The organism is Pseudomonas sp. Ga0074129 (genome assembly GCA_001465025.1).
Classification (GTDB): domain Bacteria; phylum Pseudomonadota; class Gammaproteobacteria; order Pseudomonadales; family Pseudomonadaceae; genus Aquipseudomonas.
In genome coordinates, this window is sequence record LNDO01000083.1 from 57,672 (window position 1) to 104,300 (window position 46,629).

Sequence of the window (46,629 nt, forward strand, 5' to 3'; positions counted from 1 at the left end):
ACGACCGGCCAGGTCATAGCGCGAGCCGTGACAGGCACAGAAATAACCGCCTACCCAGTCGGCACCGAGGTCGGCAGGTGCAACTTCCGGGCGGAAGCCTGGCGAGCAACCCAGGTGAGTACACAGGCCGACAAGCAAAAGGACTTCTGGCTTGATCGAGCGAGTCTTGGGATCAACATAACTCGGCTGCACAGATGCTTTTGAATCAAAGTCAGCCAGTTGCGACTCGATCTTGCCCAGATTACTGAGGATTTCCTCGGTACGGCGGACAATAAACACCGGTTGCCCGCGCCACTCAGCAACCATTTGCTGACCTGGCTCAACTTTGCTGACGTTCACCTTAACGGGTGCCCCGGCAGCTTTAGCCTTGGCGCTAGGGAACCAGGACCCCACAAAAGGGACCGCGGCACCCACCGCTCCTGCAGCACCCACCACCGAGGTGGCTGCTACCAGAAAGCGACGCCGGCCTGCATTCACGCCGTCATTGCTCATTCAGTCGTCTCCCATCAGCTTTATGGCCTGTTGGTCAGGCCTATACTAGGTAAATTTCGAGTCGCACAAAATTTTTCAAATGGTAAAGAAAAGCCCCTTTACTGACAAGGTAATTACCCACTGCCAGCAGACGCAAACCCTTGCAATTCGAGGGATAGGCCCGTGCGGCATGATGCCGCACAACCAATGACGACCCATAAAAAACGCCCAACTCCGCGAGGAAGCTGGGCGTTTTTTGGAACGCAGACTGCGAATTAACGCTTGGAGTACTGCGGACGCTTACGCGCTTTACGCAGACCAACCTTCTTACGCTCAACTTCACGAGCATCGCGAGTCACGAAGCCTGCCTTACGCAGTGCCGGACGCAGGGACTCGTCGTAGTCCATCAGGGCGCGGGTGATACCGTGACGGATCGCACCGGCCTGACCACTTACACCACCGCCAACAACGGTAACGTAAATATCAAACTTCTCAACCATCTCAACCAGCTCCAGCGGCTGACGAACTACCATGCGGGCAGTTTCGCGACCGAAGAAAGTGTCGAGTTCACGGTTGTTGATGGAGATTTTGCCAGTACCAGCGCGCAGGAAGACGCGAGCGGTTGCGGTCTTGCGACGGCCAGTGCCGTAATTTTGAGTCGCCGACATAATGAACTATTCCGTTAAAACTTCAGTTCTTGGGGCTGCTGAGCAGTGTGAGGGTGAGCAGCGCCCGCATACACTTTCAGCTTACGATACATGTCGCGACCCAGCGGGTTCTTCGGCAGCATGCCTTTAACCGCGGTCTCGATCACGCGCTCAGGGGCTTTAGCGATCAACTTCTCGAAGTTGATCGACTTGATGCCGCCCGGGAAACCTGAGTGGGAGTAGTACATCTTGTCAGTGGTCTTGGCACCGGTAACGCGAATCTGCTCAGCGTTGATGATGACGATGTAGTCGCCGGTATCAACGTGCGGAGTGTATTCAGGCTTGTGCTTGCCACGCAGACGGCTTGCAACTTCGGTAGCCAGACGACCCAGGGTCTGACCTGCAGCGTCGACGACAAACCAGTCGCGCTTAACTGTTTCCGGTTTAGCAGTAAAAGTTTTCATTCTTTATAGCCTCAGGGGCCGCCCTGATAAATAAGACGGCGGATCTTACTGAATAGTGCGTACTTTGACAAGTCAAAGGCAGCCGAAAACAGGCGCTATCGGGGGCTCGGGTCAGCGCGTCCGTAATACGGCAAGATTCTTCGGCAGGCGGCGCATCACTTCCACTGCAGAAAGAGGTGCGCAATTATGCAGATTGCGCGGAGAATTTCAACACGATTTACACCGACCCACCATTTTTGAGGAGCTTGCAATGGATTACCGCCAACTCGGCCGCAGCGACATCAAGGTCAGCAGCCTGTGCCTGGGCACCATGACCTGGGGCGAGCAAAATACGGCCAGCGAGGGCATGGCACAGATTGCACGTGCTAAAGCGTATGGCGTCAACTTCATCGACACCGCTGAAATGTACCCTGTGCCGCCGCGCGCTGAGACTTACAGCAAGACTGAGCAGATCATCGGCGACTACTTCAAACAGCGCGGTGATCGCGCCGACTGGGTGCTAGCCAGCAAAATTGCCGGCCCTGGTAATGGCATTGGCTACATTCGTGACGGCCAACTCAAGCATAACCGTGCACACATTGTTGCGGCCCTAGATGCCAGCCTCAAACGCCTGCAAACCGACTGGATCGATCTGTATCAGCTGCACTGGCCAGAGCGACCGACCAACTACTTCGGTCAACTGGGCTATCAACATCATGACAGCGACTTCACGCCCCTTGAGGAAACGCTCGAAGCACTGGATGAGCAAGTCAAGGCCGGCAAGATCCGCCACATCGGCCTGTCCAATGAAACGCCTTGGGGCACCATGAAATTTCTACAACTGGCCGAACAGCGCGGCTGGGCGCGCAGCGTTTCCATCCAAAACCCCTACAACCTGCTCAACCGCACATTTGAAGTGGGCCTCGCAGAAATTGCCATGCGCGAGCAATGTGGCCTTTTGGCCTACTCGCCCCTCGCATTCGGCATGCTCAGCGGCAAGTACGAAAACGGCGCACGGCCTAGCAATGCGCGTATTAGCTTGTTTAGCCGCTTTACCCGCTATACCAATCCGCAGTCGGAGGCGGCTTGCGCACGCTATGTCGCGCTGGCCCGCGAACATGGCCTTGATCCGGCGCAGATGGCGCTGGCCTTTGTCACCGCGCAGCCGTTTGTGACCAGCAACATCATCGGTGCCACCAGCCTGGCGCAATTAGACAGCAACCTGGCCAGCAGCGACCTGAAGCTATCAGCCGAGGTGCTGGCGGGCATTGAAGCCATCCACAAGGCGCAGCCCAACCCCGCCCCCTGACCAGCTCATTGATATAAAAAAGCCCGGCAATCGCCGGGCTTTTTTAATTCAGAAATGATTACAACGAACGCGCAATGATCTCTTTCATGATCTCGTTGGTACCCGCATAGATGCGCTGCACACGCGCATCTGCCCAGGCACGCGCCACCGGGTATTCCCACATGTAGCCGTAACCACCATGCAACTGCACGCACTCATCCAGCACTTTGCACTGCAGGTCCGTGCCCCAGTATTTGATCATCGCCGCTGTCGGCACATCCAATTTGCCCTGCAGGTGCAGTTCAAGGCAACGATCAACAAAGACCCGGCCAATCTGAATCTCCGTGGCCATTTCTGCCAACTTAAAGCGCGTGTTCTGGAAGTCCGCCACCGCCTTGCCAAAGGCTTTGCGCTCACGGGTGTAATCGAGCGTCCACTTCAGCGCCGCCTCGGCCGAAGACAACGCGCCGATGCCGACAGTCAGCCGTTCCTGCGGCAGTTCCTGCATCAGGTAGGCAAAGCCCATACCGGCCTGACCCAGCAAGTTCTCCTTGGGTACACGCACGTCCTGGAAGAACAGCTCGGAGGTGTCCTGCGCCTTCATGCCGACTTTTTCCAAACGCTTGCCTTTGGAGAAGCCCGGCGTGCCCGCCTCAACCAGAAACAGGCTGGTGCCCTTGGCCCCGGCCTTCGGATCGGTCTTGGCCACGACGATCACGAGGTCGGCAAGAAAACCATTGGTGATAAAGGTCTTCGAGCCGTTGATCACATACTCGTCGCCGTCCAGCACCGCCGACGTTTTCACGCCCTGCAGGTCGGAGCCTGCACCCGGTTCAGTCATGGCGATGGCGGTGACCATTTCACCGGACACCAGTTTGGGCAGGTATTTCTGCTTCTGCGCCTCGGTGCCGTAATGCAGGATATAGGGCGCGACGATGTCCGAGTGCAGAGAGAAACCAATGCCGGTCAAACCCAAACGTCCGACCTCCTCGATCACCACTGTGCTGTAGAGAAAATCAGCGGCCATGCCGCCGTACTCCTCAGGGATGTGCGAGCAGAGCATGCCGGCCTCGCCCGCCTTGTTCCACAACGCGCGGTCGATATGGCCATCCTTTTCCCATTGGTGATGAAACGGCACAGCTTCCTGCTCAAGAAACTTGCGCACTGTGTCGCGAAACTGTTCGTGCTCGGAGCTGAAGATCGTTCTTGGGATCATGACTACACCTGTTCGTGGGCGTGATTAAACGTGGCTCGACTTTAGCCAAGCAAACGCTTGGTTACACTGGACACAAGCGCCAATAAATAAGACGATCCAGCCAGCTCATGACCACTTAGCCTTAATAAGAATACTAAATATGCCAAACACGTCATCCGCACTGCTGCGCCGCGTCAGCATCCTGGCCACCGAGGGTGTATTCGCCTCCACGCTGATGCAGGCCAAGGATTTCTTTCATATGGCCAGCCTGCGTTTCGGCAAACAGCAGGGGCTGGGCCTGACACCGACCTTTGAAATTCACCTGGTCAGCCCTGACGGCCAACCGGTGCGCAGTTTCAGCGACGTGCTGATTCCGGTCGATGGCGCGCTGGCAGATGCCGATGTGATCATCCTGCCGGCGTTCTGGGATGATTTTGATGCCTTATGCCAGCGCCACCCGCAGGTGCTCAGCTGGCTCAAGCAACGTCACGCTGCGGGCACGGCCATCTGCGGGGAAGCCACCGGCGTATTCTGGATGGCGCAAGCTGGTTTACTCGATGGCAAGGAAGCGACTACTTACTGGCGGTTCTTTAACGAGTTTGCCGAGCGCTTTCCCAAGGTGCTGCTCAACCAGGAAAAGCACCTGTCCGACGCCGACAACCTGTATTGCGCAGGCGGTGTTACCTCGGCATGCGACTTGTATATTTACCTGATCGAACGCTATTGCGGTGCCAGCGTGGCGCAAGGCGTGGCGCGCGACATCCTGTATGAAGTGCAGCGCAACTATGCCCCCGGCCGCATCGGCTTTGGCGGGCAAAAACTGCACCACGACGTGACCATTCTGCAGATCCAGCAGTGGCTAGAAGACCACTTCGCCGACAAGTTCCGCTTCGAGGATGTTGCGCGCGAGCACGGCATGAGCATCCGCAACTTTATGCGCCGCTTCCAGACGGCCACCGGCGATAAACCGCTGCATTACCTGCAAAGGCTGCGCATCGAGACCGCCAAGGGCTTGCTCAGCGCCACCCGCAAAAGCATCAAAACCATCAGTTACGAAGTGGGGTACGACGACGCCAGCTTTTTTGCCCGGCTGTTTCGTCAGCACACGGAATTGTCGCCCAACCAATACCGCCGTCAGTTCCAACACAAAGACAGCCATGCTTAAGATCGGGCGGTAACACATCTGACCTGACAATCACCCGCGCAACTCATCCTTGGATGGGTGGGTTACGCCGTGCGGCGCTCTATGATCGGCGCATCCATAACTACAACAATCAGGTCATCGCCATGCGCCGCACTCTTATCGCCCTGCTTGCAGCCTGCAGCTTTAACGCTGTAGCCGCCGATAACTGGAAACCCTTCCCTCACGACCAGAGCGCCTTTGATTACTCAGGCGATAAGTTGCGCCAAGCTTGGCCGCAACTGACACGCGGTTTTGGCAACGACTATCCCTTCCCGGATGCCGACTGGGTCATCACCATGGCGACCCGACATCCACAAGTGCTGGAAAAAACCGTAGAAGCAAACATCGGCTTCAGCGGCAAACCCGAAGAGGCCGAAATTTACGCGGCCAAGTTGCAAGACGTTTGGCGCTTGATGTTCCGGGGCGATTTTGCCGAAGCCAAGGAGCAAGGCCTGGCGCTGGGTGTGGGCGGACAAATCCCGGCCATGTTCGCTCAAGTGGTCTATGCCCTTTTTCTGGTGCCTGATCAGGCCGAAAAACACAAACTGCTTGAGGAAGTGATCAGCTACACCGATCAGGCCGGCGAACTGGTGCAAGCCGACACCGCGGCCCAGTTTGGTCGCGTGTATGCCAAGGCGCGTCTGGGTGAAGAACTCTCCGTGCCGGTGGTGCTTCAGCGCGGCTACACCACGCAAATCCCTAACGAACTTAAAGCCCTACTCGCCAAGCACCCGCAACAGCCTTTTGCGCTGGCACTGTATGGCGGCTATGAAGCCGGGGTGATCCGTAAGGTCGGGAAAATGGTCGGGCGCATGACCTATGGCGTCAGTACCGACAACATGGAGCAGTACTTCAGCCGCAGCTTCAAGGCGCAGGACAATCTGCCCATCGGTCATTACGAGTACGCCAACGCCTTGATGTACGTTTACGGCGATGACGAGCAAGAAAAAGCCCTTGCACACCTCAAACGCGCGGCGTCGATCAAACCGATCAACGCCATGGAAGCGCTGGAAGTGGCGCACGCCAAACGCCTGCTGGCCCAGTTCGAACAAACCCTGGCGCAAAACTAACCCCGCCTAAACGAAAGAAGGCTGCCAATCGGCAGCCTTCTTCGTTTGGGGTTAACGCAATTACTGCTTGGCCCGCTCCAGCGGCTCCAATTGTGCCCACAGGGCCTGCGCCTCTTCCGTGAGCATGGAGTAACTGCGGATATCACCGTTGCGTTGCGCCTGCATCGCCTCTTCCAGCTTGGCACTGTATTGCTTGCGTAATTTCTTCGCAGGGTCGCTCTTGAACAAACCGAACATACTCAATGCCTCTGTCGAGAAGGATTACCCGGTCAGGTAGAACAACAGCTTAATCCAGCTAAACAGCCAGCAGACGGCTCAGATGTAACAAGCTGATAACACCTTGGTTTAACTCACGCTCTGCTCGCGTAGCGTCTGCAAGGCCTGCGACATTTTTGCCGCAGGCACACGCTGCAAGCTGCACAGCAGATCGTGGGAAATCTCGGCAATGCCATGCCGCTCGTGCAATAAGGCCGCCATAAAGCAGGTGAGGTTGGCCGCCATCTCGGCGTCGGCCAGTGCGCGGTGCGCCTTGCCGGTGTCCGGCAGCCCCACCCAACGATTCAGGTTGCCCAGCTTGTGACTGGGGGCCATCGGCAGCAGTCGGCGCGACAGTAACAACGAGCAGGCAAACGGCTGCACGCGCTTACGACGAATAAGCGCCAGCTCGGCATCCCAAAACTTCTGATCAAAACTGGCGTTGTGCGCCAGCAGCGGTCGCTCGCCGACAAACTCAGCGACCTCCTGCATCACCTGCGCAGCAGGCGGCGCGCTGCGCACCATGGCATTAGTGATGCCGGTGAGCTGCTCAATAAAGGGCGGCACCCAGGCACCGCTGTTCATCAGGCTCTGGTAACGCGCCACAATCTGCCCGCCCTCGACGATCACCACGCCTATTTCCGTCGCGCGCGCCTGCTGAGCAGGCGACATGCCGGTGGTTTCAAAGTCGAGTACAGCAATGGAATCAGCCAGCATTAATCAGTTTCTCAGCAACAGACTGCCTTCAATCGGCACATAACGACTGGCCGCGCGCACCAACGATTGCGCCGTCAGCCCCGGCACACCGTACGCGACGGCCTCAACGCCATAACTGCCACGAATCTTGTCCAGCAACAGGTCGAAATCACCGTCACCGGAAGCCAGCACCACCTCATCCACACGCGGCGCGGCGTCCATGATGTCGATGGTGATGCCCACATCCCAATCGCCTTTGGCCGAACCATCGCTGCGCTGGATAAACGGCTTGAGCTTCACGCTAAAGCCGAGGTTGCGCAGGATCTGCTGAAACTGCTGCTGCTTGTGATCGCCACGGTCGATGGCGTAGGCATAGGCCTCAACAATCTGCCCGTGCTGACTGATGTCCGCCCACAACGCGGCGTAATTGAAGTGGCAGCCATAGGCCTGGCGCACGGTGTAGTAGAGGTTTTGTACATCGGCGAAAACGGCGATTTTCTTCACCGGTAATCCTCATAGCAGGGCAATAAGCGCCAGGCAGTATGCCAGAAGGCAACCTACAACGACCGAAGCAACGGCCAAACGCGCATCACAGAAAAACCTGGCCACGTTTGTGCGCCTGAAGAAATTGGAGCACCCGCAGCAATCGGCTAGAGTGCGCTGGCTCCTTCCTACGCATGCGACCACGATGAACATACTCACTGCCCTGCGCGACGCCTGGTACTTCTTTACCCATAACCTGACGGCCATTGCCTGCCTTTGCTTGCCGTTGATCGTTTTGGAAGGTTTGCTGCTGCAGCAGGTCGACCAGCTGACGGATTCGGCGTCGACGTTGCAGTGGCGCTTGCTGGCGGGGCTGCTGTTTTATCCGATCTACAGCGCGGCGCTGATCCTGTTTTTGGATGCGCGCAGCCGGGGCGCATCGCCACGCCTGCTCGACTTGCTGGCAGCCGGCCTGCGCCTGTGGCCAAGCTTTGCCCTGCTGGCGGGCATCAGCACCTTTGCGATTGTGCTGGGGGCTTACCTGTTTGTGCTGCCGGGGCTGTGGCTGATGGTCAAGCTGGCCTTTGCCGAATACCTGTTGGTACTGCGCGGGCTCAGCCCACTCAAAGCGCTACAGGAAAGCTTCACCCTCACTACCGGCTATTTCTGGCCCATGCTCGGCTGCATCCTGGGCATCATGTTGCCGCTGTGGCTACTGGATGGCTGGAGCCAAAGCAACCCGGCCTTCGAAAGTAATGCACTGGCGAGTTTGGCGCTCGATTGCCTGAGCCGCTTTGCGCAACTGTTCTCGACCGTGGTGCTGTTCCGTTTGTTTATGCTGCGCAGCCTCAAAGCCAACAGCGAATGACCGCGACGCGCTCAGCGCGGTGGCTTTAGACCGGACAAACGCGGCAGCAAGATACGCTCAAAAACCCGCGGGAAGAAACGCGCCAGAAGCCGGGCTCGCCAGTCGACATTGGACAGTACCAGCAGCCGACGCCGTTTCAGCGCGCCCTGAAAAATGGCTTCGGCCACATCCTGTGGCGATGCCACCTGCCCCATCGCCAGCGGCGGCTGCGCGGCCACCGAGCCATCGCCCACCAGCGCATTCTTGCGCAGGTCGGTGGCGGTAAAACCGGGGCACACCAGCATCACATTGACGCCCGAGCCTTTGAGCTCAAAGCGCAGCGTTTCAAACAACCCATGCAAGGCATGTTTGCTGGCGTTATAAGCGCTGCGGTAGAGCAATGGGGCAAAGCCGGAGAGCGAGCTGAGCACGATGATCTGCCCACCACGCGCGATCAGGCTGGGCAAGGCGGCCTTGGTACAGTGCAACGCGCCGAAATAGTTGACGGCCATGATGCGCTGGAAAACAGCCAATTCCGTGTCGGCAAAGCTGCTGCGGTGGGTGATGCCGGCATTGTTGACCAGCACATCAATGCCGCCAAAACGCTCAACCGTCAGCGCCATGGCTTGAGCCACGGCGGCGGCATCGGCCACATCGCACAGCACGCCCAACGCTTCGACGTTGTGGTGATCGGCCAGGTGCTGCACCAGGCTGTCGAGCGCCTGCTGCTGCAGGTCAAAAATCACCACGCGTGCACCGGCTTGCGCCAGACGCATGGCCAGTGCGCGGCCGATCCCGGCACAGCCGCCAGTAATCACCACCACCTTGCGGTCAAACACCTTATTGGCGAACACCTTGCGGTACATATATGGCCCCTGTGTCTGCTTCGCGGTGCATTTACTACACCTTGTTGGCGACGCCTCTGCAACCACCTGCGACCGTTTGAAGGCGCAAGCCCGCGCACAACATGCCGTGCGAAAACCCGCTGGTCAGATCGGCATACGCACGCATCTCCGGTATGCTCGTTCGCTCAGCATAGTCCAGCCATAAGCGATTCCGTCCATGTCACTGCCCCGCCCTCTGCGCCTGTTTTTACTCAGTGTGGCCAGCCTGGTCTGCGGCACAGCAGCCTTGATTTACAGCCTGACCTGGCACCCCGCTGCGCGCGAACGCGCCGACGTAAACTGCCCGGCCAGCGCACCGATCTTGCAACCTGGCCAGGCCTTGAAAGTCATGAGCTGGAATGTGCAGTACCTGGCGGGCAAGGGCTATGTCTTCTGGTACGACCTGGCTGACGGCAGCGGACCCGACCGGCGCCCCAGCGCTGCCGATCTAGCCATCACGCTGGATGAAGTGACCCGCGTATTACGCGATGCGCAGCCCGATATTATTCTGCTGCAAGAACTGCACAACGGCGCCAAAGCCACGGACTACCAAAACCAACTTGCCCTGCTGCAAGAGCGCCTGAGCGACCTCTACCCTTGCAGCACACAGGCTTTTTACTGGAAGGCGGCCTTCGTCCCGCACCCGAAAATTCTGGGCAGCGTCGGCATGCAACTGGGTACTCTCAGCCGCTTTCAGATCAACCGCAGCGAACGCCTGCAGTTGCCCAAGATGCCCGCCGACCCCATCAGTCGGCAGTTCAATCTCAAACGCGCCTTGCTGGTGAGTCATTTGCCAATTCGCGGAGGTGGCGAACTGGCGGCCATCAACACCCACCTGGATGCCTTCGCACAAGGCAACGACACCATGCAGCGTCAGGTGGCGATGACCCGCAGCCTGCTTGACCAACTTCAGGCCGAGGGCACGCCCTGGGTACTGGGTGGCGATTTCAACCTATTGCCACCCGGCCAATATGCCAGCCTGCCCCCCAGCCAACGCAGTTGGTACAGCCCCGACAGCGAATTGCAGAGCCTGGCCGAACGCTTTGCCATGGTGCCGGCGCTGCACGATGCCAACGGCGATGAGCAAGCCCGCTGGTACACCCACATTCCTAACGACCCGGCGATCAAGACCGCGGACCGCACCCTCGATTACCTGTTTTACAGCCCGCAACTGACCTTGCTCGACGCCCATGTGCGCCAGCAGGACACGCTGCGCATCTCCGACCATTTGCCCGTGGTCGCGCGGTTTTTATTACCCACTCAAGACTGAGTTTTACTGCAAGGTTCTGGACAAAGCCCGGCGCGCCTGGCCATATTCAAACTGTCACATTACCCACATAAAAGACGGCTTTAGCCGCGGTGCCTAACCCCCAATGCCACAGTTACTCTGCCTTATGCTGCTTGCCGCGCTGTACAGCGGGAACTGCATCGCTACTGACGCCAATGACCCACGCCCAGTGGTGCAGGTTGGTTTTTACGAGTTTCCGCCTTACTCCTACAGCGACAGCCAGGGCCGCCCTCAGGGAGCCATCCTCAAACTCAGCGAACGCCTGCTGGAACATGCCGGCTACCGCGCGCAAGTGCGCTCCTATCCCAGCGCGCGGCTGTATAACGGTCTGGAAGAGGGCACCGTGCATGTCTGGCCCGGCGCGGCGGGAAAAGTCGCGCTGCGCGAACACACCCTGGAAAGCCGCACCACGCTCGGCGAGATCGTCCTTAATCTGTACTTTCGCCGCGACACGCTAATGCCGCGCCTACCAGAGGACCTCAAAGGCCGTGGCGTCATCGTGATCAACGGCTACACCTACTGGCAAGGCATCAACCAGATCCTGGCAGACCCCGCACTGGCCATCCAGCAACACCGCACCGGCACGCATACCGCCGCTTTGGAAATGCTGCAACGACGCCGCGGCGACTTTCTGCTCGATTACCAAACCCCGGTGGATCAGGCGCGCACGCGTTTGGGCATGTCCGAGTTGCCGTATATCGAGCTGCAACGTATCCCCACGAAATGGATCGTCTCGCGCCACGCTCCCGGCGCCGAAGCGCTGCGTGACGCACTGGACCGGGCCTATGCCGAACTGCAGGCGGCCGGCGAAGACCTGCGCCTGCCCTAAAACGCGCTGATCCATTAGCCGCAACGCTTACTTGCGCGGCTTAGCCCGCGCGGTGGGCTCGGCGATCAGCGGGTCATCGGGCCAGTAATGTTTGGGGTAGCGCCCTTTTAAATCTTTCTTCACCTCGGCATAGGTGCTGCGCCAGAAGTTGGCCAGGTCTTGCGTGACCTGCACCGGCCGGCGCGCCGGCGACAGCAGATGCAATTTCACCACCTGCCGGCCGCCGGCGATGCGCGGTGTATCCGCCAGGCCGAATAACTCCTGCAAACGCACCGCCAACACCGGCGGCTGCTCGCTGTAGTCAAGACTGATACGCGAGCCGGACGGTACGTTCAGGCTGCGCGGGGCCAGCTCATCAAGGCGCTGCGGCAAGGGCCAGGGCAGTAGGTTGTGCAAGATGCCGGACAGGTCCAGGTTGGCGAAATGACTGAGCCGGGTGACGTTATCCAGATAGGGTTGCAACCACTGCTCCAGGTTGGCCAGCAACACCGCATCACTGACATCCGGCCACTCGCTGGTCTGCGCCGCGCCAAGGTCCAAGGCGCGTAACAACGCCACTCGCGCTTGCCACTGGCGCAACTCGGGCGTCCACGGCAGCAGCGCCAATCCCTTGCGCCGCACCAGGCCGAGCATGGCCCGGCTACGCTGCTGCGCATCCAGCCCGGTCAGCGCTTCACGCGCCAGCACCAGCTCGCCGACTTTGCGCTGGCGCTCGGCCAACAGCGCGCCTTCGCGCTCATCCCAGTCGAGTACCTCCAGGGTGCTCACCTGCTCCGCCAGCACGTTGTCAAACAACTGCGGTTGCAGTTCCGCCGCCAGGTAGATGCGCTCCTCGCGCTGCCCCAGCCGACTGCCGAGATCCGCCACCACCAGCCAGCGGTGTTTCATCAGCCCATCGGCTTCGGCAAACAGCGCTGCGCGGCCATTGGCCAGGCGGTATTCAGCGCCACCGTCACGGCGTTGCTGGGCGATCCGATCGGGATAAGCAAAGGCCAACAACGCGCCCAACCAACGCGGATGCTCAGGGTCACTGACGGTCTGCCGACTCGGCAGTTTTTTCAGGTAGCCCTGAAACTGCCGCGCCAGTTGCCGCGCGCGCTGCACCGCCCCCTGAGCGCCACGGGCCGCACGCGCCTCCCCCGCCAACAGGGCCAGACGGCTGTGCAGGTCTGCCCCCACACCCCGCAGCAGGTCACGCTCGCCGAGCAAGGCGGCGAGGTCACAGGCCAACGCGCCCAAACCCAACGCCTGACCGCGCAGCAACAAATGCGCAATACGCGGATGCGTCGGCAGTTCGGCCATGGCCTGGCCGTGCGCCGTAATCCGGCCTTGGGCATCCACCGCACCGAGGCGCACCAGCAGGTCCAGGGCCTGGGCATAGGCGGCCGCAGGCGGCGGATCAAGCCAGATCAGCTCAGCCGGGGTAACGCCCCAACGCACCAGTTGCAGCGCCAATCCGGCCAGATCAGCCTGGAGGATTTCGGCGCTGCTGTAGGCCGCCAACTGCTCATGCTGGGCCTGCGACCACAAGCGATAACACACGCCGGACTGCAAACGACCGGCGCGGCCGCTGCGTTGAGTGGCCGAAGCCCGCGAGATGCGTTGCGTGTCCAGGCGGGTCATGCCGCTGTTGGGGTCAAAACGCGGCACCCGCGCCAACCCGGCATCGACCACCACGCGCACGCCGTCGATGGTCAGGCTGGTTTCGGCGATATTGGTCGCCAGCACCACTTTGCGCATGCCGGGCGGTGCTGGATCGATGGCGGCGCGCTGAGCGTTTAAATCCAACTCGCCGTGCAAGGGACAGAGCAGAATATCGGGCCGCCCCTCCAGGGATTGCGCCAACTGCTCAGCCACCCGGCGAATCTCAGCCTGACCGGGCAGAAACACCAAGAGGCTGCCCGGCTCGTCTGCCAGCGCCTGCAACACGGTTTGCAGCACTTTCGGCTCGACCCATTCGCCCACCTGCCACGGTGCGCCCCAGCGAATATCGACCGGGAACATGCGCCCTTCGCTGCGCAGCACCGGCGCATCGCCCAGCAAAGCGGCCAGACGTTCGCCTTCTAGGGTGGCGGACATCAGCAGCACTTTCAGTGGCAGCTCGCCGGATTCAGGCCCGCGCAGCATGGCCCGCCCGTTAAGGGTCAGCGCTAGGGCCAGATCAGCATCCAGACTGCGCTCGTGGTACTCATCGAAAATAACCAGCCCAACGCCGTCCAGCGCCGGATCGTCCTGCAGCCGCCGGGCCAGAATGCCCTCGGTCACCACTTCAATGCGGGTACGCGGGCCGACCTTGCTGTCCAAGCGAATGCGATAACCGACGGTTTCGCCAACCGTTTCCCCCAGCTCACTGGCCAGCCGCTCCGCCGCTGCCCGCGCGGCCAAACGGCGCGGTTCCAGCATGATGATGCGCTGCCCTGCCAGCCAAGGCTGATCCAGCATGGCCAGCGGCACGCGGGTGGTTTTACCGGCACCGGGCGGTGCTTCCAGCACGGCTTCATCACGCAGCGACAAGGCCTGGCACAACGCAGGCAGCAGCACATCAATAGGCAGGGAATTCATGCAGGCTCCAGTTAAGGTCGGCGATTATAACGGCGAACCTGTTGGCCATTGCTGCTGTCTGAACTGCAGGCAATGTTGACGGCAGGCAAGCGCAGTCGCCGAGCAACGCCCGACGCAGCAGCATTGCCACGCTGGCATTGATATAGTTGCGCCACTTTTTCCAAGGAGATGTTCAATGCGCACCCAAACCCGCGTTATCGGTGGCCTTCTCGTCGCCACCCTGTTCACCCAACTGACCGCCTGCGGCACGCTGTTTTACCCGGAACGTCGTGGCCAGATTGAAGGCCGTATCGACCCGGCCGTGGCGGGGCTCAATGCCATCGGCATCCTGTTTTATGTCCTGCCGGGGCTGATTGCCTTTGGCATCGACTTTGCGACCGGAGCCATCTACCTGCCTGGCGGACTGACCTCACACGTCGATCCGCAAAAGCTGGAGAACCTGGTCGATGCCAACGGCCAGATTGATCGGGCCAAGCTTAAGGCGCTGATTGAGCAGCAAACTGGCCACAGCCTGCCCCTTGACCAACCCAACCTGATGCAACACCACGGCAGCGCTGAGCAATTGGCCCTGTACGGGCTGCGCCCAGCCGCCTGATGCACCTTAAGCCCGCCTTCACGGCGGGCTTTTTCGCGCTAGCATTGCTCAAAACTGCCTTGCCTTCGGAAACCCTGTGAACACACCCCCGCAACACGCACGCCTAATGCGCTTGGCCACTTATGCGGCATTAACTGCTGCCCTCAGCCTCGCGCTGGCCAAGGCGGTCGCTTGGTGGCTGAGCGGTTCAGTCAGTTTGCTCGCCGGGCTGACCGACTCACTGCTCGACGGTGCCGCGTCGCTGCTTAACCTGATCGCCGTGCACTATGCCCTGCGCCCGGCTGATGACGACCACCGCTACGGCCACGGCAAGGCAGAAGCACTGGCCGGGCTGGGCCAGGCCTTGTTTATCGGGGCCAGTGCGCTCTTGGTGGGCAGCCATGCCATTGATCGCCTGCTCAACCCTGAGCCATTGGGCGCTCCTGCGCTGGGCATTGCGGTGATGCTGTTATCGATTGCGGTCACGGTCGCCCTGTTGCTGTTTCAAGGACATGTGGTGCGCGTCACCGGCTCCACGGCGATTCGTGCCGACTCGTTGCATTACCGCTCCGACCTGCTGCTTAACAGCAGCATCCTGCTCGCACTGATACTCGCCAGCTACGGCTGGGCGCAGATGGACGCGCTGTTCGGCATCGCCATTGCGCTGTACATCTTCTGGAGCGCCATCAGCATTGCCCGTGAAGCCGCCACCGTATTGATGGATCAGGAGCTGGACCCGCAGATCAGCGCCGAGATGCATGAACTGGCCTGCGCCGTACCGGGCGTGCTGGGAGTGCATGACCTGCGCACACGGCTTTCCGGCACACGCTGGTTCGTCCAACTGCACCTTGAGTTACCCGATACCCTGAGCTTGCAAGAGGCGCACGAGCTTTGCGAGCAGGTCGAAGAAGCCATTCGTGAGCAGTTCCCGCGCGCTGAAGTGCTGGTGCACCCCGACCCCAGCAGCGTGGTCAAACACGCCTCCTCACCTGCCGTCGCCGACTAGAGCAAATACTCTAAAAGACCTAAACTGCTTTCGCCCCATCCCACACCACAATAAGAAGGAGCGAAACCATGACACTCACCGCCACTGCAATGGCCCTGCTTGGGCTGGTCGCCTGGCCTTTGCTGTTGATGTTTCTGATGATCAACCAGCGCGGCTTGCTGGTACTGAGCGGCAAGATGGCCGTGAATGCCTTCAACCCCGACGGCAGCAACACGCCCGGTGAGTTGGCCAAACGGCTGGTGCGGGTACACGCCAATTGCCTGGAAAACCTGCCGTTGCAGGCAGCCCTGCTGCTCTACGCCATTGCCAGCGCACAAACAGCCGTCACCGAGCCACTGGCGCTGGCCCTGCTCGGCGCACGCCTGGCGCAAGGCGTGGTGCACTTAATCAGCACCCGCCCGCTGTTTGTCTGGCTGCGCTTTGCCGCGTTCTTTGTGCAACTGGCGATTCTGGCCTGGTGGCTGCTGCAGTTCGCGGGCCTGGCCGGTTGAGTTTCAGCCGCGCACAAAAAAGGGAGGCCGCTGGCCTCCCTTTTTCGTGTCCGTCATTGTGGCGTTGATAACACCTTTTCGTCGCCCGCCTGGTTGGGCAGTGCGGACCCGGTTGCCGTGACGATCCGGTGGGATCGGCGGCGACCGCTCGCCTGATTGGGCGATGCGGCTGGACCTGTTGTCCGGGCCTTGAAGCTGGGTAAAGCTTACGCCTGCCAGCGCAGCAAAAGATTGCGAATATTGCTGATATGCGTATAACTTGCGCAACCAACAGCCAATTAACAAACATATTCAGCAATTTAAATAATATGCGTGGCAAATATGAACAAACTTGACCGCTACGACCTGAACATCCTCGCCGAATTACAGCGCGACGCCACCTTGTCGAACCAAGACCTGGCCGAACGCATCGGCTTATCACCCTCGCCCTGCTCCAGGCGGGTCAAACAACTGCAAGATGACGGTTTTATTCTCGGCCAGGTTGCCCTGCTCGACCGCAAACTGCTGGGCCTGAGCCTCACGGCTTACGTGCTGATTGGTATGGATCGACACACGCCTGAGCGCTTCGAGCACTTCCAGGCCGAAATCCGCAAGTGCCCGGAAGTGCTTGAATGCTGCCTGGTGACGGGGATGGATGCCGACTACCAACTCAAGGTTGTGGTGCCGGACATGGACCATTACCAAAAGCTGCTGCTGGGCACCTTGACCCGCATTGAAGGGGTTTCCAGTGTGCGCTCCAGCTTTGTGCTGCAGCAGATCTTGTCCAGCACACAACTGCCGTTGCAGCACCTGCGCGACTGATCGCCGCACCCCACGCGCCAGCAACTGCCTCGGCTATGACTGGGGCGTATACTCGCGCGCACAAGCTGACGTCGCAGGCATGCACGGCAACATCAACCAACGTCCGGCAACGCGCCGAGCCACTCCCGCTGTACGAGGCCCAAATGGAAACCGAACAATTTGAAGCCCTGATGATGTACGTCCTGGTGGGCGGGCTGATTGTGTTCATGTTCTTCATCATCTGGGACCTGGCGTAAAAGTCCAAAGCCGGCCGCCTCGGCACTGCCGTGCTGTTTCTCACCCTTGGCCTGTGCCTGTTCGCCTTTTTGGCCAAGCCAATCATCACCTACATCATCGAAACCGCTCGCGACATTCACGGTTAAGCGTTAATTTCAGCGCCCGTCGCGGGTGCCTCACGCCTTACACAGCGCGTCCAGAGACAGCCACGCGAACATTAGCCCTTACCCAGGAGTTTTCATGTCCCACGCCGATCTGGTGATGCAGAGCTATGGCCGCTGCTGTGCCAGCCCTGATTTTTTCGACAGCTTTTACCGCCATTTCCTCGCCAGTTCGCCGCAAATCCGCGAGAAGTTCACCAATACGGAAATGAGCGGGCAAAAACTGCTGCTGCGCCAAGGCATCCTGAATTTGGTGATGCACGCACGCGGCATGCCGGACACCAAATTGCGCGCCCTGGGCGCTTCGCATTCGCGCGAAGGTTTTGATATTCGCCCGGAGCTGTATGACCTGTGGCTGGAAGCGCTGTTGCTGACCGTCAGCGAACACGACAAACAATGCACCGCAGAAACCCGCCAGGCCTGGCGTGAGGTGTTGAACAAAGGCATTGCGGTGATCAAGGCCGGCTATTGATCAATCCAGCCGGGCCGGCACCTCACGCCACTGCCCCGGCTGCAAGCCATCCAGCGTGAACGGGCCGATGGCCACACGCACCAAGCGCAAGGTCGGCAAGCCGACAGCCGCCGTCATGCGCCGCACCTGACGGTTGCGCCCCTCGCGAATCACCAGTTCCAGCCAGGCGGTGGGAATGCTTTTGCGAAAGCGTACCGGCGGGTGGCGATCCCATAGCTGCGGCTCATCCAGCAGGCGGGCATCGGCGGGAAGGGTTGGCCCATCGTTCAATTGCACACCGTCGCGCAGTTGCTGCAATTGCGCGTCGCTCGGCTCACCTTCCACCTGCACCCAATAGGTTTTCGCCAGCTTGTGTTTGGGGTCGGCGATGCGCGCTTGCAGGCCGCCGTCGTTGGTCAGCAGCAATAACCCTTCGCTGTCGCGGTCCAGTCGTCCGGCCGGATACACGCCAGGCACATCGACAAAATCCTTGAGGGTGGCGCGGCCTTGCTCGTCATTGAACTGGGTCAGCACATCAAAGGGTTTGTTCAGCACCAGCAAGCGCGGCTCGGCAGGTGGTGCCTTGGCCACACGGCGCACGGCAGGTTTGCCACTGTGTGGGCGAGTGGACGCAGGGCGAGGTGGGCGTGACATAGAAGATCCAGCAAGCGGTGACGAGGCAGCCAGTGTAACCGAGGCCAAGGTTGGACTATCAGCCTGAGTGATCCGCGCTGCCTTGGTTGGTGTAGAGGGCTATGCTGGCGAGGTTGTGTTTCCCGTCCCGAGGCCATTGTTATGAGTTCGCCCGAATCCATTCTCGACACCTTCACCGGCTGGGCCGCCAAAGCCCCCGGTGCACCGCTCGAACAGTTCAGCTATGACCCCGGCCCACTGGGCGTCGAAGAGGTCGAAGTGGCGGTGGAGTACTGCGGCATCTGCCACTCCGACCAATCAATGATTGATAACGAATGGGGCATCAGCCGCTACCCGTTCATCCCCGGCCATGAAGTGGTCGGCACCATCGTGCGCGTCGGCGAGCAGGTGCGCGGCCTGAAACTCGGCCAGCGCGTGGGCATCGGCTGGTACAAAGGCAGCTGCATGCACTGCGGCTCGTGCATGGAAGGCGCGCATCAGCTGTGCGGCACCGTTAAACCGACCATTGTTGGCAGCAACGGCGGCTTTGCTGATCGCTTGCGCAGCCATTGGGCCTGGGCCATTGCCCTGCCAGACGGGCTGGACCCGGCCGTGGTCGGCCCGCTGTTTTGTGCGGGCTCGACCGTGTTCAGCCCGCTGCTGGACTTCAACGTTAAGCCCACGGACAAAGTCGGTGTGGTCGGCATCGGCGGCCTTGGCCACCTGGCGCTGGGCTTTCTCAATGCCTGGGGCTGTGAGGTCACGGCCTTCACCTCGTCACTGAGCAAACAGGACGAAGCCAAACGCCTGGGCGCGCACAAGGTGGTGGCCTCCACCGACAGCAACGCACTCAAAGCCATCGCCGGCAGCCTGGATTTTCTGCTGGTCACTGCCAGCGCTGACCTGGACTGGAACGCCCTGCTCGGCACCCTCAGCGGCAAAGGCCGCCTGCACTTTGTCGGCATCGTGCCCAGCGCCATCCCGGTGCACGTGTTCAGCCTGATCCCACAACAAAAGAGCCTGTCCGGCTCACCGGTTGGCTCGCCGAGCAACATGGCAACCATGCTGGAATTCTGCGCGCGGCATCAGATTGTGCCGCAGGTCGAACACTTCCCAATGAGCAAGGTCAACGAAGCCATCGACCACCTGCGTGCCGGTAAAGCGCGCTACCGCGTAGTGCTGGATGCCAGCAAATAAACTGAACTGAAATAAAAAGCCCGAGGCGAACACCTCGGGCTTTTTTATGTCGCCAAGCTCGGTCAGCGGAACGGCGGCTCATCGAAGCTGCGCAACTTACGTGAGTGCAGCGAGTTGAGCTGGTTGCGCATCAACTCCAGTGCGGCGATGCCAATGTGCAGGTGCTGCGTCACTGCGCGCTCGTAGAACGCGCCGGCCGCACCGGGCAGTTTGATCTCGCTGTGCAGCGGCTTGTCCGATACGCACAGCAGCGTGCCGTAAGGCACCCGCAGGCGATAACCTTGCGCGGCAATGGTGCCGCTTTCCATATCCACCGCCACGGCGCGCGACAGATTGATCAACGGCCGCTCCTGCGCCCAGCGCAGTTCCCAATTGCGGTCGTCGTAGGTCAACACGGTGCCGGTGCGCAGGCGTTTTTTCAGCTCATCGCCCTGCTCGCCCGTCACCATTTTGGCCGCTTCTTGCAGCGCCTGCTGCACTTCAGCCAGCGCGGGTAGCGGGATATGCGGCGGCAGCACGCGATCAAGAATGCCATCGCGACGCATATAAGCGTGGGCCAGCACGTAGTCACCAATGGTCTGCGACTGACGCAGGCCACCACAGTGGCCAATCATCAGCCAGCAATGCGGGCGCAGCACGGCCAAATGGTCGGTGATGTTCTTCGCGTTGGACGGGCCGACGCCAATGTTGACCAAGGTGATGCCGTGGCCGTCGGCCGTTTGCAGGTGGTAAGCCGGCATCTGATAGCGGTGCCAGATGACGTTCTCGATGATGGCCTGCATTTCGCCTTCGGCCATGCCGCGTTCGATCACCACATTGCCCGGCAGCACCATGCGCGTGAAGCGCGATTCGCCCACCAGCATGTCTAGGCCATGGCGAATGAACTGGTCGACGTAACGGTGGTAGTTGGTCAGCAGAATCCAAGGCTGCACATGCCGCCAGTCGCTGCCGGTGTAATGCACCAGACGGCGCAGGGAGAAATCCACCCGCGCCGCATCGAACAACGCCAGCGGCAGCGGGTCGGTGTTTTCCCAGTCATACAGGCCGTCGGCGGTGCCATCGGTGGCGGCCGACAAATCAGTGCTGGGGAACACCCGCGCCAACTCACCTGCCGTGACGCCACTGCCGGCCAACTCGTCGCCCTGCTCAACCACATAGGGGTAAGGAATATTCTGCTGGCTGATGCCCACTTCCACGCGCACGGTGAAGTCGCTCATCAGGGGCCGTAACTGCTCCAGCAGGTATTTGCGGAACGCCGCCGGATGGGTGACGGTGACGCTGTAGGTGCCTGGCACCTGCACCTTGGCATAGGCGCGCACGGTGGTCGGTACTTCGCCTTGGCACAGGTAAATCAGGCGCAGTTCAGGGTAGCGAAACAGGCACTGCTCGGCGGCATCGGGCTTAATGCGCTCTTTGAGGTAACGCTTGAGCGCACGACTCAAGGCACCTGTGGCTTGCTGGTGCAAGGCGGCCAGACGGTCCACCGCCTCTTCAGGGGTATTGGCGACAATAAAGTCATCGGAACACATGTTCACACGTCATCTTCCTGGCTGATCAGACAGGCTCTATCTTGCCCTGATCAGCCGCGTTTGCGATAGCGGGATGACCGGCAAAGACTACTTAAGCAGCGCGTGCAAATCCTCAGGCACCGCCTGCGGGGTCAGCGGCCCGACGCGTCGAGTGCCCGGATTGCCCAAGGGGACGAGGCCAATTAAAGACCCCAAGCTACCGGGGATGCGCAGCAGCTGCGCCAGGCCTTCAGCCCAGTCACGTTGACGCCACGCCCAGGCCAGCATCCATACATGGCTGCGCAAGTGCTCGCGAAAATAACGCTGCCCCAAAATATGCGCCCGCTCCAGATGGCGCAGCTCAGCCGCCGGGTCAATGCCGCGCTGCGCGCGGGCCAGTTGGTATTCCTGCCAGAAGGCCTGTTCACGGCTCATGGCAACACTCCTATAGTGATTGACGTCGCCAATGTGCAACTGCGGGGCGGCACATTGGTCAAGCACCCACAAGGATGCTTTGGAGATTACGCATGCCGCGCACGCTGCTCACCCTGATGCTGTGTTTACTACCCTGCACGCTACTGGCTGATAGCCTGGACGGTTACTACCTGACCACCCTGGATGGGCAACCGGCCGAAATGCACCTGCGCAGCCAGGATCAGCAGGTCAGTGGTGAATACATTGAAGGTCGCCGACTGCACTTGAGAATCAGCGGCCACTTCGACGGCCAGGTGCTCAACGCCCAGAGTCTTGACACGCAATCCGACCAGCCGATTGCCACCATAACCGCCACCTACGCCAACGGCGTTCTCACCAGCCATATCAGCGCGCGCAGCCCGGTGACAGGCGAAACGCTGGAGCGTCGTGCGGTGTTTAATCGACAGCGCTTCAGCGATGCCGCCATCACCAGCCAAGCCAACCGACAATTCCGCGACCCGGAACTGATTGGCACTTGGGTGCATGAGCCCATCACACAAGGCGAACACGCCAGCACGGCGTCAGAGAACAACCTGCTGATCCTGCAATTGGCGGTTTCTGGCCGCATTAACCAATGGTCCCGCAGCGCTGCAGACAACAGCGACTGGCATCCCGATGCACCGGGCGAACTGCACTACACAGGTCGCTGGCTGGCCAGCAATGGCTTGCAGGAAGTACAACTGCAAGACCAGAACGCCTATCAACCGACGGCGCGCTACCACTTCAGTGACGGCTATCTGGTGACCGAAAGCTCAAGCGGCACAAGACGTTGGCAACGCCAGCCCTAGCCTGAAACGGATCACCCGATCAAACATTGCCACTGACACGGCGAGCGCTGCCTAACCTCAGATAAGGTGCGGTGCGCTGCGCGCGATCAACGCGGCCGCATCAATGCCTCGGGCCAGGGTGCCGTAGACGCGCCCACCCTGCCCGCCCAGGCGACTGGCGATAAAGGCATCGCTCACCACGGCATTGCCGGCTTCCAGCAGCAGCTTGGCTTGCAGGGCCAGGGCCACGTCTTCGGTCAGTTGCCGGGCGCGGTATTGGATGTCGTCGGTGTCGCGGAAGTCCGCCTGGAGTTTTTCGATATGGGCTTTAAGGCGAGCATCGCCGTGGCCATTGCCAAGCTCGGCAAACAACGCGTCGAGCACGCCTTGCTCTTTCGACAAGGCGCGCAGCACGTCCAAGCATTGCACGTTGCCCGAGCCTTCCCAGGTTGAGTTGACCGGGGCTTCGCGGTACAGGCGCGGCAGGATGGTGTCTTCAACATACCCGGCACCGCCCATGCACTCGGCGGCTTCGTTGATCATCGCGGGGGCGCGTTTGCAGATCCAGTATTTGCCCACTGCCGTCACCAAGCGGGCGAATTTGTCTTCCTGCTCGTCATGCGGGTTATCCAGCGCCTTGCCCATGCGCAGGGTGAGTGCCAGCGCCGCTTCGCTCTCCAGCGCCAGGTCAGCCAGCACGTTTTGCATCAGCGGTTGCTCGCTCAGCACACGCCCCCCCACCTGACGGTGCGCGCAGTGGTGCGTGGCCTGGGTCAAGGCCTGACGCATCAGGGCGCTGGAACCGATCATGCAGTCGAAACGGGTCAGCGCGACCATTTCAATAATGGTCGGCACGCCCCGCCCTTCTTCGCCGATCATCCAGGCCAGCGCGCCACGGAACTCCACTTCGCTGGAGGCGTTGGACCAGTTGCCCAGCTTATTCTTCAGGCGCTGCACGTAGAACTCATTGCGCGTGCCGTCCGGGCGGTGACGCGGCAGCAGAAAGCAGGTCAAGCCCTTGCTGGTGTAGGCCAAGGTTAGGAAGGCATCGCACATCGGCGCGGAGCAAAACCATTTGTGGCCAACCAGCTCATAAGCTTGCCCTGGGCCGCCCAAGCCAATCGGATAGGCGCGGGTGGTGTTGGCACGCACATCAGTGCCGCCTTGTTTTTCGGTCATGGCCATGCCGATGGTTGCACCGGTTTTCTGCTCGATCGGCAGGTTGCGCGGGTCGTATTGCGTGGCGAGGATTTTCGGCAACCAACGCTCGGCCACATCGGCCTGCAATTTGAGCGCCGGCACACTGGCAAAGGTCATGGTCAACGGACAACCACTGCCAGCTTCGGCCTGGCTATGCAGGTAACTCATGGCCGCCCGCGCCACCTGAGCACCGGCGCGCGGATCGGTCCAGGGCATGGAGGGCAAGCCATGCTCAATGGCGGCGCTCATCAGCTGGTGATAGGCCGGGTGAAACTCCACCAGATCAATGCGCTGACCATAGCGGTCGTGGCTTTTGAATACAGGCTTGTTTTCGTTAGCGAGAAAGCCTGCCGTCATTAACTCGCCACCCGCCAGGGCACCATAAGCATCCAGGCGCGGCTCGGCCCAGTTGCCGCCAAAGCGCTTGGTCCACTCTTGCAGCGGCAGGTCAATGCGATAGAGGTTGGCACCGTCCAACGGCGGCACCTGATTGAAGACTTCGTGGGTTTCAGCGTGCTGGCTGGCATTCATGGCAGACATTCCTCTTCGGGCAATGGGGCGCCCACGGCGCGCAAACAAAAGGTGACCAGCGCGTGGCTGACGTGCGCCAGGCTGGGGGCGGGATAACCGGCTTCACGGGCAGCGCGGGCGGGCGGTGACAGCGGCCCAACCAAGGCCTCGGCGATGGCCCCGACCAGACAGGCAGCGGCCAGATTGACCTGCTGCACGTGGAACTGACCGGCAGCCACGCCCTCCTGCAACACGTCACAAAACAGTTCGGCGTAGGCTTCACGGTAGAGCAGGCGTTGCTCGTCGACTTGCGGCTCAACCGGCTCGGCGATCAGTGCAAACGCCAGACGACGGCTGTCCCAGGCCCGCGCAGCGAAGCGCTCAACCCCTTCGGCCAAACGCTGCGCTGGGCTGCCGGGCCCGGATAGGATCTGCGCCAGGGCGTCGACCTCACGCTGGCTGGCCAGGGCAAACACCTCGGCGGCCAGTTCGCCCTTGTTGCGCACATGCCGGTAGAGGCTGCCGGTGGCAATGCCAACATCATCGGCCAGGGCCTGCATGGTCAGGGCGACAAAGCCGCCCTCAGTCACCCGCGCCAGCGCCGCATTGATAATGCGCTCACGCAGGGCCTGATCCTGATCGAGACGTTGGGCGGTGGTGCGGTAGGCCATGATCTGAATCCTGATTCACTATTGCTTGAGTGAATCAGGATTCAGACTATGAAAAAAGCGCTATTCCGGGCACTTAGGCGGGTATTTCAGCCAAGCGCGCCGGTGCGCTCTTGTGCTCATTAGGCAGGCAATGCGGGCAAGGACTACGTAACGCACGGCTCACCCCTCGCGGCAAAGCACCCAGTCCTGCAGCAGGTGCTTGAGCTGCTCGAACTTCATCGGCTTGGCCAAGTAATCACTCATACCCGCCGCCAGGCAACGCTCGCGATCGCCGCTGTGGCTGTGGGCGGTGATTGCCAAAACCGGCAGGGTTTGGCAGCCCGGCAGGTTACGCAGCGCACGGCAGGTGGCGAAACCATCCATCACCGGCATCTGGCAATCCAGCAGCACGGCATCGATTTTTTCATTGCGCAGTACGTCCAGCGCCTGCGCGCCGTTATCCGCCGTGCGCACCTGATACCCCATCTTCAGCAGCATGCCGCGCGTCACCAGTTGGTTGATGGCGTTGTCTTCCACTATCAATACGCAGCACTGTTCGGGCTCGCGCAAAGCAGGACCGCTGACGCGAGGCGGCATCGGCGAGGTGACGGCGCGCTGCACGGGCATGGCCAGCGGCAGCTCCAAACGGAAACAGCTGCCCTGCCCCGGTTGGGATTCGTGACTCAAATCGCCACCCAGCAAATCAACCAGTTGCCGGCAGATCGCCAGACCAATCCCCAGGCCGCCATATTCGCGGGTCATGGAACCGTCCAGTTGATGGAAGCGCTGATACAACTTGCCGTCAGCCGGCGTGGTAAAGCCAACGCCGCTGTCGATCACCTCGATGCGCAGCGGCAAGGTTTCGTCAGCGCTACCCGCGCGGCTCACGCGCACCCGCACCTCGCCGTACAGGGTGAATTTAAAGGCGTTATCCAGCAGGCAGTGCAGGCTTTGCGTGAGCTTTGCGGCATCGCCTTCGAGGGTATCGGGCAGGCTTTCGTCCAGTTCCAGGATAAACCGCAGGCCTTTTTCAGCGGCGCGCGGCGCGTACTGCGCCCGCAGACCATCGAACAAACCGCGCAGGCTAAACAGCTCACGGCGTGGGTACAGTCGCCCGGCTTGCAGTTCGGTGAGGGTGAGGATGTCGTTGACCATGCGCATCATGTCGCGGGCCGAACCGGCGGCGGTTCGCTGGTAATGCGCCAGCTCGCCGTCGAGATTAAGCATCTGCATCAATTCCAGCGAACCGATCACGCCATTCATGGGGGTGCGCAGTTCATGGGTGACGGTGGCGAGGAACTCATCCTTTAAACGGTTACTGTTGGCCAGTTCCTGGTTGAAGGCCTCCAGTTTGACGCTGGCTTCCTGAAGAATGCGCGCACGCTCTTCTTTCATAGCATTGATACGATCAGCCAGGGCCAGCGACAACAGAGCTACTTCCAGCGCTGAGCCAATCTGGCTGGCGTACATGGTCAGGAACATATTCGGCAGATAGCCGAGCACCATCATCGTATTGATCACCCCGCCCGCCAGAAAGGCACTCCAGGCGATGATGAAATAGCGCGCCACGCGCATACCGCGCAGCCAAGCCAATACCCCCGCAATGAAAATCACCACGGTAAACAGCAGCGCCAGATAGGTGGCCAGGCGCAGCGCTAAACCATAACTGGCAGCCACCGCGAGGGTCATGACTCCAACACCGCAGCCCATCAGCAACAGCAGGCTCGGTCCACCCAAGGGCTGTGCGCACCGGTATGCAGGAAGGAGCGGGCAAACTGACAACCAAACAGCGCCGCAGCACCGATCATAAAAGGTGTGGCGGCGTTGGCCCACCATGGGTTGTTTGGCCAAAAATACTCAATGGCCGCCCCGTTGACCGAGAGCTGATAACAACCAAACGCCGCGATATAGAGGATGTAATACAGGTAGCTGGTATCACGCACACTGAGGTAGATAAACAGGTTGTAAATCAGCATGACCAACAGCACGCCATAAATCATGCCCAGGGCATAAATCCGCGCGGGTTGTTCTTCTATATAAGCATTTGGTGCCCACAGGGTGAGCGGTGCCTGGATCGAGCCCTGGCTTTCCAGACGCAGGTAAACGCTCTGCTTTTGCCCCGGTGTAAGGTGCAGTTCAAACAGGTAGTTGTGCTGTTTGATCTCACGGCTGTCGAAGGGCAAGGCATCGCCCGTGTGCTGGCGTAAGTGATAGCGCCCTTGTGCATCAGCCACGAACAGTTGCAGATCATCCAGCGGCGGGTAGGCCAGTTCCAGTAACCAAGGACGTGGGCCGGTCGCCTGCTGCGGGCGGTATTCCAGGTCCAGACGCAGCCAGAACACCGACCGCGAGTAACCAGCGTTCAGTACGCTTTTATCATGCTGGCGAAAACTGGCCTGTAACGCCTGCGAGCTGACGTCTTCAATACTGGCGTCGCCGCGCACATCCTCGAACACCAGCATGTCCTTGCCAAGCGGCAGGCTGCGTGTGTTTTCGTCGAAAACCAATGCACCGGCCAACCCTGGCAACAGCATAAAGAAACACAACAGGATGTAATGCATACAGCTCAGCCGGGTAAGCCCGCAGTGCCCTAGAGCGCTGCTGACGCGGTTATTGGGGAATGATGGCACTCTAGCATAGGCATTTATGCCATCGCCCCAGGAAAAGCACAGCGCGACCTGCACCTTGAGTGGCGGGGTACGTCCTTTAAGCGAAGGCTTTTTTGCTCAATCGGTCGCTCGCTGCCAAGCGCCACAGCGGCTGCGACAGATCGTCCGCCAGGTGCGCTTAAGACGCTTGCCGGGGTCTGCAAACGGCGGTTTGGTGGTAAGCTCGCCCACCATGAAAACGCCAACCTCCCGCCCCGTAGTGCTGTGCTTGTCCGGTCATGACCCCAGTGGGGGTGCCGGCCTGCAAGCCGATATCGAAGCCCTGCTCGCCCAAGGCTGTCACGCTGCCCCTACCGTGACAGCCTTGACCGTGCAGGATACCGTCAACGTCCATGATTTTCGGGTGCTCGACCGCGACTGGGTGCTGGCCCAGGCCAATGCGGTGATCAACGATCTGCCGGTCGAAGCCGTCAAGCTCGGCATGCTCGGCTCGGTCGAGATGGTCGAGACTGTGCTGGAAATCATGCAACGCCTGCCGGGCATCCCCTTGGTCTGCGACCCGGTGCTGCGTGCCGGTGGCGGTGGCGCGCTGGGCAAGGATGAAGTCGGCTACGCCATGCGCGAACGCCTGTTTGCCGTGTCCACCATCGCCACACCGAACCTGCCGGAAGCGCGCATCCTCGCCGAACTGCCGGATGGCACGGCGGATGAATGCGCGGAGAAATTGCTGCCATACATTCAGTACCTGCTGATCACCGGCGGCCATGGCGACGAGCAGCAGGTGCACAACCGTTTGTATGGCCGTGACGGCAGCCGTCACACCTTTACCTGTCAGCGCCTGCCGGGCAGCTACCACGGTTCTGGTTGCACCTTGGCCAGCACCCTCGCGGGCCGCCTGGCGATTGGCCAAGAGCTGGTCAGCGCGGTGGAGTTTGCCCTCGATTACACCTGGCGAACCCTGCGCGATGCCGAACAGCCGGGCCATGGCCAGTTCATCCCTCGGCGCTTGCCGCTAGATGCTTACTAATAGAAAGCCGCTGATGGAGCGCCTCCGATGAAACTGCGCGGCCTGTATGCCATTACCGACAGCGAACTGCTCAAGGGCAAACTGCTGCCGTACGTCGAAGCCGCGCTCAAGGGCGGCGCCAAACTGCTGCAGTACCGCGACAAGTCCAGCGATGACGCCCGCCGCCTGCGCGAAGCCGAAGCCCTGCGCGAGATGTGCAACCGCTACGGCGCGGCGCTGATCATCAATGACGACGCCGAACTGGCTGCACGCCTCGGCGTGGGCCTGCACCTGGGCCAGGGCGACGGTTCGCTGTCCGTCGCCCGCGCACTGCTTGGGCGCAAGGCAATCATCGGCGGCACCTGTCATGCGCAACTGGCGCTGGCTGAGACCGCCGCCAAAGAAGGCGCGAGTTACGTCGCTTTCGGCCGCTTCTTCAACTCCAGCACCAAACCCGGCGCACCGGCGGCCGATATCGAGTTACTCGACGCCGCACGCGCACAGATCACCCTGCCCATCGTCGCCATTGGCGGCGTAACGCTGGACAACGCCCCCGCACTGATTGCCCACGGCGCCAGCATGGTCGCAGTGGTCCATGGCCTGTTCGGTGCCGACTCGGCGGCCGAAGTCGAGCACCGCGCGCGCGCCTTTAGCGCCCTGTTCATCGCCAATTAATTGCGCGGCGGGCGACCTGCCTCGCCCCGCGCCCACGTTATAGAGGTTCTGTTATGTCCCGCTCCGAAATGCTCTTCAACAACGCGCAAAAGCACATCCCCGGCGGCGTTAACTCGCCAGTACGTGCGTTTAAAAGCGTGGGCGGCACGCCGCTGTTCTTCAAACATGCCGAAGGCGCTTATGTCACTGACGAAGACGACAAGCGTTATGTGGATTACGTGGGCTCCTGGGGCCCGATGATCCTCGGCCACAGCCACCCGGACGTGCTCGATGCGGTGCGCAACCAGCTGCAACATGGCCTGTCCTATGGCGCGCCGACCGCCATGGAAACCGAGATGGCGGATCTCGTATGCAGCCTGGTGCCGTCGATGGAAATGGTGCGCATGGTCAGCTCCGGCACCGAGGCGACCATGAGCGCCATCCGCCTGGCCCGTGGCTACACCGGCCGCGACAACATCATCAAGTTCGAAGGCTGCTACCACGGCCATTCCGACAGCCTGCTGGTAAAAGCCGGCTCCGGTCTGTTGACCCAAGGCGTACCGAGCTCGGCCGGTGTACCGGCGGACTTCGCCAAGCACACCCTGACCCTGCCCTTTAACGACCTGGCCGCCGTTGAGCAGATGCTCGACGAAGTGGGCCCGACCGTGGCCTGCATCATCGTTGAGCCGGTGGCCGGCAACATGAACTGCGTGCCGCCGGCACCGGGTTACCTGCAAGGCCTGCGCGAGCAGTGTGACAAACACGGCGTGGTACTGATTTTCGACGAAGTGATGACCGGCTTTCGCGTCGCCCTCGGCGGCGCACAGGCCTATTACGGCGTGACACCGGATTTGACCACCTTCGGCAAGATCATCGGTGGCGGCATGCCGGTTGGCTGCTTTGGTGGCAAGCGCGAAATCATGCATTGCATCGCGCCGCTCGGCCCGGTTTACCAAGCGGGCACCCTGTCGGGTAATCCATTGGCGATGGCCGCTGGCCTGACCACGCTGCGCCTGATCAATCGCCCGGACTTCCATGCCGAACTGAGCGACTACACCAGCCGCATGCTGCAAGGCCTGCAAGACCGCGCCGATGCTGCCGGCATCCCGTTTGTCACCACCCAGGCAGGCGGCATGTTCGGCCTGTATTTCAGCGCTGCCGACAACATCGTCACCTTTGATGATGTGATGGCCAGCGACGCCGAGCGCTTCAAGCGCTTCTTCCATCTAATGCTTGCTGGCGGCGTATACCTGGCCCCGAGCGCCTTTGAGGCCGGGTTCACCTCCATTGCCCATGGCGATGCCGAACTGGCCATCACCCTGAACGCCGCCGAGCGTGCTTTTGCCGAGTTGAAAAAAGTCTGATTGCGGCTCTGTTTCGGAAATAGAACGCGAAGGCAAGCGAGCCGCGACGAGACAGTACAAGCAGTACGGCGAGGAGCGGCGTAGCGCAGCCGACAAAGTTATATGAACGAAAGAGAGTTGCAATGATGCAGTACAGCACCGCCTTTTCTGACGCCATCCTGGCCCTGGCCTGCGCCGCCTGCGTGTGGTGCATCGGCCGGGCGCGCCGCCACTACGGCGAGAGTGATCAGCCGGCGCTGTTTTGCGCTTTGCTGGGTTTTCTGGTGCCCGCTGCGGCTGCGACAGTGGGGGTTGTACGCTATGGCTTCGACCCCAGTTGGCAAGCTGCGCACCTGTGGTTGAGCCAGGCCAGCAGCTTTCTGGCCCTGCCGCTGCTGGGGGCAGCGGCGCTGGCGCTAGGTCGTGGCTGGGCCTGGAGCCGTCCCAACTGGGGACGCATCATTCTCGGTCTGTGTGCATTTTTTGAGCTGTTCCGGCAGATGAATCAGCTGGAGGATTACCGCCTGCTGCTGAATCTGGCGACCTTGCTGCTGATTCTCTATGCCGGGGCTGTGCAGTGGCCCGCGCGCGCGCCAGCACTGGCGGCTGGCGCGGTAGTCGGGCTGTTCCTGCTGGCCGGCGTTGCCGTTGGCACAGATGGATTTATCGGTTCAATTCGACGCGTCGACCTGTTTCACGCCCTGCTGACGCCCGCCTACCTATTGCTGGCCTGGCTGCTGCTGCGCTTGCCGGGCAGTGCCAAACTCATCAACGGCGAAGAAAACCCGGTAAAGACTTTGTAAGAAGCGGGCCGCTTATTTCATAATGCGCAGGCCGCCGCGCTGCAGCGGCCGGGCACATCACCCGCTTTGCACCCGAGGTAAATGGACTTTCATGAAACGCACCGGCCGCACCCTGTCTCTGGGCTGCCTGTTGCTCCTACTGCCCCTGCTGGCCTCAGCGAGCGGCAATTCGTTGCTGATCCCCGCGCTTGGCAGTTGTGCCCTGAATACCGCTGCCGAAGAGCTGCCCGCCGCCGTTGAAGCCTGCGAGCGCGCCGCCAGCGCAGGCGACTTGCAAGCACAGTTTGAGCTGGGTGAGTTTTTTTACAGCGGCCAACGCGTCGAGCGCGACCTGAATCAAGCGCTGAAATGGTTCGAGCAGGCATCCCTGCAGGGCCATGCTCAATCACAGTACCGCTTGGGCATGATGTTCTTTCGTGGCGAGGGTGTCGTAGCCAACGCGGTTCAGGCTTATATCGTGCTGAAGATGGCCGCCGTCAATGGTTCAGACGAAGCCATGGACAGCGCCGACGTGATTGCCGCGCAAATGCCCCGTGAGCAACTGGAAATGGCCAGCAAAGTGCTGGGGCAGATCTTCCGCAACTACCTGCTGGAACTGCAGAACGCCGACGCATTTAGCTCGCCATTCGCGCCGCTGCCGCAACAACCTTAGGCCTAGGATGATGCGCGCCGCGTGGGTGGAGCTTGCGACACCTCCTACGCCCACAAGTCGAACGAAAGTTTTACCTTTCCGGCATCGGCATGGGGAACGGCATAACGTTACCGCCGCCTTTGGCATCGCTGATCTTCGGTGTACCGAGGCGCTCGACCTCATCGATGCGGATGATCGCGTGCATGGGGATGAAGCTGCGCACCACGCCGTCAAACTGCGCCTTGAGCTTTTCTTCACTGGGGTCGACGACCACCTGGGTGCGCTCGCCAAAGACGAATTCCTCGACCTCCAGAAAGCCCCACAGATCGCTTTGGAAGATCTGCTTGGCATACATCTCGTACACCTGACCCTGGTTGAGGAAAATCACCTTGTAGATGGGTTCACGCTTGCTCATGGGTATGTTGTTCGTGCCGACGGGTTGATCAAAAGGGCGCGGATCATAGCATAGCCACCCAGCAGCCAATGCTAGGAACCTCGCCACTACCCCACTATAATGCTCGGTCTTTCGAATCCCTTGTTGAGCGCGCATGACCAAGAAGCTTTATATCGAAACCCACGGTTGCCAGATGAACGAGTACGACAGCTCGCGCATGATTGACCTGCTGGGTGAACATCAAGCCCTGGAAGTCACCGAGCACGCGGCGGATGCCGACATCATCCTGCTCAATACCTGCTCGATCCGCGAAAAAGCCCAGGACAAAGTGTTCTCGCAACTCGGCCGCTGGCAAAAGCTGAAGATTGCCAACCCGGATCTGGTGATCGGCGTAGGCGGCTGCGTGGCCAGCCAGGAAGGTGCGGCTATTCGTGATCGCGCACCCTACGTCGACGTGGTGTTCGGCCCGCAGACCCTGCACCGCCTGCCGGAAATGATTGATGCGGCGCGCACCACCAAAATCGCCCAGGTGGATATCAGCTTCCCCGAAATCGAAAAATTCGACCGACTGCCCGAACCGCGCGTCGACGGCCCCAGTGCCTACGTCTCGGTGATGGAAGGCTGCAGCAAGTACTGCACTTTCTGCGTGGTGCCCTACACCCGCGGTGAAGAAGTCAGCCGACCGATGACGGACGTGCTCAACGAAATCATTCACCTGGCCGAACACGGCGTGCGCGAGGTCACCCTGCTCGGGCAGAACGTCAACGGCTACCGTGGTGCCACCCAAAACGGCCAAGTCGCTGACTTCGCCGAACTGCTGTATGCCGTCGCGGCCATCGACGGCATCGACCGCATCCGCTACACCACCAGCCACCCGCTGGAGTTCTCCGACGCGCTGATCCAGGCCCATGCCGAGATTCCCGAACTGGTGAAGTACCTGCACCTGCCGGTGCAATCAGGCTCTGACCGGATTCTCGCGGCAATGAAGCGCAACCACACAGCCCTGGAATACAAATCGCGCATCCGCAAACTGCGCGCGGCCGTGCCGGACATTCTGATCAGCTCCGACTTTATCGTCGGCTTCCCCGGTGAAACCGAGAAAGACTTCGAGCAGACCATGAAGCTGGTCGAGGATGTCGGTTTCGACTTCTGCTACTCCTTCGTCTACAGCGCACGCCCCGGCACACCCGCTGCCGACCTGCCCGACGACACCCCGCTGGAGCTGAAAAAACAGCGCCTGGCATTGCTGCAACACCGCATCACCCAACAGGGCTTCGAAAACAGCCGGCGAATGGCGGGCACCGTGCAGCGCATCCTGGTCAACGATTACTCGAAGAAGGACCCCGGCATGCTCCAGGGCCGCACCGAGAGCAATCGGGTGGTCAACTTCCGCAGCGATAACCCGCGCTTGATCGGTCAGTTTGTCGATGTGCACATCGACGAAGCCATGCCTAACTCTCTGCGCGGTAGGCTTCTGTAGAGTGGATGTCGCTTTTTACATCCACCCTGGCTGCAGGGTGGATGGGTGAGGCGAAATCCACCCAATTCGAGCGACCCGAAAACAGGTTGCGAGCGGCCCGTGCTTCCCCCTCGCGGCCGCTGACGCTATTCTCCGTTCATTACCCCAGCCGACTGGCGGCCAAAAGACGACCTTGAACGCACCCATAGAACCCCTTCGTTTCATCCTCGAACCTTTTGAGGCCCGCCGTTTCGCGAACCTGTGCGGCCAACTCGATGAGCACCTGCGTCTGATTGAGGCGCGCTTGGCGATCGAAATCCGCAACCGCGGCAATCAGTTTGAACTGGTTGGCACATCCGGCAAGACCAGCGCCGCCGAGCAACTGCTGCGCCGCCTTTATCGCGAAGCTGAAAACACCGAACTGTCGCCCGATCTTGTGCACCTGTTTCTGCAGGAGTCCGGCATTGAGGAGTTGTGTAACCCAACGGTCGAAGTCAGCGTGGCCCTGCGTACACGCAAAGGCATGATTCGCCCACGCGGTGCTAATCAGCAGCGCTATGTCAAAGCCATCCTCGACCACGACATCAACTTCGGCATCGGCCCAGCCGGCACGGGTAAAACCTACCTGGCCGTGGCCTGCGCAGTAGATGCCCTCGAGCGCGAACAAATTCGCCGCATCCTGCTGGTGCGCCCAGCGGTAGAAGCTGGCGAGAAGCTCGGCTTTCTGCCCGGCGATTTGTCGCAAAAAATCGACCCGTACCTGCGCCCGCTGTATGACGCGCTGTACGAAATGCTCGGCTTCGAACAAGTGGCCAAGCTGATCGAGAAACAGGTGATCGAAGTAGCACCGCTGGCTTATATGCGCGGCCGCACCCTGAGCAACAGCTTTATCATCCTCGACGAAAGCCAGAACACCACGCTTGAGCAGATGAAGATGTTCCTCACGCGGATCGGCTTTGGCTCTACCGCCGTGATCACGGGTGACATTACCCAGGTCGACCTGCCACGCGGCACCAAAAGCGGCCTGACCCACGTTATCGAGGTGTTGCGCGACGTGCCGGGCATCAGCTTTACCCACTTCAACCCCAAGGACGTGGTCCGTCACCCGCTGGTGCAGCGCATCGTCGAAGCTTACGAGCGGTTCGAGGCCAGCCAGCCCCCCTTCGATGCCAAGGTGCAGCGCCATGATTGAACTTGACCTGCAAATTGCCAGCGATGCCAGCTCACTGCCGAGCGAGGCGCAGTTTCGAACCTGGTGCGCCCTGGCCCTGCGTCAACGCACGGCGGATTCGGAGTTGACCATACGCCTGGTCGATGAAGCCGAAGGCCGCGAACTCAATCACACCTGGCGTCATAAAGATTACGCCACCAACGTGCTCTCATTCCCTGCGGATGTACCTGACGAGCTTTTGGATATCCCGCTGCTGGGCGATCTGGTGATCTGCGTGCCGGTGGTGGAGCGCGAAGCGCAGGAGCAAGCCAAAAGCAGCGAGTCACATTGGGCGCACCTGGTCATCCACGGCTGCCTGCACCTGCTCGGCTACGACCACATCATTGACGCGGAAGCCGAAGAGATGGAAGCGCTGGAACGGGAATTGCTGGCAGAGTTGGGCCATCCCGACCCTTATGCCGATCACGATTAATCCTTAACCCCCATAAGAAGAAGGTTCCTGAGTAACCACCATGAGCGAAGACCGATCAAGCAATGAGCAGAAGTCCTGGTTTAACCGACTGACCCAGGCTTTTGCTCATGAGCCGAAGAACCGCAAAGAACTGCTGGAGGTGCTGCGCGAAGCCCACCAGAACAAGTTGCTCGACAGTGAAGCGCTCGCCATTGTCGAAGGGGCTATTCAGGTCGCGGATCAACAAGTTCGCGACATTATGGTGCCACGCTCACAGATGATGAGCATCAAGGCCAACCAAAGCCCGCAAGAATTTCTGCCCGCCATCATCGAGGCCGCTCACTCGCGCTACCCAGTGGTAGGAGAAAGCCTGGATGACGTGATCGGCATCCTCTTGGCCAAAGACTTGCTGCCGCTGATTCTCTCCGGCGAGCACGCCAGCTTCGACATTAAAACCCTGCTGCGCCCAGCCACCTTTGTGCCAGAGTCCAAGCGCCTGAATGTGCTGCTGCGCGAGTTTCGCGCCAACCATAACCACATGGCCGTGGTCATCGACGAATACGGTGGCGTGGCTGGTCTGGTGACCATCGAAGACGTACTGGAACAAATCGTCGGCGACATCGAAGACGAGCACGACGTTGAAGAAGAAGACAGCTTCATCAAACCGCTGCCTTCCGGTGATTTTCTTATCAAGGCCCTGACGCCGATTGAAAACTTCAACGAAGCCTTCGACACCACGTTTTCCGACGACGAATTCGATACCGTCGGTGGTTTGGTAGTGAGCAACTTCGGCCATATGCCCAAGCGCAATGAAGTGACTGAAATCGATGGCTTCCGCTTCCGCGTGCTCAACGCTGACAGCCGCCGCATCCACTTGCTGCGGGTCACGCCAGTCAGTGACTGATCACTCTCCTGGCCACCGGCAACGGTGGCCAGGTTATGCCACTTCCCCTGCCTGCCCCGCCGCCTTACCCTTGCGCCACCTCAATCCAAGGACCTACACCCCATGCATTGGATAACCCGACCAGGTTGGCCCGGCCATTTGATCGCGCTTGCGGCGGGCGCCATCACCCCGCTGGCCCTGGCGCCTTTTGACGTTTGGCCACTGGCCGTTGTTTCCATCGCGCTGTTTTACCTAGGCCTGCGCGACCTTGCGCCCAAACACGCAGCGCTGCGTGGCTGGTGCTATGGCTTTGGCCTGTTCGTCGCCGGAACCAGTTGGGTCTATGTCAGCATCCATGATTACGGCGCAGCATCGCCGCCACTGGCCACAATACTCACCCTGTTGTTTGTCGCCGGTTTAGGCCTGTTTTTTGCGCTCAGCGCCTGGTTGTGGGCGCGTTGGCTGCGCCGTGTTGAAGCGCCGCTGGCCGATGCCTTGGCGTTCGCCGCCTTATGGCTGACGCAAGAGGCATTTCGTGGCTGGTTTCTCACCGGCTTCCCCTGGCTGTATGCCGGCTACAGTCAACTGGATGGCCCGCTGGCTGGCCTGGCCCCGCTGGGCGGCGTATGGCTGGTCTCATTTTGCCTGGCGCTCAGCGCCGCTCTGCTGGTCAACCTGGCACACCTGCGCAAACACAAAGCCTTTCTCGCCATCGGTCTGGCACTGCTTGCCGCGCCCTGGGTCGCGGGCCTGGCACTCAAAGGCCATGCCTGGACCGACGTAAAAGGTGCCGCGCTGAGCGTGTCGGCCATGCAAGGCAACATCGAACAGAATATGAAGTGGGACCCCGAGCAACTAAACGCTCAGCTCGCCCTGTACCGCGACATGACCTTCAGCGCTCAACCCACCGACCTGATCATCTGGCCGGAAACTGCCATCCCCGTGCTCAAAGACCGCGCCCTGGGGTATCTCGGCATGCTCAACCGTTTCGCCAACGAGCGTGAGGCGGCACTGATTACCGGCGTACCAATTCGGCAAAATGATGCGCGAGGCGAGTTGCGCTACTACAACGGCATCAGCGTGGTGGGCCAGGGCAGCGGCGATTACCTCAAGCAAAAGCTGGTGCCCTTCGGTGAATACGTCCCGTTGCAGGAAGTGCTGCGCGGGCTGATCGCCTTCTTCGACCTACCCATGTCTGACTTTGCCCGTGGCTCGGCCGAACAAAGCCTGCTGCAAGCCAAGGGCTATTCATTAGCCTCGTTGATTTGCTACGAGGTGGTCTACCCGGAGTTTGCCGCCAGCCTGGCCGCACAAAGCGACCTGCTGCTGACCATCAGCAACGACACGTGGTTTGGCCGCTCCATCGGCCCATTGCAACACCTGCAAATGGCGCAAATGCGCGCCTTGGAGTCCGGCCGCTGGATGATCCGTGCGACCAACAACGGCGTGACCGCTTTGATCGACCCGCAAGGGCAGATCAGTGAACGCCTACCGCAGTTCGAGCAAGGGGTGTTGTATGGCCAGGTAACGCCCATGCAAGGCCTGACGCCTTACCTGTACTGGCGCGGCTGGCCCATGCTGATCCTTTGCCTGGGTCTGTTTGCCTGGGCACTGCTGGCCAGTCGTATGGCCAAGACCCTTTAACGGCGAAAGAAGTAACACGTAGGGTGGATGACGCTTCACCCATCCACCATTGCGATAGGGCGCGGGATGAACACAAACTCAGCTACGCGCCCCGACCCACCCTACATTTAACGGCGAAAAAAGCGGTAGAAATCACCCAGATCAGCCTGCGCGTCGCTGATGCTGACCGCGGTGAAGCGCAGCGGATGGTGCGCCGGGCACTGCGCCAAACGACTTTGGTCGAGCGGATGCAGCCAACCGAGCAGCGGATAACCGCCCATGGTCTGGTGATCAGCTTGCAGGATGATTGGCTGCCCGTCCGGCGGCACCTGAATAGCCCCGCGAGTAACCCCCAACGACCACTGCCGCTTAGGCGGGGTGAGCGGCTCGCCGAGCAAACGCGCCCCCATGCGATCCGTTTGCGGGCTGAGCTGCCAGATTTGAGCAAAAAAGCCCTGCACCTGATCTTCACTAAAACTCACCGCGTCACCGCCGGTAATCACCCGCAGCAGCGGCGTACGGCGGTAATCCGGCAAGTAAGGCCAAGGCACGCTGGCGGCATTACTGAAGGCGGCGGGACGACAGGCGAGGTCATCGCCCGCTTGCAACGCACGCCCGATGCCTTCTCGCAACTGCACACTGACACTGCCCAGTACAGGCGTGGCGAAAAATCCGCCAGCAACCGCCAAATAGGCATACTGACCACTGCGCGCAAACCCCACATTTAAACGCTGCCCCTTACGCAGCGGCAGGCGCGTCCACAGCGGCTGCGGCTGTGCATCGACACTGAGCGACACCTGCGCGCCACACAGCGCAAACCAGGTGTCGACCTCGGCCAGCAACTCGACGCCGCCCAGGGCCATTTCCAACAACGGCGTGCCCCACGGGTTATCCAGCAGCCGATTGGCCCAAGCCGCCGCATGCCCATCCAGCGGCCCGGAGGGCGATACGCCGAGGTGCTGCCAACCGCGTCGCCCGGCGTCCTGCAAGATGCTCTGCGGCCCCGGTTTGAGCACCCGCAAACCACTCACAGCAGGCCACCTTCAGCGATAAAATCGTGCTCGCCAATCGACCGAAAGCGCACCCGATCAGCCAGCGCCAGCGGGCTCGGCGGCGTTCGCTCAAGGTCAAACAGCCGCCAAGGGCAGCGTCCGATCAGGTGCCAGCCACCGGGCGAGCATTGCGGATAAATAGCCGTCTGCCGTTCGGCAATCGCCAGGCTTCCGGCGGGTACGGCCGTGCGCGGGGTGGCGCGACGCGGCAGGGCCAAACGTGGATCAAGTTCACCTAGATAGGCAAAACCGGGGGCAAAACCAATCGCCCCAACGCGATACTCAATCGCCGCATGCAACTCGATCACCTGGGTCGCGCTCAGGCGACATAAGCGCGCCACCTCGCCGAGGTCTTCGCCGTTATACAAAATAGGGATTTCATACAGACGACCGCCGTGCGCGGACAGCGGCTCGCTTAGCCAGCGCTCAAGCAAGGGAGTGAGCCGCTCAGCCAGCTCACGATGATTGGTACGCAGCAGGTCGTAATGCAGCAGCAGGCTGGTCCAGCCCGGCACCAGATCGGTAAGCAACTCACCCATCTCGTCGCGTATGTGCTCGGCCAGCACAGCGATGCGCAGTGGCAACTGCTCGTCCGGCTGCTCCGCCAGCACCAGCAACAAGGCTTCGGCACCGGCAGGTTCAAGGAGTATCACAAGGCGTCCAAGCTGGCCCGCAAACGCCGCAGCACCGCCAGAGCATCGGCGTTATCACCGTGCACACACAGGCTGTCGGCGCGCAGTTGCAGCGGCTGGCCGTCGATATCGGCAAACGGCTCGCCTTGGGCGATGGCCAAAGCCTGCTGGAGAATCCGCTGCGGATCATGGTGCACCGCGCCGCTCAGACGTCGGGGAGCCAACTGACCATCAGCCAGGTAAGCGCGGTCAGCAAAGGCCTCAAAGATCAACGGCACACCCGCCGCCTGCCCCAATTGCCGCTCGCGGCTGTTGTCGGCCAACGCCAACACCATCAGGGGTAAGCCCTCGCGGTAACTGGCGCAGGCCATCAACACGGCATTAAACAGCGCATCGTCACGCACCAGATCGTTGTACAGCGCACCATGCGGTTTGACGTACGCCACCTCAGTGCCGGCCGCCCGACAAAAAGCATCCAGCGCGCCGAGCTGGTACAGCACCAGCGCCGTCACCTCCTCGGCTGAGCAGGCGATGTGCCGCCGACCGAAACCGAGCAAATCGGGGTACGCCGGGTGCGCCCCAATGCTCACCCCATGCTGCACCGCCAGAGCGACGGTGCGTTGCATGGTCAGCGGGTCGGAAGCATGAAAGCCGCAGGCCAGATTGGCTTGATCCACCAGCGGCATGGCATGCGCGTCATCGCCCATGCGCCACACGCCGAAGCTTTCACCCATGTCGCAGTTCAGTCGGATTTTATTCATGCGAGCAGCTTAAAGCGCCTGCGTTTTAGCGCAAGAAGGCACTGGTTTTTTAATTGCAGGGCGCTCACGCGACGGAGCATTACAAAATTTACACATTACCAATCGCCCGCCACGCCTGGCATAGCGACGACTTGGCCGGATCAACGAACAGCAATTCAAGAACAACATTGAACCTTATTTGCAATTCATTACCATGCGCCACTGTTTTCTCAATACACCAGTGGAGCCTCGAATGCCCTTTTCCTGCAAACGCACCGCGCTTGCCAGCGCAGTAACACTTGCAAGCGCCCTTATGGCCAGTGCAGCCGCGCATGCCAACGACACCATCACCCTGCAGGATGTAGTGGTCAGCGCCTCTGGCTTTGAACAGAAGATTACCGATGCGCCTGCAAGTATCAGTGTGATTAGCCGCGAAGATTTGCAACAGAAACGCTACAACAACCTGGCCCAGGCGCTGGGCGACGTAGAAGGTATCGACATTGGCCAGGGAACGGGTAAGACCGGCGGCCTGAACATCAGCATTCGCGGCATGCCCAGCCAATACACCCTGATTTTGATTGACGGTCGTCGACAGAATGCCGCTGGTAACGTCACCCCGAACGGCTTCGGCGAAACCTCGACGAGCTTTATGCCGCCGCTGTCGGCAATCGAGCGCATTGAAGTCATTCGTGGCCCGATGTCCACTCTTTATGGCTCCGATGCAATGGGCGGGGTGATCAACATCATCACCCGCAAGGTGGCCAAAGAATGGAACGGCTCACTGACACAAGATTACACCTACCAAGAAAACCGAGACTTCGGCGACACCCGTAACACCAGCATCTACGCCAGCGGCCCACTGATCGACGGTTTGCTTGGTCTGCAAGTACGCGGCAGCCTCTTTGACCGTAACGAGTCAGACCTGAGCTACGGCGACGGCACCGAGGTCAGCAAGCGCGGTCCCTCACCCGTCGATGGCAGCAACAACACAGTGGGCGCGCGCCTGACTTTGACGCCGCACGCCGATCACGACTTTGGACTGGATGTGGAGCGTGGCCGTCAAGCCTACAACAACGACGAATGCCAACTCGGAACCCTCGACGGACTAAACCGTACCTGTACGGCCAGCGCGACAACCGCTAACGGCTATGCCGATGAGCTGCGCGTTGAGCGTGAGCAGATTGCCCTAACCCATACCGCTCGGCTGGGCTTTGGCACCTTGGATTCCAGCTTGATGCACAACACTACCGAAACCATTGGACGCACTATCCCCGGTAATGTGATCGGCAACAGTGCGGGCATCCCCGGCACCTTGATTGGCGATGACCGAGATCTGGAAACTACCAATCTGGTGTTTGATACCAAACTAGTAGCGCCAATTGGCGAATCCCATGTCGGCACTATTGGCGGCCAGTGGTGGCAAGCCGAAATGACCGACGGCATTGCCTTGGATGATTTCGAGCAAAAAACCTGGGCTGTATTTGCCGAGGACGAATGGCGCCTGCGTGACGACCTGGCACTGACTTTGGGCGCACGCTACGACGACCATGAAACGTTCGGCGGCCACATCAGCCCGCGTGCTTACCTGGTGTGGAACACCACTGATAACTGGACACTCAAAGGCGGGGTCAGTCGCGGTTATCGCACACCTGATCTGAACGACCTGCACAGCGGCGTCAATGGCATCACTGGCCAGGGGACTATTATCACTATCGGGAACCCTGACCTCGAACCAGAAACCACCACCAGTACTGAGTTTGGTATGTACTTTGACAGCCTGTCGGGCTTCAAGGCCAATGCCACGCTGTTCCACAACACATTCAAGGATAAGATCGCGAGCGGCGACCCCGTCACAGATCCTCTATGCGCGGGCAACGCTGGCGGCACCTGCTCGCAACAGATCAATATCGACGAAGCGGTCACCCAAGGCCTGGAACTTGCCGGTAGCTGGACCTTGGCACCCGCCTGGACCCTCAGCGCCAATTACACCTTTACCGACAGCGAACAGAAAAGCGGCGACAACCAGGGTGAACCGCTGACAAACACACCTGAGCACCTGGCCAACGCCAAGCTCAATTGGCAGACCACCGAACGCCTCAACCTGTGGCTTAAGAGCGAATACCGTGGCGAACGTGCACGTTTCACGTCCAGCTACGAGAATCTAGCCAACACTAACGGCACCTACTCCACCAACCAATCGATCTACGACACCTTGGGTAAGCACACCAGCGCTTACACCCTGTTCCATCTTGGGGGCTCATTCAAGGCGACGGAGAACCTGACGCTCAATGCTGCCCTCTACAACCTGCTGGACAAAGACTTTGTTAACGGCAAGGCCTATACCACCTACACCACCCCAAACAACGCCGGTAACGGCGGCGGCGTAGCAAACGGCACGGCTTACGGCACTGACTATATGCAGAGCGGCGCCTCCACCACAGGCACTCTGGAAGAAGGCCGCCGCCTCTGGCTGTCCGCCAACCTGACATTCTGAGTGATTTGCTCGGCGGCTCGCATAACGCAGGCCGCCGAACAAACAGGAATGTATATTGTTTGTAAATAATCCCAACTCTCATTAAAAGCCCACTAAAATCTCGCCTCATTCTCGCAACAGCCCTCAAGACTTCTCTATGCCTCACTCCTTCTGGCTCGGCACCTTGCGCCAATGGCACTGGATCAGCTCGGCCTTATGCCTGGCTGGCATGCTGTTATTTGCCGTTACCGGCATCACCCTCAACCACGCCGCGCAGATCGAGGCCAAGCCGCAGGTCACCACTCGTCTCGCGCAAATGCCCGAGCCGCTGCAGGCCTCGCTGCACGACAAGATGCCGACACAGGGCCTGCCTTTGGCGCTGCGCCAATGGTTGGAAGCGGAGCTTTCGATTCGCTTGGATGGCCGCGACGCCGAGTGGCCGGATGGCGAGTTGTATATCGGCCTACCGCGCCCGGGTGGCGATGCGTGGCTAAGCCTGGATGTCGAGTCTGGCGCACTGGAATACGAGTCCACCGACCGGGGCTGGATCGCCTACCTAAATGACCTGCACAAAGGTCGCAATACCGGCACGGTCTGGTTCTGGTTTATCGATGTATTTGCCGTGTTGTGCGTGGTGTTCAGCCTCAGCGGCTTGCTGCTGCTGCAACGCTACGCCGGCAATCGCCCAAGCACCTGGCCGATGGTGGGCTTGGGGCTGGTACTGCCTGTGCTGTTGGCTTTGCTGTTTATTCACTAAGGACACTGTTATGCCCAAACGCTTTCTGCTGCCCCTGTTCGCCCTGTTAAGCGCGCCCGTTCTGGCTGCCGAGATGCAGCTTGAGGTGGAAATACCGCGCCTGCAGGTGGCTGAGTATCACCGCCCTTACGTGGCCATCTGGCTGGAGCAACCAGACCAGAAACACGTCGCCAACCTGGCTGTGTGGTACGACCAAAAGCTCAAGGATAAAGAAGGCGAAAAATGGCTCAAGGACCTGCGCCAGTGGTGGCGACGCAGCGGCCGCAGCCTGCAAATGCCGATTGATGGCGTCAGCGGCGCAACCCGCGCCGTGGGTAACCAACAGTTGAGCTTCAACAGTGCCGATGCGCCGCTCAAACAACTCGCACCCGGCGACTACAGCCTAGTGGTTGAGGCGGTGCGTGAAGTGGGCGGCCGCGAACTGCTGCGCTTGCCGTTCACCTGGCCGCCGCAGAAAACCGTCAGCCACAGCGCCCAGGGCAGCACCGAACTGGGTCAGATCAACCTGCAACTCAAGCCCTGACACTTCACTTAAGGAAGCCTGCCATGCACCCACTCGTAAAATGGACCGCCCTAACCCTGGCCATCTGCCTGCCGCTATCCGCCCAAGCGCACCGCGCCTGGATGCTGCCATCGGCCACCGTATTGTCCGGTGAAGACCCGTGGATCACCGTGGATGCTGCAGTGTCCAATGACCTGTTCTACTTCGAGCACTTCCCGCTGCGTATTCAGGGCATCGGCAATCTCGACACCACGCCTGCTGGCGGCCCACCGGGCATGCGCCCACGTCCGGCTGCCGTGCTGCAACTGTTCGCCCCGGATGGCAGCGCCGCCCAAGCCGAGAACGGCAGCATCGGTCGCTACCGCAGCACCTTCGATTTGCACCTGACGCAGAAAGGCACCTACAAACTGGCCATCGCCAACAGCGGCCTGTTCGCCAGCTGGAAAGAAGGCAAGGAAAACAAGCGCTGGATGGGCAAGGCCGAAGACTTCGCCAAGCAAGTACCCGCCAACGCCGCCGAGCTGAAAGTGGCGCAGAACAACAGCCGCATGGAAGTCTTCGTCACGTCCGGCAACCCAACGGATACCGTGCTGAAAACCACCGGCGTAGGCCTGGAGCTGGCCCCCATCACTCACCCCAACGACCTGTTCGCCGGTGAAGCGGCTGAGTTCACCCTGCTGCTCGACGGCAAACCGGCTGCTGGCGTGGAAGTCAACGTGATCCCCGGCGGCAACCGCTACCGCGACGAGCTGGGTGACATTAAAACCACCAGCGCCGCCGACGGCACCATCAGCATCACCTGGCCGAGCGCCGGCATGTATTGGCTCGAAGCCGAGCTGAGCAGCAAAGATGGCGTCGTAGCCCCGGCAACCGAACGCCGCGCCAGCTACAGCGCCACCCTGGAAGTGCTCGCCCCCTGATGCACCCGTAGCCCGGATGCAATCCGGGGGATCAATTGCCGCCATCCCCGGATTGCATCCGGGCTACGCCATCCAACCTAAAGCCGGTCTACTCGCATTGCTCGCCTTTCCCGCGCTTCACCCCTCTCTACGCCGCTGGCCACTGCCGATCTGCCTGCTACTGGCTGGCCTGTTGTTGTGGCTGCATCCGCCGCGCGAACTCAGCGCAGCCCTAATCGTCATCACCTATCTGGCCCTGTGCCTGCACTACTGCTGGCCACAGCGCCGCCCATTGCTCGGCCAACACGGCGAACTGCTGATCGGCTACGCCAGTCAGGGCGGTCAAGCCCAAGATGTCGCCGAGCGCAGCTGTGCGCAATTGCTGGCCAGTGGCGTGCCCGCGCGCTGCATCGCCCTCAATCAACTGAGTCGCGCCGAACTGCAAACGCTTGATCGCCTACTGCTGGTGGTCAGCACCTACGGGGACGGCGAAACCCCGGACAACGCCGCACGCTTCGAGCACAGCCTGCTTGAACAACCGCCACTGCCACAGTTGCGCTACGCCATCTTGGCCTTGGGCGACAGCCGTTATGCGCAATTCTGCGCCTTTGGCCTGCGCCTGCAACAACGCCTGCACACACTCAAAGCGCAGCCGCTGTTCGACCTGTTGCAAGTCGATTGCCTGGACGCCGGCACCCTACGCCACTGGCAACAACAGCTTGGCCACCTCAGCGGCAACAGCGATTTTGTCGACTGGCAACCGGCGCACTATCGCCCTTGGCAACTGACGCAGCGCCAGTGCCTGAACCCCGGCAGCATCGGCGCACCGATCTATCACCTGCGCCTAAACAGCCCGGAGGCCGTGGACTGGTGCGCGGGGGATATCGTCGAAATCGGCCCACGCCATGCTTCGCAGCGCGTCATCGACTGCCTGCAACAGCTCGACCTTGATCCGCAGCAGCGCCTGGCTGACGGCCAATGCCTGAGCGATGCAGTCAGTGCGCGTCACCTGCCCAGCCGGGGGCCAGATAAACAAAGCCTCGAATCCTGGCTCGCGACATTGACGCCGCTGCCGCACCGCGAATACTCCATCGCCTCCAGCCACGCCAGCGGCGCGCTCGATTTATTGGTGCGCTTGCAGCACCAGGCGGACGGTCGCCCTGGGTTGGGTTCGGGCTGGCTATGCCAACATGCCGACGTGAACAGCGCAATCGACCTGCGCATCCGGCATAACCCCGGCTTCCATGGCCCGGATGCCGATACACCGCTGATCCTGATCGGCAGTGGCAGCGGGCTGGCCGGTCTGCGGGCGCACCTGCAAGAGCGCGCCACTCATCCGCACTCACGCAACTGGCTGTTGTTTGGCGAACGCCATGCCGCCCACGATGCGTTGCTAAATGACGAGCTGAGCGCCTGGCAACACAGCGGCCACCTCGAACGCCTGGACCTCACCTACTCACGCGACGGCCATCCGCAGCGCTATGTACAAGATGCCCTGCATGCTGCCGCCAGCACCTTGCACACCTGGCTGGCCGACGGCGCGGCTATTTATGTATGCGGCAGCCTCGACGGCATGGGCCGCGATGTGGACGTTTGTCTGCGGCAACTGTTGGGAGATGAATACGTTGATGCGCTGAGTCAGGCGGGACGCTATCGGCGGGATCTTTATGGCTATGTCTGAGTTAACTGTTGCCGCTCGTATAACCCAGCGATTCACTCAGGCAGATCAATGGGTTGAGCTGCGCTTTGTAGCGCTCAAGCAGGCGC

46 protein-coding genes and 3 pseudogenes (1 of these 49 cut by a window edge) are annotated in these 46,629 nt (G+C 60.6%); 29 read left to right on the top strand and 20 right to left on the bottom strand.

The genetic code is table 11. The annotated features are described in order from the left end of the window. The 3 genes from petA to rplM form a co-directional block, all read right to left on the bottom strand. Positions 1 to 492 carry the 5' portion of a ubiquinol-cytochrome c reductase iron-sulfur subunit gene (gene petA / locus AUK77_RS11750; RefSeq protein WP_296129866.1) on the bottom strand. It extends 102 nt beyond the left edge of the window, so the window shows 492 of its 594 coding nt (coding positions 1-492); it begins with the start codon at positions 490 to 492; the stop codon falls past the left edge of the window. Positions 493 to 746: 254 nt separating this feature from the next. Then, a complete protein-coding gene (gene rpsI / locus AUK77_RS11755; RefSeq protein ID WP_296129869.1) occupies positions 747 to 1,139 on the bottom strand; it encodes a 30S ribosomal protein S9 in 393 nt (130 codons plus the stop codon). Between the two features lie 14 nt (positions 1,140 to 1,153). Continuing rightward, a complete protein-coding gene (rplM, locus tag AUK77_RS11760; RefSeq protein WP_090249152.1) occupies positions 1,154 to 1,582 on the bottom strand; it encodes a 50S ribosomal protein L13 in 429 nt (142 codons plus the stop codon). Between the two features lie 250 nt (positions 1,583 to 1,832). Here rplM and AUK77_RS11765 point away from each other — a divergent pair, with 250 nt between their 5' ends. Further along, positions 1,833 to 2,870, top strand: coding sequence for an NADP(H)-dependent aldo-keto reductase (locus AUK77_RS11765; protein ID WP_296129871.1), 1,038 nt, complete (start codon positions 1,833 to 1,835; stop codon positions 2,868 to 2,870). Positions 2,871 to 2,928: 58 nt separating this feature from the next. Here the strand turns inward: AUK77_RS11765 and AUK77_RS11770 are convergent, their stop codons facing one another. Then, positions 2,929 to 4,065 (bottom strand): acyl-CoA dehydrogenase family protein, encoded by a 1,137-nt coding sequence (locus AUK77_RS11770; RefSeq protein ID WP_296129873.1) that lies wholly within the window; start codon positions 4,063 to 4,065, stop codon positions 2,929 to 2,931. Positions 4,066 to 4,303: 238 nt separating this feature from the next. Here AUK77_RS11770 and AUK77_RS11775 point away from each other — a divergent pair, with 238 nt between their 5' ends. Further along, positions 4,304 to 5,209, top strand: coding sequence for a GlxA family transcriptional regulator (locus AUK77_RS11775; RefSeq protein ID WP_296129993.1), 906 nt, complete (start codon positions 4,304 to 4,306; stop codon positions 5,207 to 5,209). A 122-nt stretch (positions 5,210 to 5,331) separates the two neighbouring features. Continuing rightward, positions 5,332 to 6,297, top strand: a complete 966-nt coding sequence (locus AUK77_RS11780) for a hypothetical protein (RefSeq protein WP_296129874.1) — start codon at positions 5,332 to 5,334, stop codon at positions 6,295 to 6,297. 60 nt (positions 6,298 to 6,357) lie between these two features. On the opposite strand, the gene AUK77_RS11785 is transcribed toward AUK77_RS11780, so the two are convergent. The 3 genes from AUK77_RS11785 to AUK77_RS11795 form a co-directional block, all read right to left on the bottom strand. Beyond that, positions 6,358 to 6,534, bottom strand: a complete 177-nt coding sequence (locus AUK77_RS11785) for a DUF6435 family protein (protein WP_143003799.1) — start codon at positions 6,532 to 6,534, stop codon at positions 6,358 to 6,360. A gap of 108 nt (positions 6,535 to 6,642) precedes the next feature. Beyond that, the gene (locus tag AUK77_RS11790; protein ID WP_296129876.1) at positions 6,643 to 7,269 is read right to left on the bottom strand and encodes a 3'-5' exonuclease; all 627 of its coding nucleotides are present in this window, start codon (positions 7,267 to 7,269) and stop codon (positions 6,643 to 6,645) included. Positions 7,270 to 7,272: 3 nt separating this feature from the next. After that, the gene (locus tag AUK77_RS11795; RefSeq protein ID WP_296129878.1) at positions 7,273 to 7,752 is read right to left on the bottom strand and encodes an NYN domain-containing protein; all 480 of its coding nucleotides are present in this window, start codon (positions 7,750 to 7,752) and stop codon (positions 7,273 to 7,275) included. A 184-nt stretch (positions 7,753 to 7,936) separates the two neighbouring features. Between AUK77_RS11795 and AUK77_RS11800 the strand changes: the two genes are divergently transcribed. Beyond that, positions 7,937 to 8,599 carry a hypothetical protein gene (locus AUK77_RS11800; protein ID WP_296129879.1) on the top strand — a complete coding sequence of 221 codons (663 nt, stop codon included), beginning with the start codon at positions 7,937 to 7,939 and terminating at the stop codon, positions 8,597 to 8,599. 11 nt (positions 8,600 to 8,610) lie between these two features. Here AUK77_RS11800 and AUK77_RS11805 read toward each other — a convergent pair whose 3' ends face one another. After that, positions 8,611 to 9,444, bottom strand: a complete 834-nt coding sequence (locus tag AUK77_RS11805; RefSeq protein ID WP_296129882.1) for an SDR family oxidoreductase — start codon at positions 9,442 to 9,444, stop codon at positions 8,611 to 8,613. A 196-nt stretch (positions 9,445 to 9,640) separates the two neighbouring features. Here AUK77_RS11805 and AUK77_RS11810 point away from each other — a divergent pair, with 196 nt between their 5' ends. Continuing rightward, positions 9,641 to 10,732, top strand: coding sequence for an endonuclease/exonuclease/phosphatase family protein (locus AUK77_RS11810; RefSeq protein WP_296129885.1), 1,092 nt, complete (start codon positions 9,641 to 9,643; stop codon positions 10,730 to 10,732). Positions 10,733 to 10,835: 103 nt separating this feature from the next. Then, positions 10,836 to 11,579 (top strand): transporter substrate-binding domain-containing protein, encoded by a 744-nt coding sequence (locus tag AUK77_RS11815; protein ID WP_296129886.1) that lies wholly within the window; start codon positions 10,836 to 10,838, stop codon positions 11,577 to 11,579. Positions 11,580 to 11,606: 27 nt separating this feature from the next. Here the strand turns inward: AUK77_RS11815 and hrpB are convergent, their stop codons facing one another. After that, a complete protein-coding gene (gene hrpB / locus AUK77_RS11820) occupies positions 11,607 to 14,141 on the bottom strand; it encodes an ATP-dependent helicase HrpB (RefSeq protein ID WP_296129889.1) in 2,535 nt (844 codons plus the stop codon). 175 nt (positions 14,142 to 14,316) lie between these two features. On the opposite strand from hrpB, the gene AUK77_RS11825 reads away from it, so the two are divergent. From AUK77_RS11825 to AUK77_RS11850, 6 genes and pseudogenes are all read left to right on the top strand, one after another. Continuing rightward, a complete protein-coding gene (locus tag AUK77_RS11825; protein ID WP_296129921.1) occupies positions 14,317 to 14,736 on the top strand; it encodes a polyribonucleotide nucleotidyltransferase in 420 nt (139 codons plus the stop codon). Positions 14,737 to 14,842: 106 nt separating this feature from the next. After that, complete coding sequence (locus tag AUK77_RS11830; RefSeq protein ID WP_296129996.1) at positions 14,843 to 15,721, top strand: cation diffusion facilitator family transporter; 879 nt, start codon at positions 14,843 to 14,845, stop codon at positions 15,719 to 15,721. A gap of 68 nt (positions 15,722 to 15,789) precedes the next feature. Beyond that, positions 15,790 to 16,212, top strand: a complete 423-nt coding sequence (locus AUK77_RS11835; protein WP_296129923.1) for an MAPEG family protein — start codon at positions 15,790 to 15,792, stop codon at positions 16,210 to 16,212. A gap of 321 nt (positions 16,213 to 16,533) precedes the next feature. Further along, on the top strand, positions 16,534 to 17,013 hold the full coding sequence (locus AUK77_RS11840; protein ID WP_296129926.1) for an Lrp/AsnC family transcriptional regulator: 480 nt from the start codon (positions 16,534 to 16,536) through the stop codon (positions 17,011 to 17,013). Positions 17,014 to 17,156: 143 nt separating this feature from the next. Beyond that, positions 17,157 to 17,375 (top strand): annotated as a pseudogene (locus AUK77_RS11845) (DUF2788 domain-containing protein). Between the two features lie 94 nt (positions 17,376 to 17,469). Continuing rightward, positions 17,470 to 17,862 carry a globin gene (locus AUK77_RS11850; protein ID WP_296129929.1) on the top strand — a complete coding sequence of 131 codons (393 nt, stop codon included), beginning with the start codon at positions 17,470 to 17,472 and terminating at the stop codon, positions 17,860 to 17,862. Here AUK77_RS11850 and AUK77_RS11855 read toward each other — a convergent pair whose 3' ends face one another. Further along, complete coding sequence (locus tag AUK77_RS11855) at positions 17,863 to 18,432, bottom strand: pseudouridine synthase (RefSeq protein WP_296129997.1); 570 nt, start codon at positions 18,430 to 18,432, stop codon at positions 17,863 to 17,865. A 204-nt stretch (positions 18,433 to 18,636) separates the two neighbouring features. On the opposite strand from AUK77_RS11855, the gene AUK77_RS11860 reads away from it, so the two are divergent. Beyond that, positions 18,637 to 19,671 (top strand): NAD(P)-dependent alcohol dehydrogenase, encoded by a 1,035-nt coding sequence (locus AUK77_RS11860; RefSeq protein WP_296129932.1) that lies wholly within the window; start codon positions 18,637 to 18,639, stop codon positions 19,669 to 19,671. Between the two features lie 62 nt (positions 19,672 to 19,733). Here AUK77_RS11860 and amn read toward each other — a convergent pair whose 3' ends face one another. Beyond that, positions 19,734 to 21,200, bottom strand: coding sequence for an AMP nucleosidase (amn, locus tag AUK77_RS11865; protein WP_296129999.1), 1,467 nt, complete (start codon positions 21,198 to 21,200; stop codon positions 19,734 to 19,736). An 87-nt stretch (positions 21,201 to 21,287) separates the two neighbouring features. Continuing rightward, positions 21,288 to 21,614, bottom strand: coding sequence for a DUF3703 domain-containing protein (locus tag AUK77_RS11870; protein ID WP_296129934.1), 327 nt, complete (start codon positions 21,612 to 21,614; stop codon positions 21,288 to 21,290). A 92-nt stretch (positions 21,615 to 21,706) separates the two neighbouring features. Here AUK77_RS11870 and AUK77_RS11875 point away from each other — a divergent pair, with 92 nt between their 5' ends. Next, entirely contained in the window at positions 21,707 to 22,441 is a 735-nt protein-coding gene (locus AUK77_RS11875) for a hypothetical protein (RefSeq protein ID WP_296129936.1), read from the top strand. Between the two features lie 57 nt (positions 22,442 to 22,498). Here the strand turns inward: AUK77_RS11875 and AUK77_RS11880 are convergent, their stop codons facing one another. The 3 genes and pseudogenes from AUK77_RS11880 to AUK77_RS11890 all read right to left on the bottom strand — a co-directional run bounded on the left by AUK77_RS11880 (position 22,499) and on the right by AUK77_RS11890 (position 27,341). Next, complete coding sequence (locus AUK77_RS11880) at positions 22,499 to 24,151, bottom strand: acyl-CoA dehydrogenase family protein (RefSeq protein ID WP_296129939.1); 1,653 nt, start codon at positions 24,149 to 24,151, stop codon at positions 22,499 to 22,501. Next, complete coding sequence (locus tag AUK77_RS11885; protein WP_296129942.1) at positions 24,148 to 24,801, bottom strand: TetR/AcrR family transcriptional regulator; 654 nt, start codon at positions 24,799 to 24,801, stop codon at positions 24,148 to 24,150. Before AUK77_RS11885 ends, AUK77_RS11880 begins: the two co-directional genes overlap by 4 nt. A 159-nt stretch (positions 24,802 to 24,960) precedes the next feature. After that, a pseudogene (locus AUK77_RS11890) lies at positions 24,961 to 27,341 on the bottom strand (7TM diverse intracellular signaling domain-containing protein). 280 nt (positions 27,342 to 27,621) lie between these two features. On the opposite strand from AUK77_RS11890, the gene AUK77_RS11895 reads away from it, so the two are divergent. The 5 genes from AUK77_RS11895 (at position 27,622) to AUK77_RS11915 (ending at position 31,847) form a co-directional block, all read left to right on the top strand. Continuing rightward, on the top strand, positions 27,622 to 28,416 hold the full coding sequence (locus AUK77_RS11895; RefSeq protein ID WP_296129945.1) for a hydroxymethylpyrimidine/phosphomethylpyrimidine kinase: 795 nt from the start codon (positions 27,622 to 27,624) through the stop codon (positions 28,414 to 28,416). 27 nt (positions 28,417 to 28,443) lie between these two features. Continuing rightward, positions 28,444 to 29,070 (top strand): thiamine phosphate synthase, encoded by a 627-nt coding sequence (thiE, locus tag AUK77_RS11900; RefSeq protein ID WP_296129948.1) that lies wholly within the window; start codon positions 28,444 to 28,446, stop codon positions 29,068 to 29,070. Positions 29,071 to 29,123: 53 nt separating this feature from the next. Continuing rightward, positions 29,124 to 30,413, top strand: a complete 1,290-nt coding sequence (hemL, locus tag AUK77_RS11905; protein WP_296129951.1) for a glutamate-1-semialdehyde 2,1-aminomutase — start codon at positions 29,124 to 29,126, stop codon at positions 30,411 to 30,413. Between the two features lie 125 nt (positions 30,414 to 30,538). After that, positions 30,539 to 31,195 carry a hypothetical protein gene (locus tag AUK77_RS11910; protein WP_296130000.1) on the top strand — a complete coding sequence of 219 codons (657 nt, stop codon included), beginning with the start codon at positions 30,539 to 30,541 and terminating at the stop codon, positions 31,193 to 31,195. Between the two features lie 91 nt (positions 31,196 to 31,286). Beyond that, complete coding sequence (locus AUK77_RS11915; protein ID WP_296129954.1) at positions 31,287 to 31,847, top strand: tetratricopeptide repeat protein; 561 nt, start codon at positions 31,287 to 31,289, stop codon at positions 31,845 to 31,847. Between the two features lie 70 nt (positions 31,848 to 31,917). On the opposite strand, the gene AUK77_RS11920 is transcribed toward AUK77_RS11915, so the two are convergent. After that, positions 31,918 to 32,241 carry a DUF1820 family protein gene (locus tag AUK77_RS11920; protein ID WP_296129956.1) on the bottom strand — a complete coding sequence of 108 codons (324 nt, stop codon included), beginning with the start codon at positions 32,239 to 32,241 and terminating at the stop codon, positions 31,918 to 31,920. 133 nt (positions 32,242 to 32,374) lie between these two features. Here AUK77_RS11920 and miaB point away from each other — a divergent pair, with 133 nt between their 5' ends. From miaB to lnt, 5 genes are all read left to right on the top strand, one after another. After that, positions 32,375 to 33,700, top strand: a complete 1,326-nt coding sequence (gene miaB, locus AUK77_RS11925; RefSeq protein WP_296129958.1) for a tRNA (N6-isopentenyl adenosine(37)-C2)-methylthiotransferase MiaB — start codon at positions 32,375 to 32,377, stop codon at positions 33,698 to 33,700. A gap of 172 nt (positions 33,701 to 33,872) precedes the next feature. Further along, the gene (locus AUK77_RS11930) at positions 33,873 to 34,871 is read left to right on the top strand and encodes a PhoH family protein (protein ID WP_296129960.1); all 999 of its coding nucleotides are present in this window, start codon (positions 33,873 to 33,875) and stop codon (positions 34,869 to 34,871) included. Beyond that, entirely contained in the window at positions 34,864 to 35,322 is a 459-nt protein-coding gene (gene ybeY / locus AUK77_RS11935; RefSeq protein WP_296129962.1) for an rRNA maturation RNase YbeY, read from the top strand. Before AUK77_RS11930 ends, ybeY begins: the two co-directional genes overlap by 8 nt. 40 nt (positions 35,323 to 35,362) lie before the next feature. Then, positions 35,363 to 36,205, top strand: a complete 843-nt coding sequence (locus AUK77_RS11940; protein ID WP_296129963.1) for a transporter associated domain-containing protein — start codon at positions 35,363 to 35,365, stop codon at positions 36,203 to 36,205. A 102-nt stretch (positions 36,206 to 36,307) separates the two neighbouring features. Beyond that, positions 36,308 to 37,828, top strand: coding sequence for an apolipoprotein N-acyltransferase (gene lnt, locus AUK77_RS11945; RefSeq protein WP_296129966.1), 1,521 nt, complete (start codon positions 36,308 to 36,310; stop codon positions 37,826 to 37,828). Between the two features lie 107 nt (positions 37,829 to 37,935). On the opposite strand, the gene AUK77_RS11950 is transcribed toward lnt, so the two are convergent. The 3 genes from AUK77_RS11950 to AUK77_RS11960 are packed head-to-tail and all read right to left on the bottom strand — an operon-like array spanning position 37,936 to position 40,252. Further along, the gene (locus AUK77_RS11950) at positions 37,936 to 38,838 is read right to left on the bottom strand and encodes a biotin-dependent carboxyltransferase family protein (RefSeq protein WP_296129967.1); all 903 of its coding nucleotides are present in this window, start codon (positions 38,836 to 38,838) and stop codon (positions 37,936 to 37,938) included. Then, the gene (gene pxpB, locus AUK77_RS11955; protein WP_296129969.1) at positions 38,835 to 39,512 is read right to left on the bottom strand and encodes a 5-oxoprolinase subunit PxpB; all 678 of its coding nucleotides are present in this window, start codon (positions 39,510 to 39,512) and stop codon (positions 38,835 to 38,837) included. Before pxpB ends, AUK77_RS11950 begins: the two co-directional genes overlap by 4 nt. Continuing rightward, positions 39,509 to 40,252: a 5-oxoprolinase subunit PxpA gene (locus tag AUK77_RS11960; protein WP_296129972.1), complete on the bottom strand. Its 744-nt coding sequence runs from the start codon at positions 40,250 to 40,252 to the stop codon at positions 39,509 to 39,511. The genes pxpB and AUK77_RS11960 overlap by 4 nt, the downstream gene beginning before the upstream one ends. Before the next feature lie 292 nt (positions 40,253 to 40,544). Between AUK77_RS11960 and AUK77_RS11965 the strand changes: the two genes are divergently transcribed. From AUK77_RS11965 to AUK77_RS11985, 5 genes are all read left to right on the top strand, one after another. Then, positions 40,545 to 42,725: a TonB-dependent receptor gene (locus AUK77_RS11965; RefSeq protein WP_296130002.1), complete on the top strand. Its 2,181-nt coding sequence runs from the start codon at positions 40,545 to 40,547 to the stop codon at positions 42,723 to 42,725. 136 nt (positions 42,726 to 42,861) lie between these two features. Next, positions 42,862 to 43,461 (top strand): PepSY-associated TM helix domain-containing protein, encoded by a 600-nt coding sequence (locus AUK77_RS11970; RefSeq protein ID WP_296129975.1) that lies wholly within the window; start codon positions 42,862 to 42,864, stop codon positions 43,459 to 43,461. A gap of 10 nt (positions 43,462 to 43,471) precedes the next feature. Next, positions 43,472 to 43,984 (top strand): DUF2271 domain-containing protein, encoded by a 513-nt coding sequence (locus tag AUK77_RS11975; RefSeq protein WP_296129977.1) that lies wholly within the window; start codon positions 43,472 to 43,474, stop codon positions 43,982 to 43,984. Positions 43,985 to 44,007: 23 nt separating this feature from the next. Continuing rightward, positions 44,008 to 44,883: a DUF4198 domain-containing protein gene (locus AUK77_RS11980; RefSeq protein WP_296129979.1), complete on the top strand. Its 876-nt coding sequence runs from the start codon at positions 44,008 to 44,010 to the stop codon at positions 44,881 to 44,883. A 16-nt stretch (positions 44,884 to 44,899) separates the two neighbouring features. Further along, positions 44,900 to 46,543 (top strand): sulfite reductase subunit alpha, encoded by a 1,644-nt coding sequence (locus AUK77_RS11985; protein WP_296129981.1) that lies wholly within the window; start codon positions 44,900 to 44,902, stop codon positions 46,541 to 46,543. On the opposite strand, the pseudogene AUK77_RS11990 reads toward AUK77_RS11985, so the two are convergent. After that, positions 46,534 to 46,629, bottom strand: a pseudogene (locus tag AUK77_RS11990) (IS1595 family transposase); the annotation flags it as partial. The gene AUK77_RS11985 and the pseudogene AUK77_RS11990 sit on opposite strands and share 10 nt — an antisense overlap.

What these genes read in the sequence shown, in the direction of transcription:
- AUK77_RS11775 (WP_296129993.1), top strand. Translation starts at nt 4,304, where the DNA reads ATGGCCAGCCTGCGTTTCGGCAAACAGCAGGGGCTGGGCCTGACACCG.
- rpsI (WP_296129869.1), bottom strand. Translation starts at nt 1,139, where the DNA reads ATGTCGGCGACTCAAAATTACGGCACTGGCCGTCGCAAGACCGCAACC.
- AUK77_RS11790 (WP_296129876.1), bottom strand. Translation starts at nt 7,269, where the DNA reads ATGCTGGCTGATTCCATTGCTGTACTCGACTTTGAAACCACCGGCATG.
- AUK77_RS11875 (WP_296129936.1), top strand. Translation starts at nt 21,707, where the DNA reads ATGCCGCGCACGCTGCTCACCCTGATGCTGTGTTTACTACCCTGCACG.
- AUK77_RS11885 (WP_296129942.1), bottom strand. Translation starts at nt 24,801, where the DNA reads ATGGCCTACCGCACCACCGCCCAACGTCTCGATCAGGATCAGGCCCTG.
- AUK77_RS11810 (WP_296129885.1), top strand. Translation starts at nt 9,641, where the DNA reads ATGTCACTGCCCCGCCCTCTGCGCCTGTTTTTACTCAGTGTGGCCAGC.
- hemL (WP_296129951.1), top strand. Translation starts at nt 29,124, where the DNA reads ATGTCCCGCTCCGAAATGCTCTTCAACAACGCGCAAAAGCACATCCCC.
- AUK77_RS11765 (WP_296129871.1), top strand. Translation starts at nt 1,833, where the DNA reads ATGGATTACCGCCAACTCGGCCGCAGCGACATCAAGGTCAGCAGCCTG.
- rplM (WP_090249152.1), bottom strand. Translation starts at nt 1,582, where the DNA reads ATGAAAACTTTTACTGCTAAACCGGAAACAGTTAAGCGCGACTGGTTT.
- AUK77_RS11965 (WP_296130002.1), top strand. Translation starts at nt 40,545, where the DNA reads ATGGCCAGTGCAGCCGCGCATGCCAACGACACCATCACCCTGCAGGAT.
- AUK77_RS11895 (WP_296129945.1), top strand. Translation starts at nt 27,622, where the DNA reads ATGAAAACGCCAACCTCCCGCCCCGTAGTGCTGTGCTTGTCCGGTCAT.
- hrpB (WP_296129889.1), bottom strand. Translation starts at nt 14,141, where the DNA reads ATGAATTCCCTGCCTATTGATGTGCTGCTGCCTGCGTTGTGCCAGGCC.
- miaB (WP_296129958.1), top strand. Translation starts at nt 32,375, where the DNA reads ATGACCAAGAAGCTTTATATCGAAACCCACGGTTGCCAGATGAACGAG.
- AUK77_RS11785 (WP_143003799.1), bottom strand. Translation starts at nt 6,534, where the DNA reads ATGTTCGGTTTGTTCAAGAGCGACCCTGCGAAGAAATTACGCAAGCAA.
- AUK77_RS11880 (WP_296129939.1), bottom strand. Translation starts at nt 24,151, where the DNA reads ATGAATGCCAGCCAGCACGCTGAAACCCACGAAGTCTTCAATCAGGTG.
- lnt (WP_296129966.1), top strand. Translation starts at nt 36,308, where the DNA reads ATGCATTGGATAACCCGACCAGGTTGGCCCGGCCATTTGATCGCGCTT.
- AUK77_RS11970 (WP_296129975.1), top strand. Translation starts at nt 42,862, where the DNA reads ATGCCTCACTCCTTCTGGCTCGGCACCTTGCGCCAATGGCACTGGATC.
- AUK77_RS11800 (WP_296129879.1), top strand. Translation starts at nt 7,937, where the DNA reads ATGAACATACTCACTGCCCTGCGCGACGCCTGGTACTTCTTTACCCAT.
- AUK77_RS11815 (WP_296129886.1), top strand. Translation starts at nt 10,836, where the DNA reads ATGCCACAGTTACTCTGCCTTATGCTGCTTGCCGCGCTGTACAGCGGG.
- AUK77_RS11960 (WP_296129972.1), bottom strand. Translation starts at nt 40,252, where the DNA reads ATGAATAAAATCCGACTGAACTGCGACATGGGTGAAAGCTTCGGCGTG.
- AUK77_RS11860 (WP_296129932.1), top strand. Translation starts at nt 18,637, where the DNA reads ATGAGTTCGCCCGAATCCATTCTCGACACCTTCACCGGCTGGGCCGCC.
- AUK77_RS11915 (WP_296129954.1), top strand. Translation starts at nt 31,287, where the DNA reads ATGAAACGCACCGGCCGCACCCTGTCTCTGGGCTGCCTGTTGCTCCTA.
- AUK77_RS11835 (WP_296129923.1), top strand. Translation starts at nt 15,790, where the DNA reads ATGACACTCACCGCCACTGCAATGGCCCTGCTTGGGCTGGTCGCCTGG.
- AUK77_RS11770 (WP_296129873.1), bottom strand. Translation starts at nt 4,065, where the DNA reads ATGATCCCAAGAACGATCTTCAGCTCCGAGCACGAACAGTTTCGCGAC.
- AUK77_RS11840 (WP_296129926.1), top strand. Translation starts at nt 16,534, where the DNA reads ATGAACAAACTTGACCGCTACGACCTGAACATCCTCGCCGAATTACAG.
- AUK77_RS11850 (WP_296129929.1), top strand. Translation starts at nt 17,470, where the DNA reads ATGTCCCACGCCGATCTGGTGATGCAGAGCTATGGCCGCTGCTGTGCC.
- ybeY (WP_296129962.1), top strand. Translation starts at nt 34,864, where the DNA reads ATGATTGAACTTGACCTGCAAATTGCCAGCGATGCCAGCTCACTGCCG.
- AUK77_RS11805 (WP_296129882.1), bottom strand. Translation starts at nt 9,444, where the DNA reads ATGTACCGCAAGGTGTTCGCCAATAAGGTGTTTGACCGCAAGGTGGTG.
- AUK77_RS11980 (WP_296129979.1), top strand. Translation starts at nt 44,008, where the DNA reads ATGCACCCACTCGTAAAATGGACCGCCCTAACCCTGGCCATCTGCCTG.
- AUK77_RS11780 (WP_296129874.1), top strand. Translation starts at nt 5,332, where the DNA reads ATGCGCCGCACTCTTATCGCCCTGCTTGCAGCCTGCAGCTTTAACGCT.
- thiE (WP_296129948.1), top strand. Translation starts at nt 28,444, where the DNA reads ATGAAACTGCGCGGCCTGTATGCCATTACCGACAGCGAACTGCTCAAG.
- AUK77_RS11830 (WP_296129996.1), top strand. Translation starts at nt 14,843, where the DNA reads ATGCGCTTGGCCACTTATGCGGCATTAACTGCTGCCCTCAGCCTCGCG.
- AUK77_RS11940 (WP_296129963.1), top strand. Translation starts at nt 35,363, where the DNA reads ATGAGCGAAGACCGATCAAGCAATGAGCAGAAGTCCTGGTTTAACCGA.
- AUK77_RS11910 (WP_296130000.1), top strand. Translation starts at nt 30,539, where the DNA reads ATGCAGTACAGCACCGCCTTTTCTGACGCCATCCTGGCCCTGGCCTGC.
- AUK77_RS11920 (WP_296129956.1), bottom strand. Translation starts at nt 32,241, where the DNA reads ATGAGCAAGCGTGAACCCATCTACAAGGTGATTTTCCTCAACCAGGGT.
- AUK77_RS11825 (WP_296129921.1), top strand. Translation starts at nt 14,317, where the DNA reads ATGCGCACCCAAACCCGCGTTATCGGTGGCCTTCTCGTCGCCACCCTG.
- AUK77_RS11985 (WP_296129981.1), top strand. Translation starts at nt 44,900, where the DNA reads ATGCAATCCGGGGGATCAATTGCCGCCATCCCCGGATTGCATCCGGGC.
- amn (WP_296129999.1), bottom strand. Translation starts at nt 21,200, where the DNA reads ATGTGTTCCGATGACTTTATTGTCGCCAATACCCCTGAAGAGGCGGTG.
- AUK77_RS11870 (WP_296129934.1), bottom strand. Translation starts at nt 21,614, where the DNA reads ATGAGCCGTGAACAGGCCTTCTGGCAGGAATACCAACTGGCCCGCGCG.
- AUK77_RS11975 (WP_296129977.1), top strand. Translation starts at nt 43,472, where the DNA reads ATGCCCAAACGCTTTCTGCTGCCCCTGTTCGCCCTGTTAAGCGCGCCC.